The 57671-nt window shown below is 65.1% G+C and carries 57 protein-coding genes (2 of these 57 running past the window's edge); 26 read left to right on the top strand and 31 right to left on the bottom strand.

Translation table 11 applies throughout. The annotated features are described in order from the left end of the window. The 4 genes from K940_RS0105815 to K940_RS0105800 form a co-directional block, all read left to right on the top strand. A protein-coding gene (locus K940_RS0105815; protein WP_155980752.1) for an aconitate hydratase crosses the window boundary here: on the top strand, positions 1-1464 show its 3' portion. Its footprint begins 1383 nt before the window's first position; 1464 of the gene's 2847 nt are visible here — the last part of the coding sequence; its start codon lies beyond the left edge, outside the window; its stop codon occupies positions 1462-1464. Positions 1465-1595: 131 nt separating this feature from the next. Beyond that, positions 1596-2162, top strand: a complete 567-nt coding sequence (locus K940_RS0105810) for a TetR/AcrR family transcriptional regulator (protein WP_028476767.1) — start codon at positions 1596-1598, stop codon at positions 2160-2162. A 248-nt stretch (positions 2163-2410) separates the two neighbouring features. Continuing rightward, positions 2411-2545, top strand: coding sequence for a hypothetical protein (locus K940_RS33905; RefSeq protein WP_255342575.1), 135 nt, complete (start codon positions 2411-2413; stop codon positions 2543-2545). A 44-nt stretch (positions 2546-2589) separates the two neighbouring features. Beyond that, complete coding sequence (locus K940_RS0105800; protein WP_028476766.1) at positions 2590-3507, top strand: hypothetical protein; 918 nt, start codon at positions 2590-2592, stop codon at positions 3505-3507. Between the two features lie 160 nt (positions 3508-3667). On the opposite strand, the gene K940_RS0105795 is transcribed toward K940_RS0105800, so the two are convergent. Both K940_RS0105795 and K940_RS0105790 read right to left on the bottom strand, forming a co-directional pair. Continuing rightward, positions 3668-3901, bottom strand: coding sequence for a helix-turn-helix domain-containing protein (locus tag K940_RS0105795; RefSeq protein ID WP_028476765.1), 234 nt, complete (start codon positions 3899-3901; stop codon positions 3668-3670). Between the two features lie 81 nt (positions 3902-3982). Then, a complete protein-coding gene (locus tag K940_RS0105790; RefSeq protein WP_028476764.1) occupies positions 3983-5614 on the bottom strand; it encodes an ABC-F family ATP-binding cassette domain-containing protein in 1632 nt (543 codons plus the stop codon). Positions 5615-5783: 169 nt separating this feature from the next. Here K940_RS0105790 and K940_RS0105785 point away from each other — a divergent pair, with 169 nt between their 5' ends. Continuing rightward, on the top strand, positions 5784-6548 hold the full coding sequence (locus tag K940_RS0105785; RefSeq protein ID WP_028476763.1) for an SDR family oxidoreductase: 765 nt from the start codon (positions 5784-5786) through the stop codon (positions 6546-6548). A 112-nt stretch (positions 6549-6660) separates the two neighbouring features. Here the strand turns inward: K940_RS0105785 and K940_RS27080 are convergent, their stop codons facing one another. Beyond that, on the bottom strand, positions 6661-8868 hold the full coding sequence (locus K940_RS27080) for an MMPL family transporter (RefSeq protein WP_051406910.1): 2208 nt from the start codon (positions 8866-8868) through the stop codon (positions 6661-6663). A 263-nt stretch (positions 8869-9131) separates the two neighbouring features. On the opposite strand from K940_RS27080, the gene K940_RS0105775 reads away from it, so the two are divergent. Continuing rightward, a complete protein-coding gene (locus K940_RS0105775) occupies positions 9132-10301 on the top strand; it encodes a lycopene cyclase family protein (RefSeq protein ID WP_369797468.1) in 1170 nt (389 codons plus the stop codon). Positions 10302-10495: 194 nt separating this feature from the next. Then, entirely contained in the window at positions 10496-11302 is an 807-nt protein-coding gene (locus K940_RS27075; RefSeq protein WP_036527597.1) for a Ku protein, read from the top strand. Positions 11303-11362: 60 nt separating this feature from the next. Here the strand turns inward: K940_RS27075 and K940_RS0105765 are convergent, their stop codons facing one another. From K940_RS0105765 to K940_RS0105725, 9 genes are all read right to left on the bottom strand, one after another. Then, the gene (locus K940_RS0105765) at positions 11363-11983 is read right to left on the bottom strand and encodes a hypothetical protein (protein WP_036527595.1); all 621 of its coding nucleotides are present in this window, start codon (positions 11981-11983) and stop codon (positions 11363-11365) included. 53 nt (positions 11984-12036) lie between these two features. Continuing rightward, the gene (locus K940_RS0105760; protein WP_028476760.1) at positions 12037-12414 is read right to left on the bottom strand and encodes a metal-sulfur cluster assembly factor; all 378 of its coding nucleotides are present in this window, start codon (positions 12412-12414) and stop codon (positions 12037-12039) included. Then, positions 12407-12907, bottom strand: coding sequence for a Fe-S cluster assembly sulfur transfer protein SufU (sufU, locus tag K940_RS0105755; RefSeq protein ID WP_028476759.1), 501 nt, complete (start codon positions 12905-12907; stop codon positions 12407-12409). The genes K940_RS0105760 and sufU overlap by 8 nt, the downstream gene beginning before the upstream one ends. A gap of 3 nt (positions 12908-12910) precedes the next feature. Continuing rightward, the gene (locus K940_RS0105750; RefSeq protein WP_028476758.1) at positions 12911-14164 is read right to left on the bottom strand and encodes a cysteine desulfurase; all 1254 of its coding nucleotides are present in this window, start codon (positions 14162-14164) and stop codon (positions 12911-12913) included. 1 nt (position 14165) lies between these two features. Continuing rightward, a complete protein-coding gene (sufC, locus tag K940_RS0105745; protein WP_028476757.1) occupies positions 14166-14942 on the bottom strand; it encodes a Fe-S cluster assembly ATPase SufC in 777 nt (258 codons plus the stop codon). A 36-nt stretch (positions 14943-14978) separates the two neighbouring features. Then, positions 14979-16157, bottom strand: a complete 1179-nt coding sequence (gene sufD, locus K940_RS0105740) for a Fe-S cluster assembly protein SufD (RefSeq protein ID WP_028476756.1) — start codon at positions 16155-16157, stop codon at positions 14979-14981. After that, the gene (gene sufB / locus K940_RS0105735) at positions 16157-17593 is read right to left on the bottom strand and encodes a Fe-S cluster assembly protein SufB (protein ID WP_028476755.1); all 1437 of its coding nucleotides are present in this window, start codon (positions 17591-17593) and stop codon (positions 16157-16159) included. Before sufB ends, sufD begins: the two co-directional genes overlap by 1 nt. After that, positions 17590-18390 (bottom strand): helix-turn-helix transcriptional regulator, encoded by an 801-nt coding sequence (locus tag K940_RS27070; protein WP_369797473.1) that lies wholly within the window; start codon positions 18388-18390, stop codon positions 17590-17592. Before K940_RS27070 ends, sufB begins: the two co-directional genes overlap by 4 nt. Positions 18391-18562: 172 nt before the next feature. Then, the gene (locus K940_RS0105725; RefSeq protein ID WP_028476754.1) at positions 18563-18982 is read right to left on the bottom strand and encodes a hypothetical protein; all 420 of its coding nucleotides are present in this window, start codon (positions 18980-18982) and stop codon (positions 18563-18565) included. A 326-nt stretch (positions 18983-19308) separates the two neighbouring features. On the opposite strand from K940_RS0105725, the gene K940_RS0105720 reads away from it, so the two are divergent. The 9 genes from K940_RS0105720 (at position 19309) to K940_RS0105680 (ending at position 27615) form a co-directional block, all read left to right on the top strand. After that, positions 19309-19635 carry a hypothetical protein gene (locus K940_RS0105720; RefSeq protein WP_028476753.1) on the top strand — a complete coding sequence of 109 codons (327 nt, stop codon included), beginning with the start codon at positions 19309-19311 and terminating at the stop codon, positions 19633-19635. After that, positions 19613-20149 carry a DUF6879 family protein gene (locus K940_RS0105715; RefSeq protein WP_036527590.1) on the top strand — a complete coding sequence of 179 codons (537 nt, stop codon included), beginning with the start codon at positions 19613-19615 and terminating at the stop codon, positions 20147-20149. The genes K940_RS0105720 and K940_RS0105715 overlap by 23 nt, the downstream gene beginning before the upstream one ends. Beyond that, the gene (locus K940_RS0105710; protein WP_028476751.1) at positions 20146-20997 is read left to right on the top strand and encodes a helix-turn-helix transcriptional regulator; all 852 of its coding nucleotides are present in this window, start codon (positions 20146-20148) and stop codon (positions 20995-20997) included. The genes K940_RS0105715 and K940_RS0105710 overlap by 4 nt, the downstream gene beginning before the upstream one ends. Positions 20998-21092: 95 nt before the next feature. Next, positions 21093-22775 (top strand): polyprenol phosphomannose-dependent alpha 1,6 mannosyltransferase MptB, encoded by a 1683-nt coding sequence (gene mptB, locus K940_RS0105705; protein WP_028476750.1) that lies wholly within the window; start codon positions 21093-21095, stop codon positions 22773-22775. Beyond that, positions 22772-23704: an ABC transporter ATP-binding protein gene (locus K940_RS0105700; protein ID WP_028476749.1), complete on the top strand. Its 933-nt coding sequence runs from the start codon at positions 22772-22774 to the stop codon at positions 23702-23704. Before mptB ends, K940_RS0105700 begins: the two co-directional genes overlap by 4 nt. After that, positions 23701-24492, top strand: a complete 792-nt coding sequence (locus K940_RS0105695; protein ID WP_028476748.1) for an ABC transporter permease — start codon at positions 23701-23703, stop codon at positions 24490-24492. The genes K940_RS0105700 and K940_RS0105695 overlap by 4 nt, the downstream gene beginning before the upstream one ends. 67 nt (positions 24493-24559) lie before the next feature. After that, the gene (locus tag K940_RS0105690; protein WP_028476747.1) at positions 24560-25534 is read left to right on the top strand and encodes a heme A synthase; all 975 of its coding nucleotides are present in this window, start codon (positions 24560-24562) and stop codon (positions 25532-25534) included. Positions 25535-25561: 27 nt separating this feature from the next. Continuing rightward, positions 25562-26629 carry a prolyl aminopeptidase gene (gene pip, locus K940_RS27065; protein WP_081706175.1) on the top strand — a complete coding sequence of 356 codons (1068 nt, stop codon included), beginning with the start codon at positions 25562-25564 and terminating at the stop codon, positions 26627-26629. Between the two features lie 101 nt (positions 26630-26730). After that, a complete protein-coding gene (locus K940_RS0105680; protein WP_028476746.1) occupies positions 26731-27615 on the top strand; it encodes a universal stress protein in 885 nt (294 codons plus the stop codon). 112 nt (positions 27616-27727) lie between these two features. Here the strand turns inward: K940_RS0105680 and K940_RS0105675 are convergent, their stop codons facing one another. Beyond that, positions 27728-28078, bottom strand: coding sequence for a hypothetical protein (locus tag K940_RS0105675; protein WP_028476745.1), 351 nt, complete (start codon positions 28076-28078; stop codon positions 27728-27730). A 59-nt stretch (positions 28079-28137) separates the two neighbouring features. Between K940_RS0105675 and K940_RS0105670 the strand changes: the two genes are divergently transcribed. Then, entirely contained in the window at positions 28138-29103 is a 966-nt protein-coding gene (locus tag K940_RS0105670) for a quinone oxidoreductase (protein ID WP_028476744.1), read from the top strand. A gap of 134 nt (positions 29104-29237) precedes the next feature. Here the strand turns inward: K940_RS0105670 and K940_RS0105665 are convergent, their stop codons facing one another. After that, the gene (locus K940_RS0105665; RefSeq protein ID WP_231390266.1) at positions 29238-30128 is read right to left on the bottom strand and encodes a heme o synthase; all 891 of its coding nucleotides are present in this window, start codon (positions 30126-30128) and stop codon (positions 29238-29240) included. 446 nt (positions 30129-30574) lie between these two features. Here K940_RS0105665 and tkt point away from each other — a divergent pair, with 446 nt between their 5' ends. From tkt to pgl, 5 genes are read left to right on the top strand one after another with little or no spacing between them, the layout of a single operon-like run. Continuing rightward, positions 30575-32716 (top strand): transketolase, encoded by a 2142-nt coding sequence (tkt, locus tag K940_RS0105660; protein ID WP_028476742.1) that lies wholly within the window; start codon positions 30575-30577, stop codon positions 32714-32716. 6 nt (positions 32717-32722) lie between these two features. Further along, on the top strand, positions 32723-33928 hold the full coding sequence (tal, locus tag K940_RS27060; protein ID WP_081706174.1) for a transaldolase: 1206 nt from the start codon (positions 32723-32725) through the stop codon (positions 33926-33928). A gap of 3 nt (positions 33929-33931) precedes the next feature. Then, positions 33932-35509 carry a glucose-6-phosphate dehydrogenase gene (gene zwf / locus K940_RS0105650; protein ID WP_051406907.1) on the top strand — a complete coding sequence of 526 codons (1578 nt, stop codon included), beginning with the start codon at positions 33932-33934 and terminating at the stop codon, positions 35507-35509. Next, positions 35506-36414, top strand: coding sequence for a glucose-6-phosphate dehydrogenase assembly protein OpcA (gene opcA / locus K940_RS0105645; protein WP_028476740.1), 909 nt, complete (start codon positions 35506-35508; stop codon positions 36412-36414). The genes zwf and opcA overlap by 4 nt, the downstream gene beginning before the upstream one ends. Then, entirely contained in the window at positions 36407-37162 is a 756-nt protein-coding gene (gene pgl, locus K940_RS0105640; protein ID WP_051406906.1) for a 6-phosphogluconolactonase, read from the top strand. The genes opcA and pgl overlap by 8 nt, the downstream gene beginning before the upstream one ends. Before the next feature lie 38 nt (positions 37163-37200). Here pgl and K940_RS32845 read toward each other — a convergent pair whose 3' ends face one another. Both K940_RS32845 and K940_RS31445 read right to left on the bottom strand, forming a co-directional pair. Next, positions 37201-37575, bottom strand: a complete 375-nt coding sequence (locus K940_RS32845; protein ID WP_051406905.1) for a Scr1 family TA system antitoxin-like transcriptional regulator — start codon at positions 37573-37575, stop codon at positions 37201-37203. Between the two features lie 142 nt (positions 37576-37717). After that, positions 37718-38254: a DUF6879 family protein gene (locus K940_RS31445; RefSeq protein WP_081706173.1), complete on the bottom strand. Its 537-nt coding sequence runs from the start codon at positions 38252-38254 to the stop codon at positions 37718-37720. A gap of 285 nt (positions 38255-38539) precedes the next feature. Between K940_RS31445 and K940_RS0105615 the strand changes: the two genes are divergently transcribed. Further along, positions 38540-40813 carry a thiamine pyrophosphate-dependent enzyme gene (locus tag K940_RS0105615; RefSeq protein WP_028476737.1) on the top strand — a complete coding sequence of 758 codons (2274 nt, stop codon included), beginning with the start codon at positions 38540-38542 and terminating at the stop codon, positions 40811-40813. Between the two features lie 153 nt (positions 40814-40966). Next, the gene (locus K940_RS0105610) at positions 40967-41446 is read left to right on the top strand and encodes a hypothetical protein (RefSeq protein ID WP_028476736.1); all 480 of its coding nucleotides are present in this window, start codon (positions 40967-40969) and stop codon (positions 41444-41446) included. An 18-nt stretch (positions 41447-41464) separates the two neighbouring features. Here the strand turns inward: K940_RS0105610 and K940_RS0105605 are convergent, their stop codons facing one another. Continuing rightward, the gene (locus K940_RS0105605) at positions 41465-42400 is read right to left on the bottom strand and encodes an alpha/beta hydrolase (RefSeq protein ID WP_051406904.1); all 936 of its coding nucleotides are present in this window, start codon (positions 42398-42400) and stop codon (positions 41465-41467) included. A 95-nt stretch (positions 42401-42495) separates the two neighbouring features. Here K940_RS0105605 and K940_RS0105600 point away from each other — a divergent pair, with 95 nt between their 5' ends. Beyond that, positions 42496-43371: an SDR family NAD(P)-dependent oxidoreductase gene (locus K940_RS0105600; RefSeq protein WP_028476734.1), complete on the top strand. Its 876-nt coding sequence runs from the start codon at positions 42496-42498 to the stop codon at positions 43369-43371. 20 nt (positions 43372-43391) lie between these two features. Here the strand turns inward: K940_RS0105600 and secG are convergent, their stop codons facing one another. Further along, entirely contained in the window at positions 43392-43625 is a 234-nt protein-coding gene (gene secG, locus K940_RS0105595) for a preprotein translocase subunit SecG (protein WP_028476733.1), read from the bottom strand. Between the two features lie 176 nt (positions 43626-43801). Between secG and K940_RS0105590 the strand changes: the two genes are divergently transcribed. Next, the gene (locus tag K940_RS0105590) at positions 43802-44614 is read left to right on the top strand and encodes an META domain-containing protein (RefSeq protein WP_028476732.1); all 813 of its coding nucleotides are present in this window, start codon (positions 43802-43804) and stop codon (positions 44612-44614) included. An 84-nt stretch (positions 44615-44698) separates the two neighbouring features. Here K940_RS0105590 and tpiA read toward each other — a convergent pair whose 3' ends face one another. From tpiA to rpe, 13 genes are all read right to left on the bottom strand, one after another. Further along, on the bottom strand, positions 44699-45484 hold the full coding sequence (tpiA, locus tag K940_RS0105585; protein ID WP_028476731.1) for a triose-phosphate isomerase: 786 nt from the start codon (positions 45482-45484) through the stop codon (positions 44699-44701). A 2-nt stretch (positions 45485-45486) separates the two neighbouring features. After that, positions 45487-46698, bottom strand: a complete 1212-nt coding sequence (gene pgk, locus K940_RS0105580) for a phosphoglycerate kinase (RefSeq protein ID WP_028476730.1) — start codon at positions 46696-46698, stop codon at positions 45487-45489. 5 nt (positions 46699-46703) lie between these two features. After that, on the bottom strand, positions 46704-47723 hold the full coding sequence (gene gap / locus K940_RS0105575) for a type I glyceraldehyde-3-phosphate dehydrogenase (RefSeq protein WP_028476729.1): 1020 nt from the start codon (positions 47721-47723) through the stop codon (positions 46704-46706). 169 nt (positions 47724-47892) lie between these two features. Further along, positions 47893-48870, bottom strand: a complete 978-nt coding sequence (gene whiA, locus K940_RS0105570; RefSeq protein WP_196812110.1) for a DNA-binding protein WhiA — start codon at positions 48868-48870, stop codon at positions 47893-47895. Continuing rightward, entirely contained in the window at positions 48867-49913 is a 1047-nt protein-coding gene (gene yvcK, locus K940_RS0105565; RefSeq protein ID WP_028476727.1) for a uridine diphosphate-N-acetylglucosamine-binding protein YvcK, read from the bottom strand. Before yvcK ends, whiA begins: the two co-directional genes overlap by 4 nt. Next, positions 49910-50890 (bottom strand): RNase adapter RapZ, encoded by a 981-nt coding sequence (gene rapZ, locus K940_RS0105560; RefSeq protein WP_028476726.1) that lies wholly within the window; start codon positions 50888-50890, stop codon positions 49910-49912. Before rapZ ends, yvcK begins: the two co-directional genes overlap by 4 nt. A 106-nt stretch (positions 50891-50996) precedes the next feature. Beyond that, complete coding sequence (gene uvrC, locus K940_RS0105555; protein ID WP_028476725.1) at positions 50997-53030, bottom strand: excinuclease ABC subunit UvrC; 2034 nt, start codon at positions 53028-53030, stop codon at positions 50997-50999. 9 nt (positions 53031-53039) lie between these two features. Then, on the bottom strand, positions 53040-53795 hold the full coding sequence (locus K940_RS27050; RefSeq protein ID WP_051406930.1) for an HAD family hydrolase: 756 nt from the start codon (positions 53793-53795) through the stop codon (positions 53040-53042). Positions 53796-53878: 83 nt separating this feature from the next. Next, complete coding sequence (locus tag K940_RS0105545; RefSeq protein WP_028476724.1) at positions 53879-54373, bottom strand: PH domain-containing protein; 495 nt, start codon at positions 54371-54373, stop codon at positions 53879-53881. A 2-nt stretch (positions 54374-54375) separates the two neighbouring features. Then, the gene (gene ribH, locus K940_RS0105540; protein WP_028476723.1) at positions 54376-54855 is read right to left on the bottom strand and encodes a 6,7-dimethyl-8-ribityllumazine synthase; all 480 of its coding nucleotides are present in this window, start codon (positions 54853-54855) and stop codon (positions 54376-54378) included. Between the two features lie 30 nt (positions 54856-54885). Next, complete coding sequence (locus K940_RS0105535; protein WP_028476722.1) at positions 54886-56130, bottom strand: bifunctional 3,4-dihydroxy-2-butanone-4-phosphate synthase/GTP cyclohydrolase II; 1245 nt, start codon at positions 56128-56130, stop codon at positions 54886-54888. A 137-nt stretch (positions 56131-56267) separates the two neighbouring features. Continuing rightward, entirely contained in the window at positions 56268-56891 is a 624-nt protein-coding gene (locus K940_RS0105530; RefSeq protein ID WP_028476721.1) for a riboflavin synthase, read from the bottom strand. Positions 56892-57154: 263 nt separating this feature from the next. Further along, positions 57155-57671, bottom strand: the 3' portion of a protein-coding gene (rpe, locus tag K940_RS0105525; RefSeq protein WP_028476720.1) for a ribulose-phosphate 3-epimerase. The gene runs 140 nt beyond the window's last position; only the last 517 of its 657 coding nucleotides appear in the window; its start codon lies off the right edge, out of view — the gene reads right to left on this strand; its stop codon occupies positions 57155-57157.

Below are 57671 nucleotides of genomic sequence, written 5' to 3'. Positions count from 1 at the left end.
GTGAGCAGCGAAGAGTACGGTGACTTCGTACTCGACCACGGTGCGGTGGTCGTTGCCTCGATCACGTCCTGCACGAATACCTCGAACCCGTCGGTCATGCTCGGCGCGGCCCTGCTCGCACGCAACGCAGTCGAGAAGGGATTGACCAGCAAACCCTGGGTGAAGACCTCTATGGCGCCGGGCTCACAGGTCGTGGATGGGTACTACGAGAAGGCCGGCCTGTGGCCGTATCTGAACAAACTGGGTTTCAACCTGGTCGCTTTCGGCTGCGCAACCTGCATCGGCAACACCGGTCCGTTGCCCGAGGAGATTTCCAAGGCAGTCAACGACAACGACCTCACAGTGACCGCGGTCTTGTCGGGCAACCGCAACTTCGAGGGTCGTATCTCCCCCGATGTGAAGATGAACTACCTGGCCTCCCCACCACTGGTGATCGCCTACGCGCTCGCGGGAACCATGGATTTCGACTTCGAGCACGACGCACTGGGCAAGGACTCCGAGGGCGCCGACGTCTACCTGAAGGACATCTGGCCCTCGCCGCAGGAGATCCAGGAGACCATCGACCGGGTCATTTCCCGTGACATGTTCCTCGAGGACTACAAAGACGTCTTCAAAGGCGATGAACGTTGGCGCAGCCTGCCCACTCCCGAGGGAAAGACCTTCGACTGGGCCGAGCAGTCCACCTATGTCCGCAAGCCTCCGTATTTCGAGGGCATGCCGCGAACCCCGGAGCCGGTCGCCGACATCACCGGCGCTCGAGTACTCGCCCTGCTCGGTGACTCGGTCACGACCGATCACATCTCCCCGGCGGGCAACATCAAGCCGGGCACTCCGGCCGCGCAGTACCTGGAGGCCAACGGCGTCGAACGCAAGGACTACAACTCCTACGGCTCGCGGCGCGGTAATCACGAAGTGATGATCCGCGGTACCTTCGCGAACATCCGGCTGCGCAATCAGTTGCTCGACGACGTCTCGGGTGGCTACACCCGAGATTTCACGCAACCGGGTGGCCCACAAGCGTTCATCTACGATGCCGCGCAGAACTACCAGGCTGCGGGCACTCCGCTGGTCGTGCTCGGCGGCAAGGAATACGGCTCGGGATCCTCACGCGACTGGGCGGCGAAAGGTACCCGACTGCTCGGCGTTCGGGCTGTCATCACCGAGTCGTTCGAGCGTATCCATCGCTCCAACCTCATCGGGATGGGTGTTGTCCCGCTGCAGTTCCCCGCGGGCACGTCCGCGGCATCGCTGAAGCTGGACGGCACCGAGACCTTCGACATCGAAGGCATCACCCAACTGAACGAGGGTGTCACCCCGAAGACCCTGAAGGTCACCGCCACCAAAGAGAACGGCGACACGATCACCTTCGACGCGGTGGTGCGGATCGACACCCCCGGTGAAGCCGACTACTACCGTAACGGCGGCATCCTGCAGTATGTGCTGCGCAATATGATTCGCGGCTGAACCGCGTTCGACCGGTAGAGCCGGTTGTGGGGGTCCGCGCACCGCGTCAGCGAGGCGCGGACCCCCACGCATTCCGCTTTCGCGGCCCACCGCGTGCCATGCCATGTGACCCCCTTCTTCGGAGGAACCCGATGCCCAAGGTCAGTGACGATCACCTCGCCGCACGGCGCAGCCAGATTCTCGACGGGGCTCGCCGCTGCTTCGCCGAGTTCGGCTACGACGGTGCGACGGTGCGCAGACTGGAGGAGGAAATCGGGCTGTCCCGGGGAGCTATCTTCCATCATTTCCGGGACAAGGACGCACTGTTCCTCGCCCTGGCTCAAGAAGATGCCGAACGCATGGCGGACGTTGCAGCCAATCAGGGCATCGTGCAGGTGATGCGGGATATGTTGACTCACCCCGAGCAGTTCAACTGGCTCGGAACACGTTTGGAGATCGCACGACGACTTCGCACCGATCCGGAGTTCCGCGCCGGCTGGACCCAGCGCTCCGCCGAGTTGACCGCTGCCACACTGGCCCGTCTCGAGCGCCGTAAAGCCGCGGGCGCATTACGGGACGACGTCCCGACCGATGTCCTGCTCGGCTACCTCGACCTCGTCCTCGACGGCCTGATCGCCCGCATCGCCTCCGGGCACACCAACGAAAATCTTTCCGCGGTCCTGGATCTCGTCGAAGCATCGGTGCGCCGGAAGCACTGACCAGGTCTTCGCCGTAGTAGCGACGCGAGTGTGCAGATGCACAGCCGTCATCATTGGGCTATGGTTCCCGGCGCCACCCCAACAATGTTTGCTAGCTATTTGCAATCCGGTCTTGTCCGACCGCGGCGAGGTTGCTCTAGTACCCGTCCTGTCCCGATCGAAACCTGGTTTGCCGCCAGCCACGAAATCTTCCGATCCTTGCCGATCGTGGCCACAATCGCGCTATGATCACTCACACAATCGGGGGTGTGGCAAATAGTAAGCAGATCGGAGAGACGGCGATGACCGACGCAATTCGCCTTCCCGGGACGAATACCTCTTACCAGAACGAATCGTCCACGTACGGTGACCACCACTGCAGCAACGACGACGATCTCGGCTGAACCGCGGACGCATGCCTGCACGCCGAAAAGATTCGGTCCTGATCGTGTCCGAATCCGACGATCTCCACGCCACGGCTATGGCGGCAACGTTGCGAGAACACCACGGGCTCGATCCGATTCATCTCGATCTGTGTGATTTTCCGCGCGAGTCGGCCAGCTTCCGGCTCGACCGGCTCGGTACGGCACGCTCGGTATCGCATCGCATCGGCCTCGACGACATGCGGTCGGTATGGTGGCGACGTCCACGCCCCACGCGCGTGCCCACTGGGGTTCACCCCTCGGACAACACTTTTCGCCAAGCCCAGTGCGATGCATTCGTCCAGGGCCTGCTGTGGTCAATCCCGGCGCGCTGGATCAACGACCCCAGCGCCGACCGGATCGCCACCCGCAAGATCGTCCAACTCGAGACCGCACTACGAGCCGGGTTCGCGGTGCCGGAAACACTGATCACCAATGATCCGGACGAGGCACGCAGCTTTGTCGAATCCCGTCCCAGCTCTGTTGTTTACACCTGCCCCGGCGCCAGCTGCGCTGGGATCTCACCGACTCGAATCGTCTCCAAGACCGATTTCGCTACGCTCGCCGCTATCCGGTCGGCGCCGACCACGTTTCAGGACCATATCGACGGCGCCTACGACTTTCGGGTGGTATGGGTGGACGGCGTCGAATGGACCGTGCGCACCGAGTCGCACCCGGACCTCGACCATGCCGATCCTCGTCTGGAAGCCTCGGTCGGACACTTGCCGGCTGGCGTGAGCAAGTCATTGGCCACCCTGATGGGTGCACTGGGACTGTCCTTCGGGGTGATCGAGCTTCGACTCGCCCGCGACGGCGAGTACTACTTCCTCGAAGTCGATCCGCGGGGGGAGTTCGCGCACCTCGAGATCGAGACCGGGCTGCCGATCGTCCGTAGCCTGGCCAACCTGCTGGTGAACGGAGACGGCACGGTGACCGGCTACTGAGCCGATCGCCTGTGTGCCTGCCTGGGGTATCGACCCACTCCGGCCCCAGCCGCCAGATCGGCCCGACCCGACACTCGACCCCGCGCCGGCGGGCCGATCAGCCCGCCGCGCTACGGCATGTCGTCACACAGCCCTGGCCGGGTACGAGCAGCCGACGATGCTATTGGCTCTTCCGGCGATTGGCTCCACCCCGGCTGCGGAGCTGTACCTGCGACTCCACGAGCACATTGTGGATGAAGCCGTAGGAACGGCCGGTGGACCGCGCCAATGACCGGATGCTCGCACCCGCCTCGTATTGCTTCTTCAACTGAGATTGCAGGCGATCGCGTGACTTACCGGTGACACGTGTGCCCTTACCCAATGTGGCTTTGCCTTGCGTGGGCCTGTCGCTCATGGCTTCCTCCGAGTCGCCGAGCAGCGTGATTCCAGGCTAAGCACTCGAAGGGCCACGATCAACGAAAAGATGTGATGGAACTCACGCAAGTTGGATGAGGTCGAGATACTCCGCCGACCAGTGATCCTCTGTTCCATCCGGCAACAAGATCACCCGCTCCGGCGACAGCGCCTCCGCAGCGCCGGGATCGTGAGTCACCAGCACCACAGCACCGGCATAACTTCTCAGCGCGTCCAGCACCTGCTCCCGCGACACCGGATCGAGATTGTTCGTCGGCTCGTCCAGCAGCAACACATTCGCCGTCGAGGAGACCAGGCCCGCCAACGCCAACCGTGTCTTCTCTCCACCCGACAGCGTGCCCGCCGGCTGTTCCAGCTGCGGGCCCGAGAACATGAAGGCACCGAGAAGACCGCGGAGGTCTTGTTCGCCCGCGTTCGGCGCCGCATTGCGGATGTTCTCCCACACGGTGGCGGAATCGTCGAGGGTGTCGTGTTCTTGCGCGAAATATCCGACGCGCAGGCCGTGTCCTGGCACCAACTCGCCCGCCGTGGGCCGCTCCAGCCCGGCAAGCAAACGCAACAGGGTGGTTTTGCCCGCGCCATTGAGACCGAGTACCACGACCCGGCTGCCGCGATCGATCGCCAGGTCGACCCCGGTGAAAATCTCCAGCGACCCGTAGAGCTTGGTCAGATTCTCGGCCACCAGCGGAGTTCGACCGCACGATGCCGGCTCGGGGAACTTGATCCTGGCGACCTTGTCGGCGACGCGCACGTCATCGACTTCCGCAAGCAGGCGATCGGCCCGTCTGACCCAGTTCTGCGCCGCGGCCGCTTTCGAGGCCTTCCCGCCCATCTTGGCCGCCTGAGCGCGCAATGCACTCGCCTTCTTCTCCGCGTTCGCCCGTTCCCGGCGCCGGCGCTGTTCGTCGGCGGCACGTGCGTCCAGATACTTCTGCCAGCCCATGTTGTAGACGTCCGCCTCGCCACGAACCGCGTCCAGAAACCACACCCGGTTCACCACATCGCCCAGCAACTCCACATCGTGGCTGATCACGATCAGACCGCCGTCATGGTTCTGCAGGAAGCCACGCAACCAGGTGATCGAATCGGCATCGAGATGGTTGGTCGGCTCGTCCAGCAACAAGATGGTGTCCGAGCGACCACCGCTGCCATCGGAGGCCGCGAACAAAATGCGCGCCAGCTCGATTCGTCGGCGTTGTCCACCGGAGAGAGTGCGTAGCGGCTGGCCCAACACTCGATCGGGCAGGCCCAGGCTGTGACAGATGCGTGCCGCCTCGCTCTCGGCGATGTACCCGCCGAGAGCTGAGAACCGATCTTCCAGCCTGCCGTACTTGCGGACCGCCTTCTCACGCTCCGTGTCATCGACGATTTCGGCCATCAGGACCTGCTGCTTTTCCATTTCACGCAGGAGCCTGTCCAGGCCACGCGCGGACAACACGCGCTCACGGGCGAGCACGTCGAGATTGCCTTCACGCGGATCCTGCGGCAAATAACCGACCTCGCTGGTGCGCAGGACCTTGCCGGCGTACGGCTCGCCTTCACCGGCCAAGATGCGCAGTGTGGTCGTCTTACCCGCCCCGTTCCTCCCGACCAGTCCGATTCGATCCCCCGACTGCACACGCAGCGCCGGCCCCGGCGCCGACAACAGGGTGCGGATTCCGGCCCGGACCTCCAGGTCGGTCGCGGTGATCACAAACTTCTCCTCGCGGATCGTGGTGCTGGATGTGCGCTGATCGATTATCGGAGCCGATGCACACAAGAGCCACCGATTTTACCGAGCACGAACAGCCGACCAGACATCCCGGCCCTTGATGTGACGGTGGTAACGCGGCTCAGGATCCGCTGCGCTACGGTGCGATGCCATGAGTACCGATCTGATGGGGAAGACCGCTCTGGTGACCGGGGCCAGTCGTGGCATCGGCAAGGCCGTGGCGGCAGAACTACTGGCCCGTGGCGCGAACGTGCTGATCTCGGCGCGCAAGAAGGACCCGCTCGATGAAGCAGCCGCCGATCTGCGCGGTCTCGGGCACCAAGGCGAAGTTCTTGCCGTGGCCGGAAATGCCGGGGTCGCCGAGGATCGGGCCGCCGGGGTCGAGCGCGCAGTCACCGAGTTCGGTTCGCTCGACATCGTGATCAACAACACGGGTATCAATCCGGTGTTCGGTGCACTGATGGACGCCGACCTGGATGCGGTGCGCAAGATCTTCGACGTGAACGTGGTTGCCGCCCTCGGGTATGTTCAGGAGGCATACCGAGCGTGGATGCGCGACCACGGCGGCGCGGTCGTCAATGTGGCGAGTGTGGCGGGTATGCGTTCGAGCGGTGTGATCGCAGCGTACGGCTCGTCCAAAGCCGCGTTGATCCACCTGACCAACGAACTCGCCTGGCAGTTGGGGCCGAGCATCCGAGTGAACGCGGTCGCTCCCGGGGTGATCAAGACGAAGTTCGCTTCGGCGCTGTACTCGGCCGACGAAGAGCGCGCCGCCAGCGCGTACCCGATGAAGCGGCTGGGAACTCCGCAGGACGTGGCGCGCTTGATCGGATTCCTGGTCTCCGATGAGGCCGCGTGGATCACCGGAGAGACGATTCGGGTGGACGGCGGGTTGCTGTCCACCGGCGGCCTCTGACCCGCACCCGGCACACTGCCGCCGGCGCCGGCGGCAGTGTGCTCGGCCGCCGACCGTGGTGATTCGGGCACGCCTGTCCGACTGCGTCGACGACCTGCCCGAATCACCACGATCAGAGGCGAACGGGCTCGCGCCGATCCTCGGAACGAACCGCCGGTGCGGACGGTCCTTCACTGATACCGAAGCGACGGTGCAGTGCGCGTAGCGGTCTGGGCGCGTACCAGTTCCAGTCGCCGAGCAATTCCATTGCCGCGGGGAGTAGGAACCCTCGCACCAGGGTCGCATCCACCAGCACCGCAAGCGGAAGACCTATGCCGAACGCTTTCATGAAGGTGATGTCGGAGGCGAGGAAGCCGAGGAACACCAGCGAGATCAAGATCGCCGCGGCCGTGACGATCCGGCCGATGCGCTCGAGCCCAGAGGCGACGGCGAGCGCCGTGGACCCAGTGCGCTGGTATTCCTCGCGGATGCGGGCCAACAGGAATACCTGATAGTCCATGGCGAGGCCGAAAGCGACACCGAAGAGCATGACCGGTACCGGGGGCGGCAGGTCACCGGTGACGGTGAATCCGAGCAAACCGGACAGGTGCCCGTCCTGGAAGATCCAGACCAGCGCTCCGAACGTTGCCGCCAAGCTCAACACACTGAGTATCACCGCCAACACGGGCAATACCACGCTTCCGGTGAGCAAGAACAACACGACCACCAGCACCAGCACCACGAAAGCCAGCGCGTAGGGCAGCGCCTCGACGATCGCGGCGACCGCATCGATGTTCGCCGCGGCCACACCGCCGACCAACATCGGACTGGGAGTGGGCGTCGCGCGCACCGCATCGGCGATCCCGTCGAGCACATCGGGGTCGGTGGTGTCGGGAACCACCGAGAGATAGGCGGCATTCGGCGCCCTGAAGCGGTCGTTGGCTGCGGTGGGCAGGGCGAGCAGACCGCCGTGGCTGTAGCTGCCGGTCGCGGTGTCGACCCGACGAACATTGTCGATCTCGGACAGTTCCCTGGCAATGGCGTCCAATCCCGCTGCACTGTAGGCGCTTTCGGGAAGCACGGCGAACAATCCGTTCTGCTCGGTCGCATCGAAATCGCGTTGGACGATCTCGGCGACCTGGCGGTTGTTCATCGATTCCGGCAGCGAACGTTCGTCGGGGAAGCCGAGTTTCACACCGAGTAGTGGCGTGCCGACTACGAGCAGAACGGCGGTCACCGCAAGCCCGACGGGTACCGGGCGCATCATGACGAAGCGGGCCAACCGGTGCCAGGTTCCTTCGCCCGGAGCAGGCCGGGACGCACGCAGGAACCACCACAGCTGTCCGCTGTCGATCTTGGTGCCGAGCAACAACAACATCGCCGGCAGCACGGTCAGCGACACCGTCGCCGCGATGATCGCGACAGCCAGACCGGCATAACCCATCGATCGAACCGCGAGCAAGGGAAAGAAGAGCAGACCCGACAGTGCGACCGCGACGGTGACGGCGGAGAAGGCGACGGTGCGACCCGCGGAGCGCATGGTCGCGACCACCGCAGCCGCAGGGGCCTTTCCGGCGACCATCTCGTCTCGATATCGACTGACGATCAGCAGGCTGTAGTCGATTGCGAGGCCGAGCCCCAGCAGGGTGGCGACATTCGTCGCGCTCGCGGCAAGGTCGGTCACGCTCGCGATCAACCACAGCGTTCCCATTGCGATCATCACCGTGATCAGGCCGACGACCAGCGGCAGACTGGCGGCGACCACGCTACCGAAGACCAGCAACAACGCGACGAGCGTGATCGGGAAGGCGATGGATTCACCGAACAGGACGTCTTTCTCGCTCTGCTCCACCGACTCGTGCAGCAGCATCGCGTAGCCACCGACGCGAACGTCGATCGGTCCGTGTTCACCGGAGAACCGGTCGGCGAGCACATCGACCCGATCGTCGACCTCGGATTCCTCACCGAGAATGCCGGCCACGATCAGACCTTGGGTACCGTCCGCACTGCGCAGTGCAGGCGACTCGTCGGTCCAGTACGAGGCGACATCGCCGATATCGGCTGCTGCCTGCAAATCGGCAACCAATTCGGTGGCGGCGGTCACGACGGCATCGTCGTCCACCGAGCGACGGGTCTGCACCAGCAACACCAGATTCGGCGGGGCCTGGTCGAAAACGTCCCGTAACAACGCACTTGCCCGGCTGGATTCACTGTCGTGGTCGATGTAGCCGCCGCCCTGCACCTTGTCGAACAGCGTCGCGCTCAGCGCGCCCATCATCAGTGCGAGCACCACGAACACGGCCAGGATCCATCGGCTGCGCCGCCTGGTCAGTTCGAACACTGCCTCTACCCTTCACTCGTTCAGCTCGCCGCATTCGTCTACGGACTCTTGCGGTGTCGCCTGTCGGGTCTCCTACCCGGCGCACTCTGGCACCGGCACGCCGGACAGGTCCCGTCCCATCGCTACCGGATTGCGACGGTGCGCCAGCGCTCCGGAATCCTAGCAACGTGAGCGAAATCCGCTGAGCGCAACATATTCCGCGCCGGAGACCTGCCTGAATCGTGGGACGCTCCGGCGCGACATCATGCACGGCGCGCGAGCGCGTGCAAAGCTCGGACCATGCACCCACCTCGGAATTCGACTACGTCTACGGGCACGCCGTGACACTGGACCTCATCGTGTGCGGCCTGGGCCCGGCTGGCCGTGCCCTGGCACACCGAGCCCTCGCACATGGGCTCGCAGTCGCTGTCGTCGACCCCGCGCCGCAGCGCAGATGGACGGCCACCTACGCGGTGTGGACCGACGAATTGCCGAACTGGCTGGCGCCGGACGTGGTCGCCACGACGGTTGCCCGGCCGATGGCATGGGGACGCCACGAGCACCGAATGGATCGCCCGTACGCGGTCCTCGATACCGTGCGGTTGCAGTCCTCGCTCCAGCTGTCCGGTGCGCGGGTGATCGCCGATCGCGCGGTCGAGATCGCTCGGGAGCGAGTGACCGTGGCTTCCGGTGCGACACTCACCGCACGCCGGGTGGTCGACGCGCGGGGCCTGGCTCGCGCGCCCACCCGGGCGGAGCAGACAGCCTATGGCGTGATCGTGGACGCCTCGCTCTGCGCGGGCCTCGACCCACTGTTCATGGATTGGCGCACCGACAACGGCGCGCCGATCGGCGCGCCAGCGTCGTTTCTCTACGCGGTACCGCTGGGGCAAGGTCGAATGCTGCTCGAAGAGACGTGTTTGGCCGGTCGGCCAGCGCTCAGCGGCTCGGACCTGCGCGCGCGCCTGGATCACCGCCTGCGCTGCCGGGGCATCCCACGCACCGGTGAGGACTCCGTCGAGCATGTCCGTTTTCCGGTACAAGGCGGGCATCCGAGTGCGTACCGGTTCGGCGCAGCGGGCGGGTTCCTGCATCCGGCAACCGGATATAGCGTCGGCGCAACACTGCTCGCAGCCGATGACATGGCGATGGGCCGACAGGTGTGGCCGGCGACGGCAAGCGTCGTCCACCAGCTGCGTAAGGCCGGGCTCCGTGCACTGCTCGCCATACCGCCTCAGGATCTTCCGCTGTTCTTCGATACATTCTTCACGTTGCCGCCGGCCACCCAACGCGCATATCTATCGGGCCGTACCGATCTCGGCGGTACCGTCGCTGCGATGAGCTCGCTGTTCACGGCCTTGCCGACGCAGTTGCGCTGGCGTATTGCTGCAGCGACCCTCGCAATCGCACCGCCCGCGGGCAATCCGGCGAGCCGACCACCGGGGGTGGTATAGCAGGCCTCGCGGGCACGCGCCACGTCGGCGTCGGTGTCCTCGGGAGACAACGCATCGTCCTCGGGAGACAACACCGAAGTAGGACCCGCCCGCCCCACGCCGGGCAGAACTTCGGCCAGTGGCGTCGCCGCTGGCATTGCGCCGACACGGAGTTTCACCGATGTCGCCAACCGACTGGACAGTACGATCGAAATATGAGGTCGATCTGGAAGGGCTCGATCGCATTCGGACTGGTCAACGTCCCGGTCAAGGTATATGCCGCCACCGAGGACCACGACATTCGCTTCCATCAGGTCCACGGCAAGGATCGCGGCCGCATCAAATACAACCGCGTTTGTACCGTATGCGGCCAGTCGATCGACTACACGGATATCGACAAGGCATACGAATCTCCAGCCGGAGACCAGGTCGTGCTGACCGAAGCAGACCTCGCCGCGCTACCCGTGGCCGAGAAGCACGAGATCCCCGTCCTGCAGTTCGTGCCCTCCGACCAGATCGACCCGATCTTGTTGTCGAAGAGCTACTACCTGGAGCCGGGTTCCGCTACGCCGAAGGCGTACATTCTGCTCGCCGCGACACTGGAAAAGATCGAGCGCACCGCACTGGTCACTTTCACCCTGCGGCAAAAGACCCGGCTGGCCGCATTGCGCGTGCGGGACGGGGTGTTGGTCTTGCAGACGCTGCTGTGGCCGGACGAGGTTCGAACCCCCGAGTTCGCCTCGCTGGACGGGGCCGCGGCGCCTGCGCCACGAGAGATTGCGATGGCCGAGACACTCGTCGAGACCATGTCCGACGATTTCGATCCGAACGAGTTCACCGACGAGTATCAGATAGAACTGAAACGTCTGCTGGAGGAAGCGATCGCCAGCGGTGCCGCGACAGTGCCCCAGCCTCCCGAAGCCGCAGCGAAGGCCATGGACACCGAGGTGGCCGACCTGATCGCCACGCTGCAACGCAGCTTGGAGGCCAGTGGCCACGCCAGCGATGACCGGCGGCACTGAGTTCTGCGACTGGGCAGGTATTCGGGGATCGACACGCTCCAGGTAGCAACCACCGAATCGTCAGTCCCCCGCCGCGCGTTCTCGACCCTGCTGAAAGAACTGCAGCACGGCGGCCACGGTCGGTACTTCGACCCGAGGCCGGGACGCCCCGAATGGTGTGTTCCAGAAGTCACCGGTACGCGGCGTCCATGGACCGACGTAGGCATACGGACCAGGATGAGCATCGTCGCCTGGAGATACCCCGAAGTTCACTTCGCCGATGGTGATCGCCAGGTCGAAATGCTCGGGCCAGAGCACTGGGGTGACGTCCGGGGCCAAACTGCGCAGTGCTTCTTCTCCCACAGTGAACCACTCCGCGATCGACTCGGCAGCAGTGGGATCCACGTCGATGACCCCATCGAGGTCCACCCCGGTCGTGTCGGCATACACCCCCTCCGGCGCCCCCGGCGCCCAGCCCGCTGCTCGGGCGACTTCGCGGTAGGTACCCGCCAACGGAGCCCGGCCGCGCGGCCAAACCACATCGGTACCGATCACCGAACCGAGCCACTGCACACCACCGAAACCCCCGGGTACGACCCGCAGCCGAATGGTGCCGTGTTCGCGGTACTGCGGTCCAGCGATCAGTACTTCGGCCGCCGCGTGCAAGGCGTGCCGCGAGCGCGCATATGTCGTCTCGTCCACCCCCGCATCATCTCCATACAGCCCAGGGGCCCGCAGGTTTTTCGCCGAGGCGGCTACACCGTGAACCCGAGCGCCCGCAGTTGCTCACGACCATCCTCGGTGATCTTGTCCGGACCCCACGGCGGCATCCACACCCAATTGATCCGCAGGTCGTCCACCAATCCGCTGCGCACCAGCGCATTGCGCGATTGATCTTCGATGACATCGGTGAGCGGGCATGCCGCGGAGGTCAGTGTCATGTCCAGCACGGCGACACCGTCCGGCTCGATGCCGAGTCCGTAGACCAGCCCCAGATCCACCACGTTGATCCCGAGTTCCGGGTCGACCACGTCGCGCATCGCTTCCTCGATGTCGTCGAGGAGCGCCGCATCCTCCGCGGACGGTGCGGCCGGCTCGGGAACAACCGTATCGGTGGCCGGCATGTCATTCATAGCGCTTCCCCATTTCCATCGGGTGTTCACCTTTTCCTGCAGCATCCGCCAGATACGCAGGGTCGATACGAAGAACGGCGTCTTTGAATGCCATCCATCCGAGCAACGCGCATTTCACCCGTGCGGGGTACTTCGACACTCCCGCGAGTGCGATACCGTCGCCGATGATCTCCTCGTCGCCTTCGATGGCGCCCCGGCTGGAGATCATCGCGTTGTAGGACTCGACCACTTTCAACGCCTGCTGTACGGGAAGACCGATGACCTGATCGGTCAGGATCGACGTCGCAGCCTGGCTGATCGAGCAGCCCTGACCGTCGTAGGACACATCGGCGACGTCACCGCTGTCATCGAGCCGCACCCGCAGAGTCACCTCGTCGCCACAGGTCGGGTTCACGTGATGGACCTCGGCGCCGTAGGGCTCCCGCAGACCGCGGCGATGCGGGTGCTTGTAGTGGTCCAGGATCACTTCCTGGTACATCTGCTCCATGCGCATGTGTTATGCAACTCCGAAGAAGGTCTGAGCCTTCCGCACGGCAGCCACCAACACATCCACTTCGGCCAGGGTGTTGTACACCGCGAACGACGCGCGAGCGGTCGCGGCGATGCCGAAATGTCGATGCAGTGGCCAGGCACAGTGATGGCCCACTCGGATGGCGACCCCCTCGTCGTCCAAGATCTGTCCGACATCGTGGGCATGCACCCCGTCGACCACGAACGAGACCGCTCCGCCACGGTCGATGGTGTCCGTGGGTCCGATGACGCGCACCCCGTCGATTCCGTTCAGCCCCTCCACGGCCGCACCGACCAGCATGTGCTCATGCTGCGCAACAGCCTCCATTCCGATCTGTTCCAAGTACCGCACGGCCGCGCCCAACCCCACCGCCTGCGAGGTCATCGGCACGCCGGCCTCGAACCGCTGCGGCGGCGCAGCATAGGTGCTGTGATCCATGAAGACCGTCTCGATCATGGAACCGCCGGTGATGAACGGTGGCGTAACCTCCAGCAGCGCCCGTTTGCCGTAGAGCACGCCGACGCCGGAAGGACCGAGCATCTTGTGCCCGGAGAAGGCCGCGAAATCGACGTCGAGCGCTCGGAAATCCACGGGCATGTGCGGCACAGACTGGCATGCGTCGAGCACGACCAGCGCTCCCACGTCCTTGGCTCGCCGCACCAACTCCGCAACCGGGGCGATGGCGCCGGTGACGTTGGACTGATGAGTGAACGCGACCACCTTGGTGGCGGGCGACAGCTCCAGCGAGTCGAGGTCGATCCGTCCGTCCTCGGTGATGCCGTACCACTTCAGCGTCGCGCCCGTGCGCCGAGCCAGCTCCTGCCACGGCACGAGATTCGCGTGATGCTCCAGTTCGGTGATCACTATCTCGTCACCCGGGCCGACACGATAGGGAAACCGATCGTCGGCGAAGGAATAGGTGACCAGATTCAGCGACTCGGTGGCGTTCTTGGTGAACACGATCTCACCCGCGTCCACACCGACGAACCGCGCGACATCGGCTCGGGCACCCTCATAGGCGTCGGTGGCCTCTTCGGCCAATTGATGTGCACCGCGATGCACCGCCGAGTTCCGCGTGAGCAGGAAGTTCCGCTCGGCCTCCAACACTGCGGTCGGCCGCTGCGAGGTGGCCCCGGAGTCCAGATACACCAACGGCTTGCCGTCTCGAACCGTACGGCTCAAGATCGGAAAGTCCGCCCGGATGCGGGCGATGTCGAGGGTGCGGACCGTGGCGGTCATGTCAGGCTCCGGTGGTTGCGGTCTGGGTGAAACGGACGTAACCATTGGCGTCGAGTTCCTCGGCGAGTTCCGGGCCGCCCTCCGCGACGATCCGTCCACCCACGAATACGTGGACGAACTGCGGCCGGATGTACCGCAAAATGCGGGTGTAGTGCGTGATCAGCAGAATGCCGCCGTGTTCGCGTTCTTTGTACCTGTTGATGCCCTCGGAGACGATACGCAGCGCGTCCACGTCCAAACCGGAGTCGGTCTCGTCCAGAATCGCGATCTTCGGCCGAAGCAGACCCAGCTGCAGAATCTCGTGGCGCTTCTTCTCACCGCCGGAGAACCCCTCGTTCACGCTGCGGTCTGCAAAGGCGGCGTCGATCTCCAGCTCGTTCATCGACCCCTTCACCTCCTTGACCCACTGCCGCAGCTTGGGAGCTTCGCCGCGCACCGCGGTGGCAGCCGTGCGCAAAAAGTTCGACATCGAGACGCCGGGAACTTCGACCGGATACTGCATGGCGAGAAACAGGCCCGCACGCGCACGCTCATCGACCGACATTGCCAACACGTCTTCGCCGTCCAAAGTGATCGAGCCCGAGGTCACCGCATACTTCGGGTGCCCCGCAATCGCGTAGGACAGTGTCGACTTGCCCGAACCGTTCGGGCCCATGATGGCGTGCGTCTCATCGGATTTCACCGTCAGGTTCACGCCGTCGAGGATTTTGGTGGTCTCGTCGGCGCGATCGGGGTTGGCGACCTCGACGTGCAGGTCCTTGATTTCCAGGGTGGTCATCGAATTCGAGTTTCCTTTGCGGATATGGATCGGGAGTCAGGCGCCGACGGCGGCGAGTTCGGCCTCGATGGCCGCACCCAGCCGTTCCCGGACCTCCGGAACGGCGATCTTCTGGATGATCTCGTGAAAGAACCCGCGCACCACCAAGCGGCGGGCGGCGTCTTCGGGGATGCCGCGGGCACGGAGGTAGAACAGCTGCTCGTCGTCGAACCTACCGGTTGCGGACGCATGCCCCGCACCGACGATCTCGCCGGTCTCGATTTCCAGATTCGGTACCGAGTCTGCGCGTGCGCCGTCGGTGAGCACCAGATTGCGGTTCACCTCGAAGGTGTCGGTGCCTTCTGCGGCTGCACGGATCAGGACATCGCCGACCCATACCGTGCGGGCCTCACCTTTCCGCGAGTGCGGGTCGCCCTGTAACGCACCTTTGTACAGCACGTTCGACCTGCAGTTCGGGACTGCGTGATCGATGAGAAGACGCTGTTCGAAATGCTGGCCCGCATCGGCGAAGTAGAGACCGAGCAGCTCCGCGTCGCCACCCGGACCCGTGAAACGGACACTGCCGGTCACGCGAACCAGATCGCCGCCGAGGGTGATCGAGGAGTGTCGCAGAGTGGCATCGCGCCCGAGGGCAACGTGATGCGCGGTGGTGTGTACCGCGTCGTCGGCCCAGTCCTGAATGGCAACGGCGGTCAGGTGAGCGCAGGCGCCGAGCACGAATTCCACATTCTCCGCGTAGGTTCCACTACCGCGCTGGTCGATGATGATGGTCGCCTTGGCGAAGGGATCCAGGCGAATCTGCAGATGACCGTAGTCGGTCCTGCCCACCCCTGGACCGGTGATCACGATGTTCACCGGCTCGGCGACCTCGACTTCTCGCTCGACCGTCACCACGGTGGCGTGCTCGAAACCCGAGTAGGCCTGCGCGGCAACGCGGTCCGATGGGGTCCCGGCGCGACCGAGTCGGTCGTCGCCGCGCTCGACCGTCTCGACGGTGACGCCCTCGATCGCCGGGACCGACACCGTCGCTCGACCGTCGCGCACCGCTGTGCCGTCTTGCAGTCCCCGCAGGCGACGCAGCGGCGTGAACCGCCACGCCTCGTCCTTGGCCGAGGGGACCTCGAATGCCTCCACGTCGAACGAGGTGAAAACCTCACCCTTGTTGAGCACGGGGGTGAGCGTCCCGGCCGTTTCGGAAACGTTCTGCACCGCCATCAGCCGACGGCTCCTTCCATCTGCAGTTCGATCAGGCGGTTGAGTTCGAGCGCGTATTCCATCGGCAGTTCTTTGGCGATCGGCTCGACGAAACCGCGCACCACCATCGCCATCGCCTCGTCCTCGGTCAGACCGCGACTCATCAGGTAGAACAGCTGGTCCTCGGAGACCTTCGACACAGTCGCCTCGTGGCCCATGGTCACCTCGTCCTCGCGGATGTCCACATAGGGGTAGGTATCGGAACGGCTGACGGTATCGACCAGTAGCGCGTCACACTTGACGGTCGACTTCGCACCGTGTGCGCCCTTGTTCACCTGAACCAGACCTCGATAGGAGGATCTCCCGCCGCCCCGGGCGACCGACTTCGACACGATGGTCGAGGACGTGTGCGGCGCGAGGTGCAGCATTTTCGCGCCGGTGTCCTGGTGCTGTCCCTCGCCGGCGAATGCCACCGAGAGCACCTCGCCCTTGGCGTACTCGCCGGTCAGCCAGACCGCCGGATACTTCATGGTGACCTTGGAGCCGATGTTGCCGTCGATCCACTCCATGGTCGCGCCCGCTTCGGCCTTGGCCCGCTTGGTCACCAGGTTGTAGACGTTGTTCGACCAGTTCTGAATGGTGGTGTAGCGGCAGCGGCCTCCCCGCTTCACGATGATCTCCACCACCGCGGAGTGCAAGGAATCGGTCTTGTAGATCGGCGCGGTGCAGCCTTCGACATAGTGCACGTAGGCGCCCTCGTCGACGATGATCAAGGTGCGCTCGAACTGGCCCATGTTCTCGGTGTTGATCCGGAAATACGCCTGCAGCGGGATATCCACGTGCACACCCGGTGGTACGTAGATGAACGAACCACCCGACCACACTGCGGTGTTCAGCGCGGAGAACTTGTTGTCACCGGCAGGAATCACCGAGCCGAAGTACTGCTGGAAGATCTCCGGATGCTCCTTGAGGCCGGTATCGGTATCCAGGAAGATCACGCCCTGCGCCTCCAGATCCTCTCGGATCTGGTGGTAGACGACCTCGGATTCGTACTGCGCGGCGACACCGGCGACCAAGCGCTGCTTCTCCGCTTCCGGAATGCCCAGCTTGTCATAGGTGTTCTTGATGTCTTCGGGCAATTCGTCCCAGGACGCGGCCTGTTTTTCGGTCGAGCGCACGAAGTACTTGATGTTGTCGAAGTCGATTCCCGCGAGATTCGCGCCCCACCCGGGTATCGGCTTGCGATCGAACAGGCGAAGCGCCTTGAGCCGCTGGGTGAGCATCCATTCCGGCTCGTCCTTCTTCGCCGAGATGTCGCGGACGACCGCCTCCGACAGACCTCGTTGCGCGCTGGCGCCGGCCACATCCGAATCGGCCCAACCGTACCCATAGTTGCCCAGTGACGCGATGGTCTCTTCCTGGGTGAGCGGTTGCACCTGGTCGGTGGTCGTCGTCATTCGACACCCCTTCCGGAGTCGTTCGTTCGTACCGCCGCAGGTCGTGCAACGGATTGTGGTGAAGTTTCGGTCCGAGTGTCAGGGCGAACCGATAGTGGAACGTGGGTCGTGCAGGCGCAGTCGCCATTGGCGATCGTGGCCAGTCGTTGTACGTGCGTGCCCAGCAACTCACGCAGTGCCTCCAGCTCTGCCGCACACAGCTGCGGGAACTCTTCGGCGACATGCCAGACCGGGCAGTGATGCTGGCAGATCTGCACGCCCACACCCACCTTGCGAGTGGTCGCGGCAAATCCGGCGTCGGTGAAGGCCGCGGCGATCTCGTCCGCCTTGACCTCGGTCTGCTGCGCGGTGTGCGCCGCGACCGGCTCGATGCCGGCCACGATACTGCGCGCCCTCCGGCGCGCGAACTCGGTGACGGCCTGTTCCCCACCGATTTCCTGCAGTTGACGCAGGGCAGCCCCGGCCAGATCGTCGTAGGCGTGGCCGAGTGCGCCGCGGCCCGCCGCAGTGAGCTGGTATTGCTTGGCCGGTCGGCCGCGCCCCTTTTGCTGCCAGGGCGCCGAGCGGCTGGCCCGTGCTCGACCGCTGTCGATCAGCGCCTCCAGGTGCCTGCGCACACCCGCTGGGGCCAGACCGAGTTTGTTCCCGATCGCGTTCGCGGTGATCGGCCCCTCCTCCAACAACAACTGGACAATGGCCGCTCGAGTATTCCCTCCACCGCCGAGGGCCGCGTCCGCAGACGCCGACCCGGCGCCGGCCACACGACCCGCACGTTCGTCACCTGTCCGCAAACCCACGGTTTTCACAACATCAGTGTGGCGGAATTCGTTCCCGAAATCTAATAAGGCTACCCTGAGTGCGTCGGGAGCACCGATGGATCGGGCTTTATGGACCGGCTCTGCCCGACGCCACCTCGACGAACCAGCCGACACGTCGCCGCGACGACCGGATCGCCGCCGCCCGAGCAGGCTACAGGTCGACGGGGACCGCCTGTCCGTGCGTACGCCCTCGAATCCAGAGTCGTTCGGGCCGGGCAGTGAGCAGGTCGGCAACCTCGCAGATCGGTGCAGGATGTTTGTCGATGTGATCCAGGTCAGGGGTGATGACCAGAACGGCCGGCTTCGGCCGCCCCTGCGCGGTCGCCGCCGCATGCAGCGTGCCGATGGCATCCAGTAGGCGCCCGAGCGGACGGTCCATGGTGGGCCCGATCACGACCACCCGCGCCAGCTTGACATCGTGCTTGCGGGCCAGCGAGCGCAGGCGCTGTTCAGTACGATGACGTCTCGCAGGGTCGGCCGGAGCGAGCATGTAGCCGAGCCCAACTCGCCGCTTCACTGCGAGCCGTGCCCAGATGCGGCGGATCGGGTGCGCGCGGGAGATCCGACGCATCGGGACACGCCACAAGTCGAATCGACGCCGCCCGACAAAACCCACACAGTGATCACGAGTAGTAGTGACTTCATCGTCGTGCTCCCTCTCGTCGGCTGGCCATGACCCAGGGCCCAGGCGATACCGGGGAACCTCGTCCGTCCGTGCGGACCTGGGCCGGTCGGTGGAGGCACCCGACCCGCGGCGTCGGGACGTACCGTACGAGTGGAGGCCAGGTGCAGGCCAGCCGAGTGCGCGAAAGTGCGCGTAGTGGTGACACGACCCTATGGTCCAAGCGACGATCGAGGATCGAGCCATGCACTGTCGCGACACAGGGGGTCACCACCATGCGGATTCGGTTTCTCGGCGGCCCATCCGGCGGCCAGGGTTCACCGCGGCTGTACGCCACCGACCGCGATACCTTCGCCGTTCAAGGATGGAAAACCGACCGAGCCGATCAAGTGGAGATTCCCCATCGACTACTGGCCCATACCGAACCGGGCACTGCGGTGTCCGGTCTCGTCGACACCGGTCGCGGCACATTCCTGCTCATCGGCGCCCCACTGATCGATCCGGATGCATTGGCGGTGATGCGAATCCCTGGACACGAAACAGCGGTGGAGGTTCCGATCACACGGGAGATGACCCCCGATGATCCGCATCCAGCCGGGTGAACACCTCGACCAACTGCTCGACCGCGCCGAGCACCTCGCCTTCCACCTCGAGACCGCCGACGACTACTGTGCCGATGCCGAAACAGCATCCCTGGCCGCCTGGCGCATCGACGAGACCGGCGACCCGGGCGGCGACTGGCTGGAACCATGGACCACCCAGGTACGCGCGATGACCGGCCGAGGCGTCGCCGTGCACCGGGCGCGCATCGTGACCGTCCCGCACACCACCTACACCCGCTACCTGCTCGCCCTCACTCGCTACAACATCGCCGCAGGCGAGGATGTGCGGTATCTGCCACGCGCCGTCGCTGATCCCGACGACGCGGCGGCGGACGACTTCTGGCTGCTCGATGAGCACACCGTCGCCTACAGCCTGCTCGACCGGCACGGCCGCTGGATCGGCGCCGCAGCCAGCACAGACCCACGGCAGCTGCGTACCGCGGTCGAGATCCGTGACCGTATCTGGTCGGCAGCGATCCCCTTCGATGACTACATCCGCGGCGGAACCCCATGAACAGCGACAACACCAGCGTCGGCCGTGCCCGCCGAAGCCTCGGCGCGCGGCTGCGTGAACTACGTCGAGCGGCGGGCCTCAACGGCCGTGCGTTTTCCGCCGCTGCCGGCTGGCACTGGTCCAAGACCTCTCGCGTGGAGCTCGGTCGACAACGCCCATCTCGTGACGATCTCGTACTGTGGTGCCGACTGTGTGACGCCGAAGACGTCCTTGCCGACCTGCTCGCAACGCTGGAGAACATCGACGCACACTGGCGGGAATGGCGGCGGATCACCGCCGGCGGACACGCGTACCGGCAACGCCGCGGCCTCGAACTCGAGGCCCGCGCCCGAACGTTGCGAACCTACAGCGCGATTCTCATCCCTGGTCTGCTCCAGACCGAGCCGTACGCCCGTGCGGTTTTGGCCCAGTGCATTCGATTCCTGGGTACTCATGACGACCTCGACCAAGCTGTCGCCGCGCGGATCGCTCGCCAATCCGCGCTGCGCCAGGGCAACCTTCGCCTCGTACAGCTGATCGACCAGGCCGCGCTGCACACTCGCGTCGGCGACCACACGGTGATGACCGATCAGCTGACGCATCTGCTCGACACCGGTTTCGGCAATCCGCGACTGGTGCTGGGCGTGGTCCCGTTGGAGGCCGGATTCGTCTACACCACAACGTCGTTCGACCTACTCGACCGCAGCACCGCCCTGGTCGAGACGATCAGCGCGGAACTCAGTATCACGACCCCCTCCGAACTGGCACTCTACGAGAAGGCCTGGGCAGGACTCCACGATCGTGCGGTATTCGGTGAGCAGGCCCGCACCCTCGTCACACAGGCGCGAGAAATCTCCCGACGGCCGTAGGCCACGAGGACCCCGTGTTCCCGTAGCGCCCCGTGTGCCCACGCACTGGACCCACGCGCGCAGGCATCGCCGCCGGGCGAACTAGGCTTCGTCTCGTGGCGGTACTGGAGAACGCGCGGCGCGGCACAGTGGCATTGGGGCGCCGAGCGCTCGGACTCGACGTGCCGGCCGCCGATCATACGATCGCGGTGCTGCATCGTGACGAATCGGAGGTGCCCGGTCTAGACCGGAAAGAACTCGCACAGCTCGATCGAATCCGCCTGATGGGCGCGACCGGCACGATCCTGATGGCCATCAGCGCGCTCGGCATCGGTGCACAACCGGTCCACCAGAACCCCACCTCCGGTGTCCGCGTGCTCGGTATCTTCGCCCGCGCGCACACCGGTTCGCTGGCCATGTGCATGATCGGAACCGTCGTCGTCGTACTCGCCTGGCTGCTGCTGGGACGATTCGCAGTCGGCGGCCTCGGCGGCTCCCCGATCCACCGAATCACCCGTTCCCAACTGGATCGGACGCTGCTGCTGTGGGTGATCCCCCTCAGCGTCGCCCCGCCACTGTTCAGCAATGACGTGTACTCGTATCTGGCCCAGAGCGAGATCGCCGCGCGGGGTAGCGACCCCTATGTGGAAGGGCCGGTCGCTGGTCTGGGGATCGACAATGTGCTCACCAACAATGTCCCGACCATCTGGCGCGATACCCCCGCGCCCTACGGCCCGCTGTTCCTGTGGATCGGCCGCGGTATCGCCGAACTCACCGGTGAGAACATCATCGCCGGTGTCTGGGTGCATCGGATTCTCGCGCTGGGCGGGGTCGCGCTGATCGTCTGGGCGCTACCCCGGCTGTCGGTACGCTGCGGCGTCGCACCGGTGAGTGCGCTCTGGCTGGGTGCGGCCAACCCTCTGGTGCTGTTCCACTTGGTCGGCGGCGTACACAACGACGCGTTGATGCTCGGGCTGATGTTGGCCGGCATGGAATTCTGCTTGCGCGCCATCGAGGACGCCCGGTCGTTCGACGCCCGTGCCTACGCCTGGCTCATCGGCGGTGCGGTCGTCATCACCCTGTCGTCGTCGATCAAATTCAGCTCCGTCATCGCGCTCGGATTCGTCGGCATGGCGCTGGCACGACGGTGGGGCGGTTCGCTACGCTCGATCGCCCTCGCCGCGGCGGTATTCGGCGCGATCGCGCTCACCACCATGCTGCTCATCAGCACCCTCAGCGGGCTCGGGTTCGGCTGGATCCACACGGTGAACACCGCAAGCGTGGTACGCAGTTGGATGTCGCTGCCAACGGCGCTGGGAATAGTCACCGGGTTCGGCGGCGTGCTACTGGGACTCGGCGACCACACCACCGCACTGCTGAGCATCACCCGGCCGATCGCCATTGCCGTCGCCGGCTTCTTCACCGTGCGTATGCTGGTCGCCGCCGGCACCGGACGGTTGCACCCGGTGGGGTCGCTGGGCGTGGCACTCGGCGCGATCGTACTGCTGGCGCCCGTGGTGCAGCCCTGGTATCTGTTGTGGGCGATCGTACCGTTGGCCGCGTGGGCAACCCGGCCGGTGTTTCGCCTTCCGGCCGTCGCATTCTCGGCGATCGTGAGCGTGATCCAGATGCCGCGGGGCGCCGATCTCGAGGTATTCCAGATTGTGGGCGCGGCCATCGTCACCGGGATCGTCTGTGTTCTGTTCATCGTGATCACCCGCCACGCCCTACCGTGGCGAGCACAGGCAGGGGTGTCGGCTTCGTCACAAACACCCACCTCCTACGGTGTGACATCGTGACCGCAGCTTCCAGACCTGCCGTGAGCGTCGACGGCGTCGTCAAACGCTATGGCGAGACCACGGCGGTGGACGGCCTGACGTTCGAGGTCGAACAGGCGCAGGTACTCGCACTACTCGGGCCGAACGGCGCCGGTAAGACCACCACGGTCGAGATGTGTGAGGGATTCACCGATCCGGATGCCGGTACCGTCCGGGTCCTCGGGCTGGACCCGGTGCGCGAGGCCGAACGGCTGCGGCACCGGATCGGCGTGATGCTCCAAGGCGGCGGGGCCTATCCCGGGGCGCGTGCCGGTGAGATGCTCGATCTGGTCGCGACCTATTGCGCCGACCCGCTCGAACCCGACTGGCTGCTACGCACGCTCGGTCTACACGACAACCGACGCACCCCCTACCGCCGCCTCTCCGGCGGCCAGCAGCAACGACTCGCACTCGCGTGTGCGCTGGTGAGCAAGCCGGAAGTCGTGTTCTTGGACGAACCGACCGCGGGCCTGGACGCCCAGGCCAGATTGGTGGTCTGGGAGCTGATCGACGCCTTACGCAGGGACGGGGTGACCGTTGTGCTCACCACACACATGATGGATGAAGCCGAGCAACTCGCCGACCAACTGGTGATCATCGACCACGGCCACATCGTCGCCTCCGGCACCCCAGCGGAGGTCACCGCCCATGGGGCGTCCGGCCAACTACGGTTCTGCGCACCACCCAAATTGAACTTGGACCTATTGCAGACCGCGCTGCCGGAAGGCTTCGCTCCCCAGGAGATCGCACCCGGCACCTATCTGGTCGAAGGGGAAATCGATCCCCAGGTGCTCGCAACGGTCACCGCATGGTGTGCGCGGATGAACGTCCTGGCCACCGACATTCGAATCGATCAGCGCCGCCTCGAAGACGTCTTCCTGGAACTGACCGGACGGGATCTGCGCGGATGACCACGCACGATCCGGTCGTCAATCGTTTCGCTCCGGGCACGTTCACGCCCGCCCCGCGCCCCAGCTCGCGCGCGGCGATGTTGCTCGCGCAGTCTCGACTCGAGCTGATTTTGTTGCTCCGCAACGGCGAACAGTTGCTGTTGACCATGTTCATCCCGATCACATTGCTGATCGGGTTGAGTTTGTTGCCCTTCGGTGATCTCGGCACGCACCGAGTGGGCACGATCGTGCCCGCGGTGATGATGGTCGCCGTTATGTCCACGGCGTTCACCGGCCAAGCCATCGCCGTCGGATTCGACCGCCGCTACGGCGCGCTCAAGCGACTCGGCGCGACGCCGTTGCCGCGGTGGGGTGTGATCGCGGGCAAGAGCGCGGCGGTGCTACTCGTCGTGGTGCTGCAGGCAGTTCTGCTCGGCACCATCGGCTTCCTACTCGGATGGCGGCCGCCAGCTGTCGGGCTATTGCTCGGCGCAGTGGTCATCGCGCTGGGCACCGCCGCGTTCGCGGCATTGGGGCTGCTCCTCGGCGGCACCCTCAAGGCCGAGGTGGTGCTCGCCCTGGCGAACATCCTCTGGTTCGTCATGATCGGGATCGCCAGCATCGTCTTCGCTGCCGACGAGGTGCCGACCGTGGTGAACGTGGTGGTCCGGCTGGTGCCCTCGGGCGCATTGGCGGTCACTCTCGAAGAGGCGTTGCACAGCAGCATCGACTGGTTCGGACTGGCCGTACTGACGACCTGGGCAACGGTGTCCGGCCTGCTCGCCAGCCGGCTGTTCCGTTTTCATTGACGAAATAACGACAGGATGTAGTAGTCCGGGTGCGAGAGTGGGACACGACGGGGCTACCATCGTCGACGTGCTGTATCGCGCGTTCTTGCGACTGGTCGACACGCTGCCGCTGCCCTCGCTACGAGTGCAGCGCTGGGTAGCGCTCGCAGTCATCGCTTCGCAGGCGGGAATCTCCGTCACCGGCGCCATCGTCCGAGTCACCGCCTCCGGTCTCGGCTGCCCGACCTGGCCACAGTGTTTTCCCGGTAGCTTCACGCCGGTCACGGTGTCCGAAGTTCCGGCTCTGCACCAGGCGGTCGAGTTCTCCAACCGGCTGCTGACCTTCGTCGTCACTCTGTTCGCCGCGCTGATCGTGTTGGCGGTCACGCGTGCGCGACGGCGGCGCGAAGTGCTGGCGTACGCCTGGCTGATGCCTGCCGGCACCGTGGTGCAGGCAGTCGTCGGCGGTGTCACGGTACTCACCGGATTGCTGTGGTGGACGGTCGCGACGCACCTGCTCGCCTCGATGGTGATGGTATGGCTGGCAGTGGTGCTGTATGCGAAGATCCGCGAGCCCGACGACGGCCTCGAGGCGGTTCAGGCTCCGACACCGTTACGGTGGCTCACCGGTCTCACCGGCGTGGCGCTCAGCGCGGTTCTGGTCACGGGAACACTGGTGACCGCTGCGGGACCGCATGCCGGGGACACGAGCGTGGAAGATCCCGTGGAGCGACTACGGATCGAGATCGTCACCCTGGTGCACCTGCACTCGCAATTGCTCGTGGGCTATCTCGCACTGCTGATCGGACTGGCCTTCGGGCTGTTCGCAGTCGGCATCACCCCTGCGGTGCGCACCCGCCTGTTCGTCGTGCTGGGACTCGTGTGCACACAAGCGTTCATGGGCGCGGTGCAATACGTCACCGACGTCCCGGCGGTCCTGGTGATCATCCATGTCGCTGGAGCTGCCGCCTGCACTGCGGCCACCGCCGCACTGTGGGCGGCGATGCGCACCAGGGAACGAGTCGCTCATCCAGCAGCCGATCCTGCACCGCAGCGCGTCTGAGCTCCCGGGCAACTATCATCGGCACCCATGTCTGCGACCGGCTCCGAGGTACGCCCATTTCCCGATATCGAGCCGTTCGCCCACGGCCTGCTCGACGTCGGTGACGGCCAACGGATCTACTGGGAAACCAGCGGTGAACCCACCGGAATCCCAGCACTGGTCGTGCACGGCGGCCCAGGCAGTGGCGGCCATCGTGGCGCACGGAAACTGTTCGACCCGAACGTCTTTCGAATCGTTCTGTTCGATCAGCGCGGCTGCGGCCAAAGCCTTCCACACGCCGGCGACCCTGCGGTCGACTTGACCCACAACACCACCACGCATCTGATCGCCGATATGGAGATGCTGCGCGAGCACCTCGATATCGACACATGGCTGCTCTACGGCGGCTCTTGGGGATCGACGCTGATCCTCGCCTACGCCGAGCGCTATCCGGACCGAGTCGACGCAATCGTGCTCGTCGGCGCCACGACGACCAGGTCCGAGGAGATCGAGTGGCTCTATCGCGGCGTCTCTCGGCTGCTTCCGCAGGAGTGGGAAACCTTCCGCGGGGACCTCGCGTCCCCCACCGCGAGTGGGCGCGATCTCGTCGAGGCCTACCGCCGGCAGCTGGAAAGCCCGGATGCGGCGACCCGAGAACGGGCCGCTCAGCGCTGGTGCGCGTGGGAGGACGCCGTGATCGCACACGAAAGTCTGGGCAGACCCGGACAATACGGCACACATCTCGACGCGGACATGCTGGCCTTCGTGCGGATCTGTACCCACTATTTCGCTCACCTCGCCTGGTTGGCGGACGGGCAGTTATTCCGTGACGCGCACCGGCTCGCCGGTATCCCTGGCGTCGTCATCCACGGCCGGCTCGATCTGGGCAGCCCGCTCGACACGGCGTGGCAGTTGACTCGGGCCTGGCCGGATGCCGAGCTCCAGATCATCGATGATTCCGGTCATACGGGAAGCCCACGCATGCTCGCCGCGATCCTGCGAGGCATCGACCGCTTCGCTCGGGTGCTCCAACCGCACAGTTCCGGACCGAAGCCGAGCGATGAGGACCGCAACATCCGTGAGGACCGTACGGCCGTGAGGGCCGCACAACCGTGAGGGCAAAGGTCCCCGGCATCGAGGGCCGCCGACTCCAGCGATCCGAACGGCGCGCTGGGAACCTGAGGTGAGCTACATCTCAGCGATCATGTGGAGGGACAATGAGTACACCAGTGGGTAGCGGATCGATCGTTGTCGGAATCGATGGCACCTCCACGGCCGTAGCCGCCGCGCGCTGGGCCGGTGCTGTGGCGAACCGCCTCCATGTGCCCATGGTATTGCTCGGCGTCGTTCCTTCGGTGGACCATCCGCTCAGCGTAGCCGCTGGTGCCACCACCAATCTGATGCCGGAACTACGAGCCGCGGTGCGGGACAGACTCGAACGTGCCCGCCAGGCCGTGCTCTCCGATCATCCGCAGGTGGATATCCACATCGTCACCGAAGACGGAGCGCCCGCCCATGAGTTGATCGAACACAGTGCGTCCGCGCGGATGGTGGTTGTCGCGGCGAATGTCGGTGACCGACTCAGCACCCTGCTGCTGGGGTCCACTGCACTCACCGTCGCGAACAAGGCGCCCTGCCCGGTCGTGGTGTGGCGAGGTCGTGAGGACCAGCCTCTGCCGGACGAGCGTCCGGTCCTGGTGGGCGTCGACGGGAGCCCGGGCAGCTCTGCCGCAGTGGCACAAGCGTTCGAACTGGCGGCAGCACTCGACGTGGAGGTGATCGCGCTCCATGTCTGGAACGATCCCGACCTGTTGCAGTGGATTCCAGCGCCCGGCGATTGGGCGACCCTGGCCACACAGGAGAAGGAGCTGCTGTCCGAACGTATGGCCGGGTGGAGTGAGAAATACCCGGATGTCAGGGTGACCAAGGCGATCCAGAAAGGGACGCCCACACAAGTCTTGTTGGAGCGAGCGAACGATGCGCAGCTCGTGCTGACCGGCAGCCGCGGCCACAACCGACTCACGGGGCTGTTCGTCGGTTCCACCAGCCAGAATCTGCTGCACCACGCGCCGCATCCGGTCATCATCTGCCGGGAACAGTAGAGCTTGCACGGCGAACGCTCGCGCGGATCCGATCCGACGCCTGCCCAGGGCTACCCGACGACAGGCGGCGGGTCCCCCGCTCGCGGCATCGGATCACCCCCGTGCGATCGGCCTAGTGCTCGTTGCGCGCCGCGGGGAACCTGGTTTGCTTGGCGACCCAGCCCGCCATCGCGGCCCAGTGGCCGGCACGCGGGGTGACGCGCGCGGTGAGCTCACGATCCCATTCGTCGGCCTCGTCGAGACCGTCGATCATGGCAACGAGTTCCTGGGCGGTGCCCAGGTCGGCCACCACACGATCGCCGAGGACGCCGTCGGCGCCGACCAGGGTGACCCGGACTCCGAGGCGCCCGAGCGGCTGGAGCACCGCCACAGCCGATCCGCCGTGATCGGCGACGAATCCTTTGACCGACTCCACGAGGACGCCTGAGGGCCGCACCGCGGCCGTAGCAGTTCGAGCACTCATGACTCGGAGTCTACCGACCGGTAGGAAGTGGCCGAACGACCCGGTGTACAACAGATCCCATGCGTGCCATTCAGGTTTCCGAACACGGCGGTCCCGAAGTCTTGAAGTATGGGGAGGTTTCCGACCCCCGGATCGGACCGGACGACCTGGTCGTCGACACACAGGCGATCGGTGTCAATTTCATCGATACCTACATCCGCACCGGGCGCTACCCGCAGAGTGTGCCCTACGTCCCGGGGTCCGAAGGCACCGGCGTGGTCACCGAAGTCGGCGCGAACGTCACCGACTTCGTCGTCGGCGACCGCGTCGCCTGGGCGGGGGCGAGCGCCAGCTACGCAACGAAGGTAGCGGTGCCCGCCGCGGTTGCGGTCGCCGTGCCGGAGGCGGTCGCGCCGCCGGTGGCCGCGTCGGCGTTGCTCCAGGGCATGACAGCGCACTACCTCATCGAGTCGATCTATACGCCCGACCACGGAGAAGCCGTGCTCGTGCACGCTGGCGCGGGTGGTGTCGGACTGATTTTGACCCAACTGTTGGTCGCACGCGGTGCCCGGGTGATCACCACCGTTTCGTCAGCCGACAAGGAGGCCTTGTCCCGTGCGGCCGGCGCGGCCGAGGTGCTTCGGTACGGCGAGGACCTCGCCCATCAGGTGCGCGCACTCACCGACGGTGTCGGCGTCGCAGCGGTCTACGACGGCGTCGGTGCGGCGACCTTCGAATCGAGCGTGGCGTCGTTGCGCGTGCGCGGCATGCTCGCCCTGTTCGGCGCGGCGAGCGGGCCGGTACCGCCGTTCGACCTGCAGCGGTTGAACCCGGCCGGCTCGCTGTTCGTCACCCGCCCGACACTCGTGCACTACACCCGCGACCGTGGCGAACTCACCTGGCGCGCAGGCGAGATCCTCGACGCCGTCGCCAAGGGCACGCTCGATATCCGGATCGGCGCGACCTACTCCCTCGCCGACGCCGAGCACGCTCACCGTGACCTGGAAGCCCGCAAGACCACCGGTTCCATCGTTCTGCTTCCCTGAATCCCCGAACCTGGGGCGACGGTGTATCCACCGCCCCAGGTCCAGGTCGCCCGGCGCCATCGGTTCGAACCGCCGCTGGAGGAGTTCTCTTCATGGGCGCAACCGACCCGAGCATGTCGGACTCGGCTCGGCGATCAGTGGATCAGGCTGCCGAGGGTCTGCCAGCCGAGCACCGAGTCCACGGCGAGCCCGCAGAACACCACGGCCAAATAGTTGTTCGACTGTAGAAACAGCCGTAGCGGCTTCACCGATTCCCCACGTCGCACCCCGGCGTACAGCTGGTGCGCCATCAGGAGGAACCACGCTCCCGCTACCACCGCAACAGCCGCGTAGATCACACCGGTCGTAGGCAGCAGGATCAGGGTGGTCAGCACGGTCAGCCAGGTGTAGACAACGATCTGCCGAGTGACCGTCGCCTCGGTGGCCACTACCGGCAACATCGGCACCCCGGCCGCACGGTAGTCCTCCTTGTACCGCATTGCCAGCGCCCAGGTGTGCGGTGGCGTCCAGAAGAAGACCACGCCGAACAGCGCAATGGCGGGCCAACCGATCTCCCCGGTCACTGCCGACCAGCCGACCAATGCGGGCATACACCCGGCCGCCCCGCCCCAGACCACGTTCTGTGCGGTACGACGTTTCAGCACCAGCGTGTAGACGAGCACGTAGAACAGGATCGTAACGACGACGAGCACACCACTGAGCAGGTTTGCCTGCCACCACAACCAGGTGAACGACGCGACTCCGAGCGTGACTCCGAAGACGAACGCATTTCGGGTCGACACGGCCTCCCGGGCCAACGGCCGCTTGGCAGTGCGCTTCATCAGCTTGTCGATATCGGCGTCGGCGACACAGTTGAGGGTGTTGGCGCTGGCCGCACCCAGCCAGCCGCCGAAGAGCGTGGCGAGAATCAACCGAATATCCACCGAGCCGCGATCGGCCAACAACATGGTCGGGATGGTGGCGACGAGCAGCAGCTCGATCACCCTCGGCTTGGTGAGAGCAAGGTAGGCCAGCAGCCGCCGCATGAATCGAGACGGCAAGCCGGGACCCGGGAACCGGTCGACCACTGCCGTCGCAGAAGAACCGTGCGCACTGCCGCCACCCGGCTGTTGGCCAATCCGCACTGTCTCTCCTCGCACGCTGTGCATCGCATCCGGCATATCCGCCCGGCAGCCCTCCGCCCGATGCGGTGCGCCTACTACAGGCGATGGTAGCCCCCTGCTACCCGCACATCTTCCCGCGCCCCGCCCAACCACGCCGCAACCCGAGGGCCGAGCAACGACGTTGCTTCGGCTGGCGAACTCGTCTACACCGCCGTGCCGCGACATATTCGCGGGCTCCTGCGGTGCCGCTCAACAGGCACATCTAGGGTGGATGGGTACACCTGGAATGCATGCCATCAGCTGCCGCGCGGTCATCGCCGACAGATGCCACCGCCGTCGACGAAACCAATGTCAGGAGAACCTCGGTCGTGTCGATCACAGACGACATCCGCGCCCTCACTGCGCCGAACCACCCGAACGACTGGACGGATCTGGATACCAAGGCTGTCGACACCGTTCGGATCCTCGCTGCCGACGCGGTGCAGAAGGCCGGAAACGGCCACCCCGGCACCGCGATGAGCCTGGCGCCGCTCGCGTACACCCTCTACCAACGCACCATGCGCGTCGACCCCAGCGATCCGCAGTGGGTGGGCCGCGACCGGTTCGTATTGTCCTGCGGGCACTCCAGCCTCACGCAGTACATCCAGCTGTATCTGGCCGGCTACGGCTTGGAGTTGGAGGACCTGAAGAACCTGCGCACGTGGGGCTCGTCGACCCCGGGACACCCCGAGTTCCGCCACACCGACGGCGTCGAGATCACCACCGGCCCACTCGGCCAGGGCCTGGCCTCCGCGGTCGGGATGGCGATGGCCGCGCGACGCGAGCGCGGCTTGTTCGACCCCGATGCGGCGCCCGGCACCAGCCCGTTCGACCACGTCGTCTACGTGATCGCCTCGGACGGTGACCTGGAGGAGGGCGTCACCGCCGAAGCGTCGTCCTTGGCGGGTACGCAGCAACTCGGCAATCTCGTGGTGGTCTACGACGACAACAAGATCTCCATCGAGGACGACACGACCATCGCATTCACCGAGGATGTCGTCCAGCGCTACACCGCATACGGCTGGCACGTGCAGGTGGTCACCGGCGGCGAAGACGTGGTCGCGATCGAGGCCGCCCTGTCGACGGCCAAGGCCGAGATCGGCAGACCGTCGATCATCGTGCTGCGCACTGTGATCGGCTATCCGGCTCCGAACAAGATGAACACCGGTGCCTCACACGGCGCCGCCCTTGGCGCCGACGAGGTCGCGGCCACCAAGGAGGTCCTCGGCTTCGATCCGGACCAAACTTTTGCCGTGGACCCGGCGGTCATTGCACACACCCGCGAGGCGCTCGAGCGCGGCCGTCGAGCGCACGCCCAGTGGCAGCAATCGTTCGACGCCTGGGCGATGTCGAACCCGCAGAGCAAGGCGTTGTTCGACCGACTCGCCGAGCGCAGACTGCCTCGGGACTGGGCCGCGAATCTGCCGACCTACGAGCCGGATCCCAAAGGTATGGCCACTCGTAAAGCCTCCGGCAAGGTGCTCGCTGCGCTGGCGCCGGTGCTGCCGGAGTTGTGGGGCGGGTCGGCCGACTTGGCCGAGTCCAACAACACCACCATGCCCGACCAGCCCAGCTTCGGGCCGGAGTCGATTTCCACCGGCATGTGGAAAACCCACCCATATGGCCGCACCTTGCACTTCGGTGTCCGCGAGCATGCCATGGGCGCGATCCTCAATGGCATCGCACTGCACGGCCCGACCCGCCCCTATGGCGGAACCTTCCTGGTGTTCAGCGACTACATGCGGCCGGCCGTCCGCTTGGCCGCGCTGATGCGGGTGCCCGCGATCTACGTGTGGACCCACGACTCCATCGGTCTGGGCGAGGACGGCCCAACCCATCAGCCGATCGAGCACCTGGCCGCGTTGCGCGCCATCCCCGGCTTGAACGTGGTCCGGCCCGGCGACGCGAACGAAACCACCCACGCCTGGCGCACCATCCTCGAACGCGACAGCAGCGAGCACACCTCGCATTTCTCGGTGTACGAGCCGCCGCACACCGATGGGCCGTCCGCGCTGGCACTGACTCGCCAAGAACTGCCGGTCCTGGAGGGCACCAGCTACGAGGGCGTTGCGAAAGGGGGCTACATCCTCGCCGAGGCCTCCACGAGCACCCCCCAGGTGATCCTCATCGCCACTGGGTCGGAGCTCCAGCTCGCCGTCGCCGCCCGCACTACGCTGGAGGAACAGGGCATCGCCACCCGCGTGGTCTCGATGCCTTGCGTGGAGTGGTTCGACGCACAGGAGAAGGCGTACCGGGATGAGGTGCTCATGCCCACGGTCCGCGCTCGGGTCGCGGTCGAAGCCGGTATCGCCATGCCGTGGCACCGGTTCGTCGGCGACGCCGGCGAGATCGTGTCGATCGAGCACTTCGGCGCGTCCGCCGGCTTCAAGACCCTCTTCCGTGAATTCGGGTTCACTCCGGAAGCCGTCGTCGCCGCTGCGCGGCGCACGCTCGAGAATGTGAAGGGATAAGCGCTCATGGCTCAGAACGAAAACCTCGCTGCTCTGTCCGCGGCAGGGGTGTCCGTATGGCTCGATGATCTGTCGCGCACACGGATTCGGTCGGGCAATCTCGCCGATCTGATCGCCACTCGCAGCGTCGTCGGTGTCACCACGAACCCGACCATCTTCCAGAGCGCGCTCAGCGAGAGCGATGCCTACGCAGATCGCGTCGACGAGCTTGCTGCACAAGGTGCCGACGTGGATACCGCGATCCGAACCATCACGACAGACGACGTCCGAGCGGCCTGCGATGTCTTCGCACCGGTGTACGAGGCAACCGGTGGCGTAGACGGTCGGGTCTCCATCGAGGTCGACCCGCGCCTGGCGTTCGACACGGACAAAACGGTCGCACAGGCGATCGAGTTGTGGAAGATCGTCGACCGTCCCAACCTGTTCATCAAGATCCCGGCAACCGAGGAGAGTCTGCCTGCGATCACTGCTGTGATCGCGCAGGGGATCAGCGTGAACGTCACGCTGATCTTCTCGGTTCAACGCTACCGAGCGGTGATGGGCGCCTACCTCGACGGGCTGAAAGAGGCCACGGTTGCCGGGCGCAATCCGGCCAAGATCCATTCCGTTGCTTCGTTCTTCGTCTCCCGGGTGGACACCGAGATCGACAAGCGACTGGATGCAATCGGCACCCCCGCCGCGCTTGCGCTTCGCGGAAAGGCCGGAATCGCCAACGCCCGCTTGGCCTATGCCGAATACCAAGATGTGTTCGATGGTGGTCGACACACGTCCACCTACGCGAAACTGGCTGCCTCGGGGGCACATCGGCAACGCCCGCTGTGGGCCTCGACCGGCGTGAAGAACCCGGACTATCCGGACACGATGTACGTCACGGAACTGGTCGCGCCCAACACCGTGAACACGCTGCCCGAGAAGACCCTCCAGGCGGTCGCCGATCACGGCACGATCGGCGGTGCGACCATCCCGGGAACCGCCGCCGCGGCCGAACAGGTCTTCGACCAGCTCACCAAGGTCGGGATCGACCTCGATGACGTATTCACGGTGCTCGAGCGGGAGGGAGTGGACAAGTTCGAGAAGTCCTGGACCGACCTACTTTCCGCGACGTCCAACGAACTGCGTTCGGCTCGGCGGGCGCCGGTCGACGCGCAGGACTCCACGCACGTGCCGGCCGCCTCCGCTGTCGGCGACCCCGCGCAACCCGGAAACGGCTGAGCAATGGCCGCTACCGCGCCCGCCCGGCAACCGATCGCGGTCGCATGGCAGAACCCGCTGCGTGACAAAGGAGACAGACGGCTGCCTCGCATCGCGGGGCCGTGCAGCATGGTGATCTTCGGCGTCACCGGCGACCTGTCCCGGAAGAAGCTGATGCCGGCCATCTACGACCTGGCCAACCGGGGGCTGTTACCCCCGGCCTTCGCGCTGGTCGGCTTCGCTCGTCGCGACTACGCAGACGAGGATTTCGCCGCGGTTGTCCTGGATGCGGTGAAAGCCCACGCCCGCACGCCGTTCCGCCAGGAGGTCTGGGACCAGCTACTCGAAGGGATCCGATTCGTCCAAGGCAGCTTCGATGACGATGCTGCGTTCACCACACTCGCCGACACCCTGGCGAGGTTGGACACACAGCGCGGCACCGGCGGCAATCATGCCTTCTACCTTTCGATTCCGCCGAAGACCTTTCCTCTGGTGCTCGATCAACTCTCCAAGCACGGCTTGGCGCAACCGAAGGGACCCGATGGCAACGGTCGCCAGCCCTGGCGTCGAGTGGTGATCGAGAAGCCATTCGGCCACGACCTGGACAGCGCCCGAGAACTCAACGCGTTGGTCAACCGAGTCTTCCCCGAAGAGACGGTGTTCCGTATCGACCACTATCTCGGCAAGGAAACGGTACAGAACATCCTGGCGCTGCGATTCGCCAACCAACTATACGATCCGATCTGGAACGCCAACTACGTCGACCACGTACAGATCACCATGGCCGAGGACATCGGCTTGGGTGGCCGCGCAGGCTATTACGACGGCATCGGCGCCGCCCGCGACGTCATTCAGAATCACCTGCTGCAACTACTGGCGCTCACCGCCATGGAGGAGCCGATCAGCTTCGAACCCAAGCAACTGCAGGCCGAGAAGATCAAGGTGCTCTCGGCAACCGCGTTGATCGAACCGCTCGGCGAAACCACCGCGCGCGGACAGTACGCAGCGGGCTGGCAGGGCAGCGAACCAGTAGCCGGACTGCTGGACGAGGAGGGCTTCGATCCCAACTCGCGGACCGAGACATACGCCGCGATCAGTCTGGAGGTCAACACCCGCCGGTGGGCGGGTGTCCCGTTCTTCCTGCGCACGGGCAAACGACTGGGTCGCAGGGTGACCGAGATCGCGGTGATCTTCAAACGGGCTCCGCATCTTCCCTTCGACCAAACCATGACCGAAGAACTGGGGCAGAACGCCTTGGTCATTCGGGTACAACCGGACGAGGGCATCACCACACGGTTCGGTTCCAAAGTGCCGGGCTCCGGTATGGAAGTACGCGACGTCAGTATGGAATTCAGCTACGGCGAGGCGTTCACCGAGTCCTCGCCCGAGGCCTACGAACGTTTGGTACTCGATGTGCTGCTCGGCGTGCCATCGCTGTTTCCGGTGAACGAGGAGGTGGAATTGTCCTGGCGCATTCTGGATCCGGCGCTTGCATACTGGGCGGCCGACGGCCGGCCAGAACCCTACGAGGCAGGCACCTGGGGTCCACCGTCCGCCGAGGAGATGCTTGCCCGCACCGGACGGGAATGGCGCCGACCGTGATCGTCGACATGCCTGGGACCAAGACCAGCAAAGTTACCAAACGCCTGGTGCAGTTGCGCGAGAGCTATGGCGTGATCACCATGGGCCGGGTCCTCACCCTCGTGGTGTGTACGCTCGACAGCTCCGACGCCGAGGAGGCGATCGATGCTGCGAACGACGCCAGCCGCGAGCACCCCTGTCGCGTCGTGGTACTCGCGCGAGGCGATCGGGAGGCCGCCACCGGGCTGGACGCGCAGATCCGCGTCGGCGGAGACGCCGGGGCTGCCGAGGTGATCGTGCTTCGGCTGCGCGGAGAGCTGGTCAACCACGAAAGCAGCGTGGTGATCCCGTTCCTGCTACCGGACACACCGGTGGTCGTGTGGTGGCCACGAGGCGCCCCGGAGTTCCCTTCCAAGGATTCGGTGGGGCGGCTGGCGACCCGTCGGATCACCGACGCCACCTTCGCCGACGATCCGCAGGCGGCGATCAAGAAGCGCCTCGGCTCCTACGCCTCCGGCGACACCGATCTGGCCTGGAGCCGGATCACCTACTGGCGTGCGCTGTTGGCCGCGGCCATGGACGAACCACCGTTCGAACGGGTGGATTCGGTGACGATATCCGGGTTGCGTGATGAACCCGCGCTGGACATCCTGGCCGGTTGGCTGGCTGCCCGGCTGGGCTGCCCCGTACGCCGCCACACTGGAGCGCTACGGGTGGAGCTACACCGCCCGACGGTGTCGATCGCGATCGAGCGACCACAGACCGGACGCACAGCAACACTCGTGCGGACCGGCGACCCGGTACAGCGGGTGGCGCTCGCGCGCAGAGAAACCCGTGAATGCCTTGCCGAGGAACTCCGCAGGCTGGATGCCGACGACAGCTACGCAGAGGCATTGGCCGGACTCGAGAAGGTGATCTATGAGTGACGACACCCAGACCACGCTGCCCAGCGACGCCGTGGAGGTCCATGCGGACGCCGCGGAATTGGTCGCTGCCGCAGCAAGCCGCTTCGTCTCGGTGGTCACCGCCGCGCAGGCTGCGCGTGGCACGGCGTCGGTGGTGCTGACCGGCGGCGGCACGGGCATCGCCTTGCTGGAGAACGTCCGCCGGTTCCCCGGCGCCATCGATTGGTCCCGACTGGACTTCTTCTGGGGCGACGAGCGTTTCGTGCCCGCCGACGATCCCGAACGCAACGACCTGCAGGCCCGGCGGGCACTGCTCGATCATGTGCCGGTGGATCCCGCGCGGGTACACCCGGTGGCCGCCTCCGATGGTGAATACCCCGATCCGGTGGAGGCCGCAGCCCAGTATGCGACCGCCGTCCACGCGTATCTCACCGAACACGGCGCGTTCGATCTCCATCTGCTCGGCATGGGCGGCGAAGGGCACGTGAATTCCTTGTTCCCACACACCGACGCAGTGCGCGAACAACACGAACTCGTTGTCGCCGTGACGAACTCGCCGAAGCCGCCACCGGTGCGGGTGACCCTCACACTGCCCGCGGTCGCTCGGTCCCGACACGTCGTTCTGGTGGTCGGTGGCGCGGCCAAGGCCGACGCGGTTGCTGCGGCAATCGGTGGCGCAGCGGCGACGGACATCCCTGCGGCAGGTGCCGTAGGTACCCATTCCACCACCTGGCTACTCGATCAGGACGCAGCAGCTGCCCTGCGCTGACGATAGAGCCGCACCGCCTGGAAGAAATGGGTTCGAGGCTAAAACCGAGCGCCTATCGCCTTCCGGATCAGCATCCGAGCATCCTGTCCGGTCACGGACTGACCCGACAGGATATCGAATGTTTTGTGGTACACCTCGATCTCTCGCGGTTGGGTAATCGTCAATTCGGCCGTAACCGCCTCGACGGTTACCCTTCGTGCATCGTACATGACAAAGTTTGTCAGCTGCATCGGCAGTTCTGCGCCTATTGGCACAATCCCGAAACTGACACGAGGCAAAACTATAGTGGCAAGCAGTCGGTCCAATTGTCCCGCCATAACCGAATCATCACCCACCTTGTTGTACAAGGCTAGCTCGCCGATCAGGATGTGAAATCTGCGATCACCCTGATACAGAATTTGCTGTCGCTCCATCCTCTTCGAGACTCACTCATCGAGATCATTCGGTATACCATGAAATCCGATTGACCTTCGCAGAATCGCGTAAGCGTATTCTGCGGTTTGGAGGAGCCGAGACGTTCTCCGAGGTCTTCGCGTGCACTTTGAACCGAGTTGGTCACGAGTTAGGTTCGACCGGGTCGCCGGAAATATACTCGCGGTATGGTATGGCTAGACTCCAGAGTCGTTCTTTGATGCTCCGGCAATACTCCACAATACCGCAGTCGGTCGTGATTGCTGCACCAGCGGGCCTTCCCTCGTTGTCCAATAGATTGAAACCTACCTTTGCATCATCGAACAACCACCAATCATCCGAAGGAACCTCCCCAGCGAGATCACGAGCGAGATAGCGAATGTCTTCACCTGCTTCCACATTGCTATCTGTTATCGAAAGTAGCCAACGTTGGTAATCACTATGGGGCACGCTGACAACGCGAACCCGATTCACCGATACGCCACGACCGACCGTTTCTCGTATCAATACCGTCCATGGACGGATGCTGTAGTCCATGGATGGTACATCTCCATTCAGAAACCGCTGTAGGGATTCAGCTTCATCGGGGACATTGTAGGTGTCTCGAACTTCGAGGTGAAAAGCCTCCTTCTGGGCTTCCCGAAAAAGTTCGGGCCAAAGGCTAGGCTGCCTGAGTAGCACCGTAGTAAGCCCTCTCCGCCTTCGGCACCTCAATAGCAGTCTCGTAGGTTTCCATGCTCATCTGATCCAGCGTCTCACGGTCTGTGATCGGACGGCCAGACAGAAGGAAGGTGCCTCGACCCGCTACGCCCGACTCGGATTCACCCCGATCCCCAACACCCCACCATCCCACCAAAACTTCGGAACGAGCCTCACCATGCTTATCCATCTACGGTGATCGCCACGCATCGATCCGAGGCCACCGATAGGCCGCCGGAATGTGCGGGTGTAGGAGATGATCTCTGGGTGACCGAACAGACAGTGGAGCTGGACCGACGGTTCCGCAACGCCGTCGCCGGACTGGACGCGCGGCCGAAACCTCCAGCGAGCCGACCGGTGGTGCCCGGTAGCACAATGACCGGCGCGATGGGCTTGGCACTGTTCGAATCGCAAGCCACCAGTAGGCATCTCGACTTCGCGGCACGACGTCTGGGCAGTGCTCGACAGGGGTACTACAGCATCGGATCGTCCGGTCACGAGGGTAACGCTGTGTTGGCGTCGGCTCTGCGGATCAGCGACCCTGCTCTACTGCACTACCGATCAGCGGCATTTTTCGTGCACCGCGCCCACCGCGTACCCGGTCTCGATCCGATCCGAGACGTGTTGCTGGGCGTGGTCGCCGCGGCGGCGGACCCGATTTCCGGTGGCCGACACAAGGTGTTCGGTAGCGTGGCGGCGAACATCGTTCCGCAGACATCCACCATTGCATCGCACCTACCGCGCGCGGTGGGGCTGGCATTCGCGATCGACCGCGCGGCACGGTTGGGCCTGTCCAGCCCGTGGCCTTCGGATGCAGTGGTGCTGTGCAGTATGGGCGACGCTTCGGCGAACCACTCCACGGCAGCCGGGGCGGTCAATGCTGCCGTGCACACCGCTCACCAGGGGATTCCCATGCCGATCCTGTTCGTCTGTGAGGACAACGGCATCGGTATCAGCGTTCGCACACCGCCGGACTGGATCGAACGCGCTTTCGGCCATCGTCCCGGCCTGGCGTATTTCGGTGCGGATGGGTGCAATATCGTCGATACCCTCGCCGCAGCAGACGCCGCGGCTGTCTGGGTTCGCGAACGCCGTCGGCCGGCATTCCTCCACCTGCGCACCGTCCGTCTGCTCGGTCACGCCGGTTCCGACGTCGAATCCGCCTACCGGCGGCCGGCCGACATCACCGCCGACCTGCAGCGTGATCCCCTACTGACCACAGCGCGGCTGCTGGTCGAATCCGGCGTCGCCACGCCCGCCGACGTGCTCGACCGCTATACCGACCTGGGACGCCACGTCGCGGAGGTGGCCCAGGTCGTGAGTCGGGAGCCGAAACTCGATTCCGCCGCGGCGGTGGCCGCTGTGATCCCCCGGTCCCGTCCCGGTCCGGTGCGCGCCGACGTTCATCGATCCGGCCCACTACCGGCCGACGCGAAGCCGAGGCAGGGGACCCAGCCGGTGACCGGCCATCCGAAGGCCAGCTCGCCGGAGTCCTCGGTTCCCGTGCGCAGCCGCGACCCCCTTGCCGGTGGTGATCCGATGACTCTTGCCCAGGCGATCACCGTCACATTGGGTGACCTGCTGACCCGCGATGGCGATGTTCTCGTATTCGGCCAGGATGTCGGCCACAAGGGCGGAGTGTACGGCGTGACGAAGGGGCTGCAGAAGAGGTTCGGCGCGAGCCGCGTATTCGATACGCTCCTCGACGAGCAGAGCATCCTCGGTACCGCGCTCGGCGCTGCCCTGGCCGGGTTCGTGCCGATTCCGGAAATCCAATACCTGGCCTTTCTCCACAATGCCGCTGACCAGATCCGGGGTGAAGCAGCGACGTTGTCGTTCTTCTCCAATGGCCGCTACCAGAATCCGATGGTCGTGCGGATCGCGGGGTACGCCTACCAAAAAGGCTTCGGCGGTCACTTCCACAACGACAATTCGATCGCCGCGCTGCGCGATATCCCCGGCGTGGTGCTCGCCTCACCGTGCCGCGCCGACGACGCTGCGGCAATGCTCCGCACGTGCGTATCGGCTGCCCGAGTGGACGGGGTGGTCAGTCTGTTCCTGGAACCGATTGCCCTCTATCACACCCGAGATCTGCATGAGCCCGGCGACAATGGATGGCTCGCGCACGCATCGGACCCCGAGCATGTCGAGCTGGGCCGCGCACGCGTCTATGGAGACGGCACAGACCTGACCTTGGTCAGCTTCGCCAATGGAGTACCGCTGAGTCTGCGCGTGGCGCGACGGCTGGCGCGCCGCGGCGTGGGGGTTCGCGTACTGGATCTACGCTGGCTGGCACCCCTGCCGGTAGATGACCTCGTCCGGCACGCGCAGGCGAGCGGCCGGGTCGTGATCGTGGACGAGACTCGCCGATCCGGTGGCGTGTCCGAGTCCGTGTGCGCCGCCTTGGTCGACGCCGGATTCTCCGGACGATCGACCCGGGTCACCAGCGCAGACAGCTTCGTGCCACTCGGCCCGGCTGCCGATACCGTCCTGCTGGACGAGGTCCGGATCGAGGCTGCGGTAGACGAGCTGCTGGCGTAGCGGGGCGAGCGGTAGCCCCGCGATCTCGACGCCCACCGTCAGGGGAATCGATTCGGACACGACCGCGAGGCGATGGGGAACAGATGCGAAGGGGAATAGTGGAATGGCGGCTCGTGCACGACGGTGCGCAATCAGCAGCGAAAGGACAGAGCAATGACCACGGTGTCCATGCTCGGCGAGGTACGCCCGGAACATCAGCGCAGTGCCGATGGTGACCTGGTGCTGCTGCATTACCTGCGTTCTTTTCGCAAGCCCGTGCTCGAGGTGTGGTCGGCGGCCACCGAGCGCGATCGACTCGATCGCTGGCTGGGCGCTGCGTCCGGAGGCAACGGCAATATCACCATCGAACTGCTCGATGGCCCCATCGTCGGCCCGGTCGCAATTCGAGTCGACCACTGTCACGCGCCGCACGAACTGGTCGTGCACATCGACGGCTGTCTACTCGAACTGGGCATGCGTCAGGTCGGCGTGGTGACCACCATCGAACTGACTCGCCGCCACGTCTACGCCGTCGATGCGCGCGCCATCGGGCCGCGATGGCAGTACCTGCTCGACCGCTTCGCTGCATATCTCGACGGTCGGCCACTGCCGTCTTGGGCGGACTACCCCGAACTGGGGGAGGAATACCGGTAGGGATCATTTGGCCGGACCTCACACCGGGTGCATGGCCAGGTCACGCAGATGCGCGGTGATCAGCCTGTTCACTTCCGCGGTTCGTTCCAAGTGGACCAGATGCCCGGCATCGGGCACTTCGGTGACCGCCCGCAGGTCGATGACGTTCCCACGCATGACAGCAAGCGGATCCCGCCCGCTGAAGCCCTCCATGTCGGGATCTCGACTGCCATAGAGAAAATAGGACGGCACGGCGACTTTCGCATCCGCGTAGTCGGATGTGAGCTCCCAATTTCGGTCCAGACTGCGGTACCAGTTCAATCCACCGGTGAAACCGGTACGGTCGAAATCCTGCGCTATACAGTCCAGTTCGTCCTCACCGAGCCAACGCCACGGCAATGCGGGAGCGTGCGGCAGAACGTCGAGGTAGCCGACCCCTTCGGCTGGAAAACGCCAGGTGTCCAGGTAGTGATAGTCGGCACTCAGCGCGTAATAGATGCGAGCGAGAGACTCTCGCGGTCGTGCCCCGAGTTCCGCATCGGCAACGCCAGGGGTTTGAAAGTAGTGCAGGTGCAAAAAATGGCGAGCAGCGGCTTTCGCCCACAGGTGCGACGGAGCACGCGGGGGACGCGGCGTGAAGGGATTGTTCAGCACGATGACCCCGCCCACCCGGGCGGGGGCACGCAACGCCAACTCCCAGACCAGGGCGGCACCGAAGTCGAGTCCGACGAACACGGCTTGCTCTGCGCCGACATCGTCGAGCAACCCGAGCAGATCCGCACAGACAGCGCGATTGGTGTATTCCGTCGGGTCGGCTGGCACGTCGGTTCGTCCGTAGCCACGGAGGTCGGGCGCGAGGGCACGGTAACCGGCCGCCGCCACTGCGGACAGCTGGCGGTGCCAGATGTACCAGGTATGCGGGAATCCATGACAGAAAACGACTGGCGGCCCCTCCCCCTGCTCGGCGACATGCATGCGGATGCCATTCGTCGACACGAACCGATGCGTAGGCTCCACTGAACCCTCCGTAACTAGAACACGTTATCGTTTCACGGTAGTGTTCTGATTTCGTGAACGGAATACCCAATAAGCTCGACGGCAAGATCGCGGTGGTCACCGGTGCCAGCCGCGGCATCGGCAAGGGAATAGCGGTGGAGTTGGGCGCGGCCGGCGCAACGGTGTTCGTCACCGGGAGATCGGTGACCCCGGGGAAATTGCCCGGAACCGTCCATGCGACCGCCGCCGACATCGACGCAGCGGGCGGGGTGGGCATCCCCTTCGTGTGTGATCACCGCGACGACGACTCGGTGCGGCGCTTGTTCGAAATGATCTGCAGTGAGTACGGCAGGCTGGACGTCCTGGTGAACAACGTCTACAACTCCCCCGCCGCGGCCCGCTGGCTCGGCAAGCCGTTCTGGGAGGTCACACCGACCGCCTGGGACGAGACCTTCGATGTGGGCGTGCGATCCCACTATGTGGCCGGGGCCTTCGCCGCACCGTTGTTGATCCGATCGGGCGGGTTGATCGTCAATATCTCGTCTCCCGGGGCGAGCAGATACATGCACAATGCCGCGTACGGGGTGGCGAAGGCCGCGGTGGACCGACTCACCGCCGACATGGCACACGATCTGATCGATACCGAGGTGACCGTGGTGTCGCTCTGGCCTGGCATCGTCGATACCGAACTACTGCAACTGGTTCCGGCGGACACGGCCGGCCGTCGGATCGTCACGGTCCCCGGCGAGGGCAGGTTCGACCTGGCCCAAGCGCAGACTCCGCGGTTCTGCGGCCGTGCAGTCGTCGCGCTGGCCACCGATGTCGCACGCCGCGCTCGCACCGGGCTGCCGTGGCGAGTCGCCGACCTCGCCGTCGACTACGGCTTCACCGACATCGACGGTCGGGTCCCAGACGGCGATCGCTCCAACACCGACGACACCGTGCCGTAACGCTCAGCGACCGCGGGCGGTCACGCGAACTTGATCTCCAGACCGATCCCCAGGATGGCGATCAGCCAAATGAGACCGGTGAAGACGGTGATACGGTCGAGGTTCTTCTCCGCAACGGTGGAACCGGACAAACTGGACTGCACACCGCCGCCGAACAGGCTGGACAGGCCGCCTCCCTTGGCGCGGTGCAGCAGCACCAGCAGCACCAGCAGCACGCTGGTGACGATCAGGAGGATATCCAGGAACATCCGCATGCCGGATAGTCTAAGCGGTCGCCGGGGCCGCGCCACATCAGGCACTCGCCCCGGTGCGTCCGCCGAGCACCCGGTGTGTGCGTATGGCACTTCCCCGATCATTGCCGGCTGCCAGGCCCCCGGCAGGCCGAGGCGACCTGGGACTGCCCAGCGGTCACCGTCGGTACCATCGGCTCATGGCGGTACGCATCACACTATTGGGTCCGATTGTCCTGTTCGCCTGCGGTGTGATCGCCGGATGCTCGGCCGACACCCCGGATTCGGGTGCCGACGAACCGAACCCCATGGGCCGCACTTTTGTCTCCGTGGAGGTCGATGGCACGCCGATTCCCGGTGGCGGACCGATGACCATCGGTTTCACCGACGATCGGATCGTCGCGGACGCCGGCTGCAACACCCTCAACGGCGCCGTCGACATGGGCGACCATCTGGTACGGGTTTCCGGCGTGTCCACCACCTTGATGGGCTGCCCCACCGAGCGCGAAGGCGCCGACGAATGGCTCAACGGCCTGCTGAGCGCCGAGCCCCGGTGGCAACTGGACGGGGCCACACTCACACTGCACGGCACGGATCGAACCGTGATCTTGGTCGACAAGAAACGCGCCCAGCCGGACAAGCCCATCCAAGGCACACAGTGGCAGGTCACCGCACTGAGCACCGACAACGCCGAAATCCGCGCACGGGTCATCGAGGAGGTGCGGCCAACGCTGCTCATCGCCGAGGACGGCAGCATCTCCGGCACGACCGGGTGTAATCGGATGTTCGGACGCGCCGACACGTCCCCCGCCGACGGCGCCGGACCTGATCTGTCCGCTACAGAGATCACCTTTCACATCACCACGACAGAGATGGCATGCCCACCGGAGGTGATGGACCTCGAGCAGGCAGTCCTGCGCGCGTTGGACGGCACGACCACAGCCACGGTGGACGCCGACACCCTCACCCTGCGCAACGCCAATGGCGCGGGCCTGGTCCTGCGTGCACGCTGACCGCCGAACGGGATGCTCTCGCATGAAACGGTGGCCCGGTATCGCCGCATGCGATACCGGGCCACCGCTCGGTGCCGACTCAGCTCATGGAAGCGGCCCGCCCGCGGCAATCGCGGACAAGGTCGCGAACTCATCGGCCTTGATCGATGCGCCGCCGACCAGCGCGCCGTCGATGTCGGTCTGGGCGACCAGTTCCCCGACGTTCTTGGCGTTGACCGATCCGCCGTAGAGCACCCGGCTCTCAGCAGCTACGTCGGGTGAGGCGAGCTGCGCCAACTCGCCGCGGATCGCGCCGCAAACCTCCTGGGCGTCGGCCGGGGTGGCGACCTTGCCGGTACCTATCGCCCACACCGGCTCATAGGCGATCACGATTCGCGAGATCTCCTGCGCCGTAAGTCCTTTCAGCGATCCTCGCAGCTGCTCGAGATTGTGGACGACATGCGTGTGCGCCTCCCGAACGTTCAGGCCCTCCCCGATGCACACGATCGGGGTGATCCCATACTTCAGCGCCTGCTTGACCTTCGCCGATACTGTGGCGTCGTCCTCGTTGTGGTACTGCCGGCGTTCGGAGTGCCCGACCACGACGAAGGTGCACCCCAATTTGGCGAGCATGCTTGCGCTGACCTCGCCGGTATAGGCGCCCGATTCATGTACCGAGACATCCTGCCCGCCATAGCCGAGCAGGAGCTTGTCTCCTTCCACCAATGTCTGCACGCTGCGAAGATCGGTGAACGGCGCGAGCACCACCACGTCCACCTTCTCGAAATACTTCTCCGGCAGCGCGAAGGCGATCTTCTGAACCAGGGCGATGGCCTCGAGATGGTTGAGGTTCATCTTCCAGTTGCCCGCGATCAACGGTTTCCGTGCCATGCTCAATCCTCCAACACCGCGATACCAGGCAGTTCCTTGCCTTCGAGGTATTCCAGCGACGCACCGCCACCGGTGGATATGTGGGTGAAGCCATCCTCCGGCAGGGACAGCGCCCGTACGGCCGCCGCCGAGTCCCCACCGCCGACGACAGTGAACGCACCCTTACCCGTGGCGGTCACGATCGCCTCGGCGACTCCACGGGTACCCGCAGCGAACTTGTCGAATTCGAACACGCCCATCGGACCGTTCCAGAACACCGTTCGGGCTTCGGTCAGCAGCGCCGTGAAACGGTCCACCGATTCGGGCCCCACATCCAAACCCAGCCAACCATCGGGGATCCCCTCGGCTGGGACCACCCTCGACTCGGCATCCGCCGCGAACGCGTCGGCCACGACGATGTCACGCGGCAGGTGGATGACATCGGCGTACTGCTCGAGCAGCCGACGACAGGTCGGCACCATCTCGTCCTGCAGCAGCGAGGCTCCCACGGCAAGGCCCTGAGCTGCCAGGAAGGTGAAACACATCCCACCACCGATGACCAGAGTGTCCACACGCGGCGCCAGCGCCTCGATGACCGCGAGCTTGTCGGAGACCTTCGAGCCGCCGAGAACGACGGCATAGGGCCGGTCCGGGTTCCGGGTGAGCCGCGCCAGTACCTCGGCCTCCTCCGCCACCAATGTCCCAGCACAATGCGGCAACAATCGGGCCACGTCGTACACCGACGCCTGCCTGCGGTGCACGACGCCGAAGCCATCCGAGACGAACGCACCGTCATCGCCGACCAGGTCGACCAGCGCCGCAGCGAGCTTTCCGCGTTCGGCGTCGTCCTTGCTGGTCTCGCGTGGATCGAAACGGACGTTCTCCAACATCAGCACGTCGCCCTCGGTGAGGCCCTCCGACCGCGCAAGCGCGTCCTGGCCGACGACATCACCGGCCAACTGCACATTGCGACCCAATTCCTCGGCGAGCCGCTCGGCGACCGGCGCAAGGGACAGCGCCGGGTCCGGCGCACCGTGGGGACGACCGAGATGAGCGGCCACGATGACCTTGGCTCCGGCATCGGACAACGCCTGGATCGTGGGCACAGAAGCGACGATCCGGCCGGCATCGACGATCTTTCCGTCATCGAGCGGGACGTTCAGGTCGGAGCGCACGAGAACGCCGCGACCATCGACTCCGTCATCGAGCAGGTCCGCGAGTGTCTTGACAGACATAGGCGTCACAGAGACTTACCGACGAGGCCGATGAGATCGGCGAGGCGGTTGGAGTAACCCCACTCGTTGTCATACCAGGACACGACCTTGACCTGACCGTCGATCAGCTTGGTCAGTGGTGCGTCGTAGATCGATGAGGCCGGGTCGGTGACGATGTCACTGGAGACGATCGGGTCGCTGTTGTATTTCAGAATGCCTTTCATCGGGCCTTCGGCGGCTGCCCGGTAGGCGGCATCGATCTCGTCGAGCGTGGCCGGCGTACGCAGGGTCGCGGTCAGGTCGGTCACCGAACCCGTCGGGACCGGAACGCGCAGCGCATAGCCGTCCAACTTGCCCTGCAGGTCCGGCAGCACGAGCCCGATAGCCTTGGCGGCGCCGGTACCGGTGGGCACGATGTTCAGTGCCGCGGCGCGGGCGCGACGCAGGTCGCTGTGTGGACCGTCCTGCAGATTCTGGTCCTGGGTGTAGGCGTGGATGGTGGTCATCAAGCCGCGCTCGATGCCGAACGCATCATTGAGCACCTTGGCGAGCGGACCGAGGCAATTGGTGGTGCACGACGCGTTCGAGATGATGTTCTGGCTGCCGTCGTACTGGTCGTCGTTGACCCCCATCACAATGGTGATGTCCTCGCCCTTGGCAGGGGCGGAAATGACCACTTTCTTCGCACCGCCGGCGAGGTGCCCCTTCGCCTTGGTGGCATCGGTGAAGATACCCGTCGATTCGACGACCACGTCCACGCCGAGATCGCCCCACGGCAAGGCGGACGGACCCTCTTTGATCGCCAGTGCTGTGATCCGCTGGTCACCCACCACGATCGTGTCGTCGCCGTCGAGCGACACCTCCTGCGGCAATCGACCCAGGATCGAGTCGTACTTGAGCAGGGTCGCGAGGGTCGCGTTGTCGGTGAGGTCGTTGACCGCGACAATCTCGATATCGGTGGTGCCCAGCGCCTTCTGCGCCTCCACCGCCCGGAAGAAATTACGTCCGATACGACCGAAGCCGTTGATACCTACCCGGACAGTCACGTTATCGCTCCTCAGCTTTCCAGCGGATCGTTCCGATGCCTACTCACACTAACGCCATACAGCCGGCCGTCCGACACGCGCCTGGCATTCGAACGAGCAGGCTTCCTGGTCACGAGCAGGTTCGGTCGGACCTTCCACACCCGATCGCAACGAGACGGGCGCGATCGGTTCAGGCCTCGTCGAGCAGTTCTGCCGTGACAGCGGATTCGGTGTCGGGCACCCCGAGTTCTTTGGCTCGCCGATCGGCCATCGACAACAGTCGCCGTATTCGGCCGGCCACTGCGTCTTTCGTCATCGGCGGATCGGCGAGCTGCCCCAGTTCCTCCAGCGACGCCTGCCGGTGTTGCACACGCAGCCTCCCCGCGGCAGCGAGATGGTCGGGCACATCGCCATCGAGAATCTCCAACGCGCGTTCCACTCTGGCCGCGGCGGCAACCGCTGCGCGCGCCGACCGACGCAGGTTCGCGTCGTCGAAGTTCGCCAGCCGGTTCGCGGTCGCGCGCACCTCACGGCGCAGCCGGCGCTCCTCCCAGACCATCCGGGTGCCATGGGCACCCATCCTGGTCAGGAGTGCGCCGATCGCCTCACCATCACGCACCACGACCCGGTCGGTCCCACGGACCTCACGAGCCTTCGCCGCGATGCCGAGCCGCCGGGCCGCACCGACCAGCGCCAGCGCCGCCTCGGGACCCGGACAGCTGACCTCGAGGGCCGAGGAGCGCCCGGGTTCGGTCAGCGAACCGTGCGCGAGAAACGCACCCCGCCACGCGGCTTCGGCGTCGGCAATGCTGCCGCCGACCACCTGCGCAGGTAGGCCACGCACCGGCCGTCCCCGAACGTCGAGCAAACCGGTCTGGCGCGCCAATGCTTCGCCTTCCTTCGAAACACGCACGACATACCGTGAGGTCTTGCGTAATCCGCCCGCACTGAGCACATGCACGTCGGAGCCGTAGCCGTAGAGTTCGAAGATCTCCCGACGCAGCCGGCGCGCAATGGATCCCATGTCCACCTCGGCCTCGACGATCACCCGGCCGCTGACGATATGCAGGCCACCGGCGAACCGCAGCAGCGCCGACAGTTCCGCTTTCCGGGAACTGACCTGCGACACCATGAGCCTGCTCAATTCGTCTTTCACATCGGCTGTCATCGCCACGAGACGCGCTCCTTTCCACCCAACCCGGAACGCACATCCTGACCCATGTGCCGTCCCTCGACTCGAAGCCCTGTCATATGCGGCCGAGGTTGCCGGATCACCTGATCCAGAGCGGCGGCAAGCTTTCCGGGATGATGCCGACCCGTTCCCCCTTCGGCGACATCGAAAAAGGTTACCCGCGCTCGTAATTGTTCGGCAGCCCTGGCCACATGTTCCCGCTCGCGCCCCTCCGGAACGGATCCGGAGTCCACCAATACTTCATCGACGACGAATTCTGGTGCGTGCTGGGACAGTACATGCAAATGCCGCTCCGCGGAGAACCCGGCGGTCTCCCCCGGCTCCGCAGCGAGATTCAGCACGAGGATTCTACGCGCCCTGGTGTACACCAGGGCCTCACGCAGTTCGGGTACGAGCACATGCGGAATCACGCTGGTGAACCATGACCCGGGGCCCAGTACGACGACATCGGCGTGCTCGATGGCCGCCGTCGCCTCCGCACTGGCCGGCGGATCGGAGGGGATCAGTCGAACTCGCCTGACCTGACCCGGTGTGGTCGCAATCGCGACTTGACCGCGAATACATCGACTGACCCGAGGGTCTGCTTCGAGCCCGGACACATCCGCCTCGATCTCGAGCGCGATCGGCGACATCGGTAGGACACGTCCGGTGATATGCAGCATTCGGGCGACTTCGTCGAGCGCGGCGACCGGGTCGCCGAGCACTTCGGTGAGTCCTGCCAAGATCAGATTTCCTACCGAGTGCCCGGCCAGGGCACCGGTGCCGCCGAAACGATGCTGGATGGTGTGCGTCCAGACCCCGTCGGCATCCGCGGCCAGGGCGGTCAGCGCCATTCGTAGGTCGCCCGGTGGCAGTACTCCCAACTCGGCGCGAAGCCGACCAGAGGAACCGCCGTCGTCGGCGACGGTCACTACCGCGCAGATCTTCCTGGTCAGCCGGCGCACCGCGGTCAGCGTCGCATACAAGCCATGCCCACCGCCCAGTGCGACGATGCCAGGGTTGGATTCCCAGCCGGTCATTCGCGCCCCAGGTCTCGATGCACCACCCGGACCACGTCGGCGGCGTCGTCGAACCGGCCGGTGGTCTCACTCATCGATGCGCCTAGCGCCTCCGCTATCGCGACGCTTCGGTGCTTGCCTCCGGTGCAGCCCACCGCGACCGTCATGTATCGCTTCCCCTCTTGGCGGTAGCCGTTCGTCGTCAACTCGACCAGGTGGTGGCAGGTCCGCAGGTAGTCGTCCGCGCCAGGACGCGACAGTACGTAGTCGCGGACCTCTGTGTGCTGGCCTGTCTGTTCTCGCAACTGCGGTATCCAATGCGGATTGGGTAGAAAACGCACATCGAACATCATGTCGGCATCGAGCGGAACGCCGTACTTGAATCCGAAGGACTGCACGGTCAACTGCAGCGCGCTCGCTGTACCTCCGCCGTATGCCTCCTCCAATTTGCGATGCAATTGGTGGATGGACAACGCGGTGGTATCGATCACGAGATCCGCCGCGGCCTTCACCACCGCGAGGCGCACCCGTTCGGCGGCTATGCCCGCCGACAATGTGCCATCCTTGCTCTCGCTCTGCAGTGGATGCCGCCGCCGGGCATACCCGAAGCGACGGATCAGGACGTCGTCGGACGCTTCCAAGAACAAGATCCGGGCGCGCGCGCCCAGGTCCCGCAATTGCTTGGTAACCGCTGAGAGGTCGCCAGTGAAGAACCGGCTGCGTACGTCCATGACCACGGCGAGACGACGGATCGGGGGCTTCGCCGCGGATCCGAGTTCGACCATGCGACCGAACAATTCCGGCGGCAAATTGTCGGCTACGTACCATCCCAGATCCTCGAGCACCCGGGCCGCCGTCCCGCGACCCGCGCCCGAGAGTCCGGTCACGATCACGACTTCGACCTGCGATTTCGCTCCGCTTCGAGAGCTGCGCGAGCGCGCTCGCCCCGCATTCGGCGGCGAGCTGTCCGCACTGCTGTTCGATTCGACGCGTGTCATGTCCCACCGGATCCGTCTCTGGAGTGCCTTTCGATCATCGCGCACAGTTGTCGATATCGGGCGCAGACACACAACGTACGCGAAACCGAAACATCCGGTGCGGGTACTACTGGGAACGGAGTGCGGTCAGGACCGCCTTCGCAGTTGCCACACCGATGCCGGGAACCTCGGTGATCTGCTCGACTGTGGCCTCCTTCAACTTGGCCACCGATCCGAAATGGGTGACCAGCGCGGTCCGGCGTGTCGTGCCGAGACCCGGCACCGAGTCCAATACCGATGCGGTCATCCGGCGCGATCGCTTCTTGCGATGAAACGCGATGGCGAAACGATGCGCTTCGTCACGCACTCGCTGTAGCAGATAGAGGGCCTCGCTGTTGCGCGGCAGGATCGTCGGTTCGCTCTCACCCGGTACCCATACCTCTTCGAGTCGTTTGGCCAGGCCGATCACCGCGATATCGGTCACGCCCAGATCATCGAGGGTTTCGGCGGCCGCGGCCACCTGGGGCGCCCCGCCGTCGACGACGAAAAGATTGGGCGGGTAGGCGAATGCGCGCGGGCGGCCGGTGCGCGGATCGATTCCTGGGCCCGCGGCGGCGCCGTCGTACGCGTCGTGGTCACCGGCGGCGATGTCGCCGGCGATGTCGTCGGCGGCGATGTCGCCGGCGATGGTCGCATCACGCTCGCGGCGCAATCGGAGAAACCGGCGGCGAGTGACCTCGGCGATGCTACCGACGTCGTCGGACCGGCCTTCGCCGGCCGCTTCCTTGATGGTGTAGTGGCGGTACTCGGACTTGCGCGCGAGACCATCTTCGAAGACCACCAGCGAGGCGACCACATCGGTTCCCTGGACGTGGCTGACATCCACACACTCGATGCGCAATGGCGCGGTGTCGAGGTCCAGCGCGTCCTGAATATCCTGCAATGCTTGCGATCTCGACGTGAGATCACTGGCCCGCCGGAGCTTGTGTTGCGCCAGCGCCTCGGTCGCGTTGCGCCGCACGGTCTCGGCCAGTGCTTTCTTGTCCCCGCGCTGCGGCACCCGCACACGCACGGTCGAACCTCGCAGCGTCGACAGCCAGTGCTGGACCTGCTCCACATCACGGGGCAGCTCGGGTACCAGCACTTCGCGCGGCACCACGGCAGCGGGCTGCACATCGGGGCCCTGATCGGCCACTGCGACCTGCTCACCGTAGAACTGAGTGAGAAACTGCTCGACCAAGGCTGCGAGTTGACCGCCGGTCCGAGGGACGTCGACAGCGTCGCCCGACTTGTCGACCACCCAGCCACGCTGACCGCGAACTCGACCATCGCGCACGTGGAATATCTGCACCGCCGCCTCCAGCTCGTCCATCGCAAAGGCGATCACATCCGCGTCGGTGCCCGTACCGAGCACAACGGCCTGCTTCTCCAGTGCGCGACGCAACGCTTGCACATCGTCGCGCAACCGAGCGGCTGCCTCGAAGTCCAGATCGTCGGCAGCGGTGTGCATGCGACGTTCCAATTCTCGAACCAATCGGTCGGTACGTCCCGAGAGGAAGTCGCAGAAATCGTCCACGATTCGGCGGTGCTCCTCGGGTCCGAGCCGACCGACGCAGGGCGCAGAGCACTTGTCGATATAGCCGAGCAGACATGGACGTCCGATCTGGCTGTGCCGCTGGAAGACTCCGTTCGAGCAGGTACGCGCGGGAAACACCCGCAGCAGCAGGTCGAGGGTCTCGCGAATCGCCCACGCGTGCGCATAGGGCCCGAAGTACCGTACCCCCTTTCGTCGGGCGCCACGGTAGACGAACAGCCGCGGGAACTGCTCGTTCAGCGTGACTGCGAGCACCGGGTAGGACTTGTCGTCCCGATAACGGACGTTGAAACGCGGATCGAACTCCTTGATCCAGTTGTATTCCAGCTGCAGCGCCTCCACCTCGGTGGACACGACCGTCCATTCAACGCTCGCGGCCGTGGTGACCATCTGCCTGGTACGAGGGTGCAAGCTCGCCACATCGGCGAAATAGGAATTCAGCCTGCTACGCAGGCTCTTGGCCTTACCGACGTAGATGACCTGCCGATGGGCGTCCCGGAACTTGTAGACACCTGGTTCGACGGGGATCGTGCCCGGCGCGGGCCGGTACGTCGCTGGATCTGCCACCGGTCCAGCCTATCCACCGGGGCCGACAATGCCGCCGGGCCGCGCGTCCCTGGCAGGCTTCGACGAGCCGGGGCGGGTGTCTGCGAGACCGTAGCGTCCCAAGGCGTTCAGCAACGCATCCTGTCGTTCGACGGTGGGCAACGCATCCACTCGAGCAAAGCTGCAGCCCAGTGCGGTGACCGCCCCGTCCACCGCGACACTGTCACCGATCATCAGCGCCGCCTCGGCGCGCACGCCGAGCGTGTCCAGTGCGGAACGAAAGATCTGCGGGTCCGGCTTCTTCAGCCCTACCTCGTAGGACAGCGTGAATTCGCACACCAGGCGATCCCAGGCGCGCGCCGCGAACGACGGACGAATGTCGAACGGAACATTACTGACGACAGCAACCGGAATGCCGTGTTCGCCACAACGTTTCAAGGCAGCCCCGGTATCGGGATAGGGCGTCCACTGCAGTGGGTCCACCAGTCGGGCGTACAGACGTTCGGCTTGCTCGTCAGTGGGCACGCCCGACCTGCGCAACACTTCGACCGTGGCCATTCGGTGCCATTCCGGGTCGAGGTCACGATTCTCCCAGGTGTATTGCATCTGGGCATCGAGCGCTACGCTGTGCTCGACCGACGCTGTCATTCGCCGAACGATCTCGACCTTCTCGCGCACCTCGAACGGCCGGCCACCGGGGCGAGTGAAGTCGGCCGACCAGGATTCGTCGTACTCCAGCCGGAACAGGGTCCCGGAGAAGTCGAACAACACCGCTTCGATCGCCACCACGCCAGCCTACCCAGCGGGTCGGTAGCCGAGCCCAGTTCACGCTTCCGGTCGGTCCGATCGCCTACCGCGGTCACCGACGATCAGGTCGCACCCGCGTACTTCGCGCCCATCTCGCGCAATCGCGCCATCGCCTGGGCCGCGTGGTCCTTGTCATTGGACCGGATGGCCAACATCGGGACATAGTCGTCGTTCACCAACTCCAGACGCGCCCAGGACTTTCGGTCCGGAAACGACACGCCACTGATGAGTTCCCAGGAGAACAGTGTGTCACCCAAGACATTGCGCACCGACACCCCGCGCGCGCCGGCTCGCACCCTCGGCCTGGTCAACGACAATACTGCCGCCGCACCGAGCAAACCGATTCCGATCACAGAGACCTGGTCCACGACCCGAAAGTGGACTCCTGTCCAACCACTGCGCAATCCGATTCCGCCCACAGTGAACATGGTCACGAGCAGTATCGCCACGATCCACGCGGTCCGCACCGCGCGCCGCGGATGGACCTCGAACTCCCAGTCGGGGGCCTGCGCCCCGACCGAGTCCGCATTCCTCCCGAACACACTACCGCTGGCCATTGCTAGGCGGGCTGCCGCAGGGCGCGCAATGTCAGAGCCGCATCCAGCGCTGCGGCCGCCGCTTGCTCACCTTTGTTCTCCGATGAGTCGGGCAGCCCGGCGCGATCCAACGCCTGTTGCTCGCTGTGAGTCGTCAATACCCCATTTGCGACCGGAGTGCCCGCATCCAACGAAACGCGGGTCAGTCCTGCGGTCACCGCATCGCACACGTACTCGAAATGCGGAGTGTCCCCACGAATCACCACGCCGAGCGCCACCACCGCGTCGTGAGACTTGGCCAGTTCCTGAGCCACGACCGGAAGCTCCATGGCGCCCGCGCAGCGCACGACGGTGACGCGCTCGACCCCAGCATCCTTGGCCACCCGCTCGGCATTGGCGACCAGGGTGTCGCAGATCTGGGTATGCCAGCGCGACGCGACGATCCCCAGCCTGAGATCCCTCGCGTCCGCCAGGGCGAAGGTCGGCACCCCGGTACCGCTCATCGATGTCCACCTTTCCGGTCTGCTGACAGCTCAGCGTGCCGTCTCACCGAGATCCAGTTCATCGAGTCCGATCAGGTCATGACCCATCCGGTCCCGTTTGGTGCGCAGGTAGCGCAGGTTTTCCGCATTGGCGCGCAACGGCATCGGCACACGCTCGGTAATCCGCAGACCATAGCCGTCCAGGCCGACTCGCTTGGCCGGGTTGTTGGTGAGCAACCGCATGGAGCGAACACCGAGGTCGACCAAGATCTGGGCGCCGGTGCCATAGTCGCGGGCGTCCGCGGGCAACCCCAACTTCAGATTCGCATCGACCGTATCGTGACCGGAATCCTGCAGTTGGTAGGCCTGCAGCTTGTGCATCAAACCGATGCCCCGCCCTTCGTGACCCCGCATGTACAGCACCACGCCGCGGCCCTCGGCGGCGACCATCTCCAACGCGGCATCCAACTGTGGACCGCAGTCGCAGCGCAAGGAACCGAAGACGTCGCCGGTCAAGCACTCCGAATGCACCCGAACGAGGATGTCCTCGCCGTCATCGATATCGCCGCGCACCAGTGCGACATGCTCGACCTCGTCGTAGATGCTCTGGTAGCCGACGGCCTTGTATTCACCGTGCGCTGTAGGGATGCGCGCCTCGGCGACCCGCACCACATGCTTCTCGTGTTTGCGCCGCCACGCGATCATCTCGGCAATGGAGATCAAAGCGAGCTCGTGCTCGTCGGCGAAGACACGCAACTCCTCGGTGCGCGCCATGTGACCCTCGTCCTTCTGACTGACGATCTCACAGATCACACCCGCCGGCCGCAGCCCGGCCATCCGCGCAAGGTCCACAGCCGCCTCGGTGTGCCCGGGACGGCGTAGCACACCGCCGTCCTTGGCACGCAACGGCACAACGTGACCAGGCCGGGTGAAATCGTCGGCCTTCGCCAGAGAGTCGGCCAACAACCGCATGGTCGTGGCACGGTCGGCGGCGGAGATCCCCGTGGTGATCCCCTCGCGCGCATCCACCGAAACGGTGTAGGCGGTGCCGTGCTTGTCTTGGTTCTGCGCGTACATCGGCGGAAGACCGAGCCGATCGCAGTCGTCGCCCAGCAGCGGTACACAGATATAGCCGGAGGTATAGCGAATCATGAAGGCGACCAGCTCCGGGGTGGCCTTCTCCGCGGCAAAGATGAGGTCGCCCTCGTTCTCGCGGTCCTCGTCGTCGACGACCACGACCGCCTTACCGGCGGCGATATCGGCGACTGCGCGCTCGATGCTGTCGAACCTGGTCACGTCAACTGTGCTCCATCTCGAAAAGGGTGCCCTACCACAGTACTGTGCGCGATTCGTCCCGGTTGCGGCGCGGCAGGTTCACCACCGCCCCGCAGCCCGAAGCCGTGGATGACGACGAACCGCGCACCCGACATCGGTCAGCCGCGTTGCCGAAGCCGCTCGACATACTTGGCGATCACATCGACTTCCAGGTTCACCGTAGCCCCGACGCCGGCCGCACCCAGAGTGGTCAGCGCCAGCGTGGTGGGGATCAGGGACACCTCGAACCAGTCCCGACCAGCGGTTTCGCCAGGCTCCTCCGAGACGCCCAGACCGGACACCGTCAGCGAGATGCCATCGACGGTGATCGAACCCTTGTGCACGACGTAGCGGGCGAGATTTCCCGGCAGGGAGATCCGAACCACCTCCCAGTTCTCGGAAGGCGTTCGCGAAAGCACCACGCCGGTGCCGTCGACGTGCCCCTGGACCAGGTGCCCACCGAGTCTGCTGTGCAATGCGGCCGCACGCTCCAGGTTCACTGCGGCGCCTATGTTCAACCCGCCGAGACTCGACCGCTCGAGCGTCTCGGCCATGACGTCGACGGTGAACGCGTCGCCGCCGACCACCTCGACAACTGTCAGACACACCCCGTTCACCGCGATCGAATCTCCATGTCGGGCATCAGAGGTCACCAGCCCACCCCTGATCGTCAGTCGCGCCGCATCGGCCAACTGTTCGCTGGCGACGATCTCGCCGAGTTCCTCGACGATGCCTGTGAACATTCGCCCTGACTCCCTGCTTGTCGCATCGTTGTCGTGCTCACTGCCGAGCCACGCAGCGGAGCACTTCGGTTCCGCGCCCTGCCACCCTAGCGGCAGCGAGTCCACGCAGCCGGACCGTCCCGGTCGAGTGATCATCGCAGGCGACCTTCACGACAGACCATGTATACGTTTCAGGTCACGCATGTCTACATTTCTGGTCACGCCATGTCCACATTTCTGGTCACGACGGCGGAGCCGGACCCACTCGCGCCCGAAGGGAACACTCAGTGCGTGCGAACCGCCGCGGCCTGCCCACGCAATGTCTGGACGGTGGCCGCAGGATCAGCGGTGTTGTAGACCGCCGACCCGGCAACGAAGCAGTCGACCCCGGCCTCCGCAGCCGCCTCGATGGTGTCGGCATTGATGCCGCCGTCGATTTCGACCAACAGCTGTAGTTCACCGGAATCGACCAGGTTGCGCACCGTGCGCGCTTTCGCCAGAACTCGTGGAATGAACGACTGCCCGCCGAAACCCGGCTCCACGCTCATCACGAGCAATGTATCGAACTCACGCAGGATCTCCAGGTACGGTTCGATCGGGGTGTCGGGTTTCACCGAAAGCCCAGCCTTGGCGCCCGCGGCGCGGATATCGCGCGCGACGGCAATCGGATCGTCGGCCGCCTCCACATGGAATGTCACGTTGTACGCACCCGCTTCGGCGTACGTCGGCGCCCAGCGACCGGGGTCTTCGATCATCAGATGGCAGTCCAGCGGAATTTCGGTCACTTTCAGCAAACTCTGG

The sequence above is a fragment of the Nocardia sp. CNY236 genome (assembly GCF_000482385.1).
Taxonomy (GTDB): Bacteria; Actinomycetota; Actinomycetes; order Mycobacteriales; family Mycobacteriaceae; genus Nocardia.
This window is presented reverse-complemented; position numbering and strand designations above follow the sequence as displayed.

What these genes read in the sequence shown, in the direction of transcription:
- K940_RS0105785 (WP_028476763.1), top strand. Translation starts at nt 5,784, where the DNA reads ATGAGTACCGATCTGATGGGGAAGACCGCTCTGGTGACCGGGGCCAGT.
- K940_RS0105725 (WP_028476754.1), bottom strand. Translation starts at nt 18,982, where the DNA reads ATGCGTCGGATCTCCCGCGCGCACCCGATCCGCCGCATCTGGGCACGG.
- K940_RS0105715 (WP_036527590.1), top strand. Translation starts at nt 19,613, where the DNA reads ATGATCCGCATCCAGCCGGGTGAACACCTCGACCAACTGCTCGACCGC.
- sufB (WP_028476755.1), bottom strand. Translation starts at nt 17,593, where the DNA reads ATGACGACGACCACCGACCAGGTGCAACCGCTCACCCAGGAAGAGACC.
- K940_RS0105675 (WP_028476745.1), bottom strand. Translation starts at nt 28,078, where the DNA reads ATGAGTGCTCGAACTGCTACGGCCGCGGTGCGGCCCTCAGGCGTCCTC.
- secG (WP_028476733.1), bottom strand. Translation starts at nt 43,625, where the DNA reads ATGCGGATGTTCCTGGATATCCTCCTGATCGTCACCAGCGTGCTGCTG.
- K940_RS0105530 (WP_028476721.1), bottom strand. Translation starts at nt 56,891, where the DNA reads ATGTTCACAGGCATCGTCGAGGAACTCGGCGAGATCGTCGCCAGCGAA.
- K940_RS0105545 (WP_028476724.1), bottom strand. Translation starts at nt 54,373, where the DNA reads ATGGCCAGCGGTAGTGTGTTCGGGAGGAATGCGGACTCGGTCGGGGCG.
- K940_RS0105695 (WP_028476748.1), top strand. Translation starts at nt 23,701, where the DNA reads ATGACCACGCACGATCCGGTCGTCAATCGTTTCGCTCCGGGCACGTTC.
- K940_RS0105665 (WP_231390266.1), bottom strand. Translation starts at nt 30,128, where the DNA reads ATGCGGCGGCTGCTGGCCTACCTTGCTCTCACCAAGCCGAGGGTGATC.
- K940_RS0105810 (WP_028476767.1), top strand. Translation starts at nt 1,596, where the DNA reads ATGCCCAAGGTCAGTGACGATCACCTCGCCGCACGGCGCAGCCAGATT.
- K940_RS0105680 (WP_028476746.1), top strand. Translation starts at nt 26,731, where the DNA reads ATGAGTACACCAGTGGGTAGCGGATCGATCGTTGTCGGAATCGATGGC.
- zwf (WP_051406907.1), top strand. Translation starts at nt 33,932, where the DNA reads ATGGCCGCTACCGCGCCCGCCCGGCAACCGATCGCGGTCGCATGGCAG.
- sufD (WP_028476756.1), bottom strand. Translation starts at nt 16,157, where the DNA reads ATGGCGGTGCAGAACGTTTCCGAAACGGCCGGGACGCTCACCCCCGTG.
- K940_RS32845 (WP_051406905.1), bottom strand. Translation starts at nt 37,575, where the DNA reads ATGGAGCGACAGCAAATTCTGTATCAGGGTGATCGCAGATTTCACATC.
- K940_RS0105795 (WP_028476765.1), bottom strand. Translation starts at nt 3,901, where the DNA reads ATGAGCGACAGGCCCACGCAAGGCAAAGCCACATTGGGTAAGGGCACA.
- rapZ (WP_028476726.1), bottom strand. Translation starts at nt 50,890, where the DNA reads ATGACACGCGTCGAATCGAACAGCAGTGCGGACAGCTCGCCGCCGAAT.
- sufC (WP_028476757.1), bottom strand. Translation starts at nt 14,942, where the DNA reads ATGACCACCCTGGAAATCAAGGACCTGCACGTCGAGGTCGCCAACCCC.
- K940_RS27075 (WP_036527597.1), top strand. Translation starts at nt 10,496, where the DNA reads ATGAGGTCGATCTGGAAGGGCTCGATCGCATTCGGACTGGTCAACGTC.
- tpiA (WP_028476731.1), bottom strand. Translation starts at nt 45,484, where the DNA reads ATGGCACGGAAACCGTTGATCGCGGGCAACTGGAAGATGAACCTCAAC.
- pgl (WP_051406906.1), top strand. Translation starts at nt 36,407, where the DNA reads ATGAGTGACGACACCCAGACCACGCTGCCCAGCGACGCCGTGGAGGTC.
- yvcK (WP_028476727.1), bottom strand. Translation starts at nt 49,913, where the DNA reads ATGACCGGCTGGGAATCCAACCCTGGCATCGTCGCACTGGGCGGTGGG.
- K940_RS0105750 (WP_028476758.1), bottom strand. Translation starts at nt 14,164, where the DNA reads ATGACCGCCACGGTCCGCACCCTCGACATCGCCCGCATCCGGGCGGAC.
- K940_RS0105710 (WP_028476751.1), top strand. Translation starts at nt 20,146, where the DNA reads ATGAACAGCGACAACACCAGCGTCGGCCGTGCCCGCCGAAGCCTCGGC.
- pip (WP_081706175.1), top strand. Translation starts at nt 25,562, where the DNA reads ATGTCTGCGACCGGCTCCGAGGTACGCCCATTTCCCGATATCGAGCCG.
- K940_RS0105670 (WP_028476744.1), top strand. Translation starts at nt 28,138, where the DNA reads ATGCGTGCCATTCAGGTTTCCGAACACGGCGGTCCCGAAGTCTTGAAG.
- K940_RS0105590 (WP_028476732.1), top strand. Translation starts at nt 43,802, where the DNA reads ATGGCGGTACGCATCACACTATTGGGTCCGATTGTCCTGTTCGCCTGC.
- ribH (WP_028476723.1), bottom strand. Translation starts at nt 54,855, where the DNA reads ATGAGCGGTACCGGGGTGCCGACCTTCGCCCTGGCGGACGCGAGGGAT.
- K940_RS0105760 (WP_028476760.1), bottom strand. Translation starts at nt 12,414, where the DNA reads ATGAATGACATGCCGGCCACCGATACGGTTGTTCCCGAGCCGGCCGCA.
- whiA (WP_196812110.1), bottom strand. Translation starts at nt 48,870, where the DNA reads ATGACAGCCGATGTGAAAGACGAATTGAGCAGGCTCATGGTGTCGCAG.
- pgk (WP_028476730.1), bottom strand. Translation starts at nt 46,698, where the DNA reads ATGTCTGTCAAGACACTCGCGGACCTGCTCGATGACGGAGTCGATGGT.
- K940_RS0105720 (WP_028476753.1), top strand. Translation starts at nt 19,309, where the DNA reads ATGCGGATTCGGTTTCTCGGCGGCCCATCCGGCGGCCAGGGTTCACCG.
- K940_RS0105605 (WP_051406904.1), bottom strand. Translation starts at nt 42,400, where the DNA reads ATGCATGTCGCCGAGCAGGGGGAGGGGCCGCCAGTCGTTTTCTGTCAT.
- tal (WP_081706174.1), top strand. Translation starts at nt 32,723, where the DNA reads ATGGCTCAGAACGAAAACCTCGCTGCTCTGTCCGCGGCAGGGGTGTCC.
- sufU (WP_028476759.1), bottom strand. Translation starts at nt 12,907, where the DNA reads ATGCGCATGGAGCAGATGTACCAGGAAGTGATCCTGGACCACTACAAG.
- K940_RS0105610 (WP_028476736.1), top strand. Translation starts at nt 40,967, where the DNA reads ATGACCACGGTGTCCATGCTCGGCGAGGTACGCCCGGAACATCAGCGC.